Annotated in this window: 43 protein-coding genes (2 of these 43 running past the window's edge); 24 read left to right on the top strand and 19 right to left on the bottom strand. The window is 50.9% G+C overall.

The window, feature by feature from the left end:
* The 3 genes in view from nagZ to MKX50_RS06655 are tightly spaced (at most 23 nt apart) and all read right to left on the bottom strand, a layout consistent with a single transcriptional unit that may run on beyond the window.
* Positions 1–868, bottom strand: the 5' portion of a protein-coding gene (gene nagZ, locus MKX50_RS06665) for a beta-N-acetylhexosaminidase (protein WP_339158871.1). The gene continues 443 nt to the left of window position 1, outside the view; only the first 868 of its 1311 coding nucleotides appear in the window; the start codon lies at positions 866–868; the stop codon falls past the left edge of the window.
* Positions 869–891: 23 nt separating this feature from the next.
* A complete protein-coding gene (locus tag MKX50_RS06660) occupies positions 892–1059 on the bottom strand; it encodes a hypothetical protein (RefSeq protein WP_283927418.1) in 168 nt (55 codons plus the stop codon).
* On the bottom strand, positions 1043–1972 hold the full coding sequence (locus MKX50_RS06655; RefSeq protein WP_339158868.1) for a GNAT family N-acetyltransferase: 930 nt from the start codon (positions 1970–1972) through the stop codon (positions 1043–1045). Before MKX50_RS06655 ends, MKX50_RS06660 begins: the two co-directional genes overlap by 17 nt.
* 189 nt (positions 1973–2161) lie before the next feature.
* On the opposite strand from MKX50_RS06655, the gene MKX50_RS06650 reads away from it, so the two are divergent.
* The 4 genes from MKX50_RS06650 to MKX50_RS06635 all read left to right on the top strand — a co-directional run bounded on the left by MKX50_RS06650 (position 2162) and on the right by MKX50_RS06635 (position 6151).
* Complete coding sequence (locus MKX50_RS06650) at positions 2162–2839, top strand: response regulator transcription factor (RefSeq protein WP_213589317.1); 678 nt, start codon at positions 2162–2164, stop codon at positions 2837–2839.
* On the top strand, positions 2836–4215 hold the full coding sequence (locus MKX50_RS06645) for a HAMP domain-containing sensor histidine kinase (RefSeq protein ID WP_213589319.1): 1380 nt from the start codon (positions 2836–2838) through the stop codon (positions 4213–4215). The genes MKX50_RS06650 and MKX50_RS06645 overlap by 4 nt, the downstream gene beginning before the upstream one ends.
* A 149-nt stretch (positions 4216–4364) precedes the next feature.
* Entirely contained in the window at positions 4365–5477 is a 1113-nt protein-coding gene (locus MKX50_RS06640) for an ABC transporter permease (protein WP_213589321.1), read from the top strand.
* Positions 5477–6151: an ABC transporter ATP-binding protein gene (locus tag MKX50_RS06635; protein WP_213589323.1), complete on the top strand. Its 675-nt coding sequence runs from the start codon at positions 5477–5479 to the stop codon at positions 6149–6151. The genes MKX50_RS06640 and MKX50_RS06635 overlap by 1 nt, the downstream gene beginning before the upstream one ends.
* Positions 6152–6209: 58 nt before the next feature.
* Here MKX50_RS06635 and MKX50_RS06630 read toward each other — a convergent pair whose 3' ends face one another.
* A complete protein-coding gene (locus tag MKX50_RS06630; protein WP_213589325.1) occupies positions 6210–6677 on the bottom strand; it encodes a hypothetical protein in 468 nt (155 codons plus the stop codon).
* An 84-nt stretch (positions 6678–6761) separates the two neighbouring features.
* Positions 6762–7493, bottom strand: coding sequence for a suppressor of fused domain protein (locus tag MKX50_RS06625; RefSeq protein ID WP_213589327.1), 732 nt, complete (start codon positions 7491–7493; stop codon positions 6762–6764).
* Positions 7494–7907: 414 nt separating this feature from the next.
* Here MKX50_RS06625 and MKX50_RS06620 point away from each other — a divergent pair, with 414 nt between their 5' ends.
* Positions 7908–12125, top strand: a complete 4218-nt coding sequence (locus MKX50_RS06620) for a S8 family serine peptidase (RefSeq protein WP_339158864.1) — start codon at positions 7908–7910, stop codon at positions 12123–12125.
* Between the two features lie 206 nt (positions 12126–12331).
* Positions 12332–12988: a L,D-transpeptidase family protein gene (locus tag MKX50_RS06615; protein ID WP_339160034.1), complete on the top strand. Its 657-nt coding sequence runs from the start codon at positions 12332–12334 to the stop codon at positions 12986–12988.
* A gap of 663 nt (positions 12989–13651) precedes the next feature.
* Here MKX50_RS06615 and MKX50_RS06610 read toward each other — a convergent pair.
* The gene (locus tag MKX50_RS06610; protein ID WP_339158862.1) at positions 13652–16201 is read right to left on the bottom strand and encodes a glycoside hydrolase family 2 protein; all 2550 of its coding nucleotides are present in this window, start codon (positions 16199–16201) and stop codon (positions 13652–13654) included.
* Positions 16202–16462: 261 nt separating this feature from the next.
* Between MKX50_RS06610 and MKX50_RS06605 the strand changes: the two genes are divergently transcribed.
* From MKX50_RS06605 to MKX50_RS06575, 7 genes are all read left to right on the top strand, one after another.
* The gene (locus MKX50_RS06605; protein WP_339158860.1) at positions 16463–17788 is read left to right on the top strand and encodes an extracellular solute-binding protein; all 1326 of its coding nucleotides are present in this window, start codon (positions 16463–16465) and stop codon (positions 17786–17788) included.
* 114 nt (positions 17789–17902) lie between these two features.
* Positions 17903–18799, top strand: coding sequence for a sugar ABC transporter permease (locus MKX50_RS06600; RefSeq protein ID WP_339158858.1), 897 nt, complete (start codon positions 17903–17905; stop codon positions 18797–18799).
* Positions 18796–19629 carry a carbohydrate ABC transporter permease gene (locus MKX50_RS06595; RefSeq protein ID WP_339158857.1) on the top strand — a complete coding sequence of 278 codons (834 nt, stop codon included), beginning with the start codon at positions 18796–18798 and terminating at the stop codon, positions 19627–19629. Before MKX50_RS06600 ends, MKX50_RS06595 begins: the two co-directional genes overlap by 4 nt.
* Positions 19630–19659: 30 nt before the next feature.
* The gene (locus MKX50_RS06590; protein ID WP_213589340.1) at positions 19660–21480 is read left to right on the top strand and encodes a sensor histidine kinase; all 1821 of its coding nucleotides are present in this window, start codon (positions 19660–19662) and stop codon (positions 21478–21480) included.
* Positions 21480–22991 (top strand): response regulator, encoded by a 1512-nt coding sequence (locus MKX50_RS06585; RefSeq protein WP_339158854.1) that lies wholly within the window; start codon positions 21480–21482, stop codon positions 22989–22991. Before MKX50_RS06590 ends, MKX50_RS06585 begins: the two co-directional genes overlap by 1 nt.
* A gap of 959 nt (positions 22992–23950) precedes the next feature.
* Positions 23951–24928, top strand: a complete 978-nt coding sequence (locus tag MKX50_RS06580) for an AraC family transcriptional regulator (RefSeq protein WP_213592504.1) — start codon at positions 23951–23953, stop codon at positions 24926–24928.
* Positions 24929–25076: 148 nt separating this feature from the next.
* Positions 25077–26360 carry a glycoside hydrolase family 27 protein gene (locus MKX50_RS06575; RefSeq protein WP_213592506.1) on the top strand — a complete coding sequence of 428 codons (1284 nt, stop codon included), beginning with the start codon at positions 25077–25079 and terminating at the stop codon, positions 26358–26360.
* 259 nt (positions 26361–26619) lie between these two features.
* Here the strand turns inward: MKX50_RS06575 and MKX50_RS06570 are convergent, their stop codons facing one another.
* On the bottom strand, positions 26620–27441 hold the full coding sequence (locus tag MKX50_RS06570) for an AraC family transcriptional regulator (RefSeq protein WP_339160031.1): 822 nt from the start codon (positions 27439–27441) through the stop codon (positions 26620–26622).
* A gap of 112 nt (positions 27442–27553) precedes the next feature.
* Between MKX50_RS06570 and MKX50_RS06565 the strand changes: the two genes are divergently transcribed.
* Positions 27554–30664: a glycoside hydrolase family 2 TIM barrel-domain containing protein gene (locus MKX50_RS06565; protein ID WP_339158852.1), complete on the top strand. Its 3111-nt coding sequence runs from the start codon at positions 27554–27556 to the stop codon at positions 30662–30664.
* A 40-nt stretch (positions 30665–30704) separates the two neighbouring features.
* Here MKX50_RS06565 and MKX50_RS06560 read toward each other — a convergent pair whose 3' ends face one another.
* The 9 genes from MKX50_RS06560 to MKX50_RS06520 form a co-directional block, all read right to left on the bottom strand.
* The gene (locus MKX50_RS06560; protein ID WP_213592512.1) at positions 30705–31154 is read right to left on the bottom strand and encodes a family 43 glycosylhydrolase; all 450 of its coding nucleotides are present in this window, start codon (positions 31152–31154) and stop codon (positions 30705–30707) included.
* Positions 31151–32134 (bottom strand): pectinesterase family protein, encoded by a 984-nt coding sequence (locus MKX50_RS06555; protein ID WP_339160029.1) that lies wholly within the window; start codon positions 32132–32134, stop codon positions 31151–31153. Before MKX50_RS06555 ends, MKX50_RS06560 begins: the two co-directional genes overlap by 4 nt.
* Before the next feature lie 34 nt (positions 32135–32168).
* Positions 32169–33059, bottom strand: a complete 891-nt coding sequence (locus MKX50_RS06550; protein WP_213592528.1) for a CocE/NonD family hydrolase — start codon at positions 33057–33059, stop codon at positions 32169–32171.
* Positions 33060–33070: 11 nt separating this feature from the next.
* Positions 33071–34432 (bottom strand): glycoside hydrolase family 28 protein, encoded by a 1362-nt coding sequence (locus MKX50_RS06545; protein ID WP_339158850.1) that lies wholly within the window; start codon positions 34430–34432, stop codon positions 33071–33073.
* A gap of 102 nt (positions 34433–34534) precedes the next feature.
* Positions 34535–35632 carry a glycoside hydrolase family 88 protein gene (locus MKX50_RS06540; RefSeq protein ID WP_339158849.1) on the bottom strand — a complete coding sequence of 366 codons (1098 nt, stop codon included), beginning with the start codon at positions 35630–35632 and terminating at the stop codon, positions 34535–34537.
* A 60-nt stretch (positions 35633–35692) separates the two neighbouring features.
* Positions 35693–36568 carry a carbohydrate ABC transporter permease gene (locus MKX50_RS06535; protein WP_213592534.1) on the bottom strand — a complete coding sequence of 292 codons (876 nt, stop codon included), beginning with the start codon at positions 36566–36568 and terminating at the stop codon, positions 35693–35695.
* Positions 36569–36589: 21 nt separating this feature from the next.
* The gene (locus MKX50_RS06530) at positions 36590–37555 is read right to left on the bottom strand and encodes a sugar ABC transporter permease (RefSeq protein WP_213592536.1); all 966 of its coding nucleotides are present in this window, start codon (positions 37553–37555) and stop codon (positions 36590–36592) included.
* Positions 37556–37685: 130 nt separating this feature from the next.
* Entirely contained in the window at positions 37686–39221 is a 1536-nt protein-coding gene (locus MKX50_RS06525; protein WP_213592538.1) for an extracellular solute-binding protein, read from the bottom strand.
* Positions 39222–39415: 194 nt separating this feature from the next.
* Positions 39416–40945, bottom strand: coding sequence for an extracellular solute-binding protein (locus MKX50_RS06520; RefSeq protein WP_339158846.1), 1530 nt, complete (start codon positions 40943–40945; stop codon positions 39416–39418).
* A 220-nt stretch (positions 40946–41165) separates the two neighbouring features.
* Between MKX50_RS06520 and MKX50_RS06515 the strand changes: the two genes are divergently transcribed.
* The 8 genes from MKX50_RS06515 (at position 41166) to MKX50_RS06480 (ending at position 51473) form a co-directional block, all read left to right on the top strand.
* Positions 41166–43496 carry a helix-turn-helix domain-containing protein gene (locus MKX50_RS06515; protein ID WP_339158844.1) on the top strand — a complete coding sequence of 777 codons (2331 nt, stop codon included), beginning with the start codon at positions 41166–41168 and terminating at the stop codon, positions 43494–43496.
* Between the two features lie 110 nt (positions 43497–43606).
* Complete coding sequence (locus MKX50_RS06510) at positions 43607–44602, top strand: LacI family DNA-binding transcriptional regulator (RefSeq protein ID WP_213592544.1); 996 nt, start codon at positions 43607–43609, stop codon at positions 44600–44602.
* A gap of 142 nt (positions 44603–44744) precedes the next feature.
* Positions 44745–46157, top strand: a complete 1413-nt coding sequence (locus MKX50_RS06505) for a tagaturonate reductase (RefSeq protein WP_213592546.1) — start codon at positions 44745–44747, stop codon at positions 46155–46157.
* Between the two features lie 14 nt (positions 46158–46171).
* Positions 46172–47659, top strand: a complete 1488-nt coding sequence (locus MKX50_RS06500; protein ID WP_213592548.1) for an altronate dehydratase family protein — start codon at positions 46172–46174, stop codon at positions 47657–47659.
* A 46-nt stretch (positions 47660–47705) separates the two neighbouring features.
* Positions 47706–49106, top strand: coding sequence for a glucuronate isomerase (gene uxaC, locus MKX50_RS06495; protein ID WP_213592550.1), 1401 nt, complete (start codon positions 47706–47708; stop codon positions 49104–49106).
* A gap of 14 nt (positions 49107–49120) precedes the next feature.
* A complete protein-coding gene (locus MKX50_RS06490; protein ID WP_244996587.1) occupies positions 49121–49936 on the top strand; it encodes an alpha/beta hydrolase in 816 nt (271 codons plus the stop codon).
* Complete coding sequence (locus MKX50_RS06485; protein ID WP_339158841.1) at positions 49933–50634, top strand: rhamnogalacturonan acetylesterase; 702 nt, start codon at positions 49933–49935, stop codon at positions 50632–50634. Before MKX50_RS06490 ends, MKX50_RS06485 begins: the two co-directional genes overlap by 4 nt.
* Positions 50631–51473 carry a sugar phosphate isomerase/epimerase gene (locus tag MKX50_RS06480; RefSeq protein ID WP_213592552.1) on the top strand — a complete coding sequence of 281 codons (843 nt, stop codon included), beginning with the start codon at positions 50631–50633 and terminating at the stop codon, positions 51471–51473. Before MKX50_RS06485 ends, MKX50_RS06480 begins: the two co-directional genes overlap by 4 nt.
* A 145-nt stretch (positions 51474–51618) precedes the next feature.
* Here the strand turns inward: MKX50_RS06480 and MKX50_RS06475 are convergent, their stop codons facing one another.
* The gene (locus tag MKX50_RS06475) at positions 51619–52188 is read right to left on the bottom strand and encodes an XRE family transcriptional regulator (RefSeq protein ID WP_339158839.1); all 570 of its coding nucleotides are present in this window, start codon (positions 52186–52188) and stop codon (positions 51619–51621) included.
* A 113-nt stretch (positions 52189–52301) separates the two neighbouring features.
* Here MKX50_RS06475 and MKX50_RS06470 point away from each other — a divergent pair, with 113 nt between their 5' ends.
* Complete coding sequence (locus tag MKX50_RS06470; protein ID WP_339158837.1) at positions 52302–52886, top strand: LysE family transporter; 585 nt, start codon at positions 52302–52304, stop codon at positions 52884–52886.
* Positions 52887–53069: 183 nt separating this feature from the next.
* Positions 53070–53738, top strand: a complete 669-nt coding sequence (locus MKX50_RS06465) for a phosphatase PAP2 family protein (RefSeq protein WP_155609587.1) — start codon at positions 53070–53072, stop codon at positions 53736–53738.
* 77 nt (positions 53739–53815) lie between these two features.
* Here the strand turns inward: MKX50_RS06465 and MKX50_RS06460 are convergent, their stop codons facing one another.
* Together MKX50_RS06460 and MKX50_RS06455 are read right to left on the bottom strand one after the other, a co-directional pair.
* Entirely contained in the window at positions 53816–54697 is an 882-nt protein-coding gene (locus MKX50_RS06460) for a DUF6612 family protein (protein WP_213592564.1), read from the bottom strand.
* A 731-nt stretch (positions 54698–55428) separates the two neighbouring features.
* Positions 55429–57671, bottom strand: partial view of a choice-of-anchor I family protein gene (locus tag MKX50_RS06455; protein WP_339158835.1) — the end only. Its footprint extends 2755 nt past the window's final position; the window shows 2243 of its 4998 coding nt (coding positions 2756–4998); its start codon lies beyond the right edge, outside the window; its stop codon occupies positions 55429–55431.

The following is a 57671-nucleotide window of genomic DNA, read 5'->3' as shown; positions in this document are numbered from 1 at the left end:
CCGCCCCTTCTTCCATCGCTTTAGCAAAGGGCACAAGTTCCAGCTTCCGCAGCCGCTCCATATCGTGCTCGACCACAGGCAAGCCCAAATGGGAGTCCACCGAAGTGTCGCCATGCCCGGGAAAATGCTTGACCACAGGAATGACTCCCTCTTGCTTGATCCCTTGCAGCATGGCAATTCCCATTTCGCTGACGGTCTTTGCGTCATTGCCGAATGAGCGGCTCCCGATCACCGGATTATCCGGATTGCTGTTGATATCCATTACAGGGGCAAAGTCCATGTTCAGCCCGAATCCCGCAAGCTCTTTGCCAACTACCGTTCCGAGGCCGGAAGCCAGTTCGGCGCTGCCGGAAGCGCCGATGGTCTGCGCAGCGGGCAGCGCTTGGAATTGCTCAGGCATCCGGGAAACCCGGCCTCCTTCTTCGTCAACGCTGAGCAATAAGGGCACCCTGTTATGCGCATTCATTTTCTTAAGCTCATTGATGAAACCGACAGCCTGCTTGGTATCGCTAATGTTGTTCTTGTAGAAAATAAATCCGCCAACATGGTAGGATTCAATGAATTGGCGAGCCGTATCATCCGGTGCCGTGCCTTCCACGCCGACCATAACCAATTGGCCGATCTTCTCCGCCGTACTTAGCTGTTCCAGCATGTCCCGGACAGAATCCTCTTCCTGTCCGTGACTGTTATTATTGCCGCTCTCCTGTGGATTTGCTCCGTTCTCAGGCTGCTGGACATGCTCCCCGGATTGCTCCGGCGCCTCCGAGCCCTGATTGGCATTTGGGGCTTGCTTTGGCGCGCAGGCTGCCGAAATGGCAAGCATAAATATGATTATGGCCATTAAGGTTATACGCATCACATGCTTCATGGATCTTGCCTCCTGTCTGTTCTTTAAGTCCCGATGGAGTCCAGCCACAGGATGAGGGCGAACGCGATTTGCAATAAACTGAGCACGCCGAATAAGATCATGATGACGATAAAAATCGTCCGCAGAAGCTTTTTTCCAAGGCTCCAGCCTTTACGGCAGGCCTCCCGAAACAGGTTAACGCTGCTCTCCATGCTTCTCCTCCATCTGGGCTATATGGTGCTGGTCATGCGGGATGAAATCCTTCAAGTATTGCGTTACGAAAAACGGGTGCCCGTCCGCATCAATGTATTCTTTATTGTAGGATTCGTCCGTTAATGATCGGATGGCAGCTATGATCTTCTCTCTGTAGAAAATCGCCTGCTCGGCCAAACTCGCGATGCTTGTCTGTTCGCCGTACAACTGCGCCTTCCGGTTGAATTCATCATAGTCGGTATGCCGAAGGGTCAGCGGCTCCTGTCTATAGATCTTGTCGATGGCATGTTCATAGAAATACTTATCCCACAGCATGATATGGCTGACAACGGCTCGAAGCGGCCATTTACCCGGAGCGACCGGCTGGTTCCAATAAGCTTCCTCCCGTTCTTTCAGCTGGACTGCAAAAGCAATCCAATCCTGGAATGCGGCTAAAAGCTCGTCCCTTCCATCCTGGTACATCAGTTTCTCCAGGAAGACGAGATTTAACCGCTCATGTACCGGTTCGGTGCGATAAATACTGTATCCGAGCTTCTGATACAGGTACAGGTTTCTTTCGCTCCGATGTCCGGTAAACAACTCGAATCTTGCGCAGTGGGCTAATAGCCGCTCAAGCTCCCGAATGAGCGCTGTGCCGATCCCCCGATTCTGGTAATCGGGGTGGACGATGACTTTTCCAATATAACATGTTCCATTACCCTCGCGGGCTCTTGCCGAACCGATAATCATACCGTCCTCCAGAACGGCTTTCAATATCGTATGCGACTGCGATTCTTCTATGAAATCCGCCAGCGTTTGCGTTAACGGCGGTATTTGGTCATCCTGATAAATATGGGCTTCACTCTCGTAAGCCTGATATTGAAGCTGCAAAATTTGCTGTAAATCAGTTCTTTCGGCGGCAGTTATCCTCATGCGCATGGAGCCTCCTTTAATCTTGGTTAGATTATCCTTATTCTACCACGAAGATGCATAAGTAGGCTGCTTCAATCATACCTGCATCCTCATTTGTGAAAAGATAAGAAGTTGCGGTATATTGGCATCAGTTGGATTATCATTTTACAGCTCTATCTTTCTTAGTTCAGACAAGGAGATGCATAATACGTGATCCATATTCTCATTGCCGACGACGACCCGCATATTCGCGAGCTTGTACGTTTTTATCTGGAAGCGGAGGGCTATTCCGTCGTGGAAGCTGCTGACGGAGGGGAAGCGTCTGACCGCCTTGCCGCCCGGCAGATCCATCTGGCTATCGTTGACGTGATGATGCCGAACAAAGACGGGTACCAGCTATGCGAGGAGATTCGGGAATTCTACGACTTCCCCGTTATCCTGCTTACGGCCAAAGATCAGCTGGTCGACAAAGAGAGGGGCTTCGCTGTCGGAACGGACGACTATCTGACGAAGCCTTTTGAGCCGAAGGAGCTTCTATTCCGCATTAAGGCTTTGCTGCGCCGTTATCAGATGGTGAACGCCGAGACAATCCGGCTGAATGATACTGTCATCGACCGGCGAAGCTACGAGGTGCACAGCAACGGCAAGCTGTTTATGATCCCCATGAGAGAGTTCGATCTGCTGTCACAGCTCGCTAGCTATCCGAACCGGATTTTTACGCGGGAAGAGCTGATTCAGCTCGTATGGGGTCCTGATTTCGATGGGGATGACCGCACGGTAGACGTGCACATCAAACGCCTTCGCGACCGCTTTGGGCACAGTCATCGGGATTTCAGCATTACCACAGTGCGCGGCGTAGGCTACAAGCTGGAGGTCGCGCCCCGATGAAATCGCTGTATCTGCGCATCGTCATCACGACGATCTTCGTCATGATTTTAAGCTTTCTCATTGCGTTCATCGGCTCCAACCTGTATTATCAGCATCTTCTAAAGCCGTTCAACGATCAGAAAATCACGGCGATGGCCAAGAGCATCAGTACCTTCTACGAGCAGAACCCAGAGCTTGATCCGGCATCCTACTTCAGCCATGTAGGCGAGCTCGGCTACCAGATGTATCTGGTACAGTCCCAGGAGCACGGGAGCTACTTCGGCGACCCGTTCCGGGAGACGAAGCTGGATGACGCCGTCGTACAAAGCGTTCTCCGGGGTGAGGAGTACCATGGCGTGTCCAAATTTACAACGGGGCCGTTCGTCACCGGCTTCTTTGACAACGTGCTGATTAATACAGTCGGTGTGCCTCTGCATGCCGGAGGCGAGGTTTACGCCTTATTCGTCAGGCCTAACGTAGGCGTCCTGTTCGGAGAGCTGAGGATTTTTTTCGCCGTGCTGGTCGTTCTTTCGATTCTGCTGAGCATTCTGTTCGTCATTGTCAGCACCCGCTACATTGTAAATCCGATCGTGAAGCTGACCGAGGCGACCAAAACACTGGCCCAGGGCAAATACAACATCCAGCTTGAAGTGAAACGACGGGACGAAATCGGCAAGCTGGCCGGAACCTTCATGCAAATGGCAAAAAGTCTGGAGCAGCTCGACCAGATGCGCCAGGAGTTCGTGTCCAACGTATCGCATGAAATCCAGTCGCCGCTCGCTTCAATTCAAGGCTTCTCGCACACCCTTCAGTCGGCGGATTTGCCGGAAGAACAGAGAAGGCGCTATTTGGCCATCATCGAGAACGAGAGCCGCCGCATGTCCCAGCTCGGCAAGCAGCTGCTGATGCTCGCCTCGCTCGATAAGGAAGAGACGATTCTGGACAAGCAGATGTTCGATGTGTCCGCCCAGATCAGACAGGTGCTGTTCATGCTGGAATGGAGCTGGCGCGAGAAGGATTTGGCCGTGGAGCTCGACCTCCCTTCAGCGTTTATCGCGGGTGATGACAAGCTGCTGCATCAGGTGTGGATCAACCTCATCACGAACAGCATCAAGTACACGGAGCCTGGCGGCACTATCGCAATCCGCCTGCGCCAGACCGAAGCCGAGTGCTATGTGGACATCGAGGATACAGGCATCGGCATTGCTGAATCGGATCTTCCCTACGTGTTCAACCGTTTCTATCGGGTAGACCGGGCCAGGAACCGCAAGGAAGGCAGCAGCGGCCTGGGACTGGCTATCACGCAAAAAATCGTTGAGCTTCATCAAGGGCGCATCGTAGCGGCCAGCGAGCTTGGCAAAGGCACGACGTTCCATGTCACCCTGCCAAGATATTAGAAAAGCATCGATTAACGTAACTCAAGGTAGTCAGACCATCAGCCCCCATTTAGCTGGACATGATCCGTTCATATTCCGTTCATAGAGAACTCTTATAGTTGATTCAGAACCTGATAGACAGACTATAAGAGATAGGAGATGAAGCTGTCATGTTTCTTGCTTTAAGAGAATTGAAACACGCCAAAATGCGGTATTTGCTCATTGCATTAATTATGGTGCTGATCGCCTGGCTGGTGCTGTTTGTATCTGGACTAGCCCAAGGCCTGTCCTCCGATAATGCCTCCTCCATTCAGAACATGAATGCGGATTACTTAATTGTACAAAAAGATTCGGATCACCGCCTGACCCGTTCCACAGTGCCGGAGGCGCAGCTTGCGGAAATCCGCGATTTTGCAGGCGGGTCATCCGCTGCCCCGCTCGGCGTGCAAATGACCGCCGTGACTAAAGGGGGTGAAACAAAGAAGCTTGACGCCACGCTGTTTGCCATCGAAACGGAGGGCATGCTGGCCCCGGCCATCGCCGAAGGCCGAATGGTCGATGAGATTGCGCCGGACGAGGCAGTCGTCGATATTTCTTTTAAAGAGGCAGGTATAGCGCTCGGGGAAGTCCTGGAGGAGCAAATGTCAGGTCAGCAGCTTAAGGTCGTCGGATTCACGAAGGGGCAGTCCTTCAGCCATTCTCCGGTTATCCACGTGAATTTCAAGGTATGGGGCACGATAAAACCGGCTGTCTCAAGAGGCGGCACCGGCGATGGCCTCCAATATAACGCCGTCGCGCTACAAGCCGGCGCTGCCAAAGCCGATCAAATAAGCGAATCGGTGCCGGGGATCGAGGTCATTACGATGGATCAGGCGCTGCAGGGCATACCCGGATATAAGGAAGAACAGGGCTCCCTGCTCATGATGGTGGCTTTTCTGTTCGTAATTGCGGCATTTGTACTGGCGGTATTCTTCTATGTGATCACCATTCAGAAAATGAACCAGTTCGGCGTCCTAAAAGCGATCGGCGCAAGCTCAAGCTACTTGGCCCGCAATATTATTTCCCAAGTCATAACGCTCTCCGTCGCAAGCCTGGCTGTCAGCATAGGGCTTACCTATGGGGTAGCCGCCATCTTGCCGGCTGGCATGCCGTTCGACCTCAGCCCGCGGCTCGTTGTCCTCTGCTCGGTGCTGTTCCTTGCCGTAGCAGTCGTTGGCTCCTTACTGTCCCTGTACCGGGTTGTCAAGGTCGATGCCATTGAGGCAATTGGGAGGGCTGCGTAATGAACAATAAATTGCTAATGGAGAATATAACCAAGGTATATGGAGATGGGGAAACAACAGTAAAAGTGCTGAAGGAGGTCTCCCTTGCAGTAAAAGCAGAAGAGTTCGTAGCGGTCGTCGGTCCATCTGGAGCGGGAAAAAGCACGTTCCTGTCCATCGCGGGCGCGCTGCTGTCGCCGACTAGTGGACGGATTTCTTTGGGCGGTGAGGACATTACCGAACTGACTCCTCCCGAATTGAATCAGGTTCGCCTGGACAAGATCGGTTTTGTGTTTCAATCGTCCAATTTAATTCCTTATTTGACGGTGATAGATCAACTGCTGCTCGTTGCCAAGCTGGCCAGAACGCCGCGCAAGATGGCGGAAGCCAAGGCTAAGGAGCTGCTGCAGCGGCTGGGACTTGCTCATCGGCGGAATCATTATCCGGACAGCCTGTCTGGCGGAGAGCGCCAGCGCGTGGCCATCGCCCGGGCCTGGATGAACGACCCGGAGATCATTCTTGCCGACGAGCCGACGGCCAGCCTGGATTCCGACCGCGGTCGGGACGTCGTACAAATGCTGGCAGATGAAGTGAAACTGCATGGCAAAGCTGCCGTTATGGTCACGCATGACCAGCGGATGCTGGATCTTTGCGACCGCGTCGTCCAAATTGAGGACGGAAAATTATTCGAATAAATGACATACCTTCTAGAAAGCCAGACCGTTCTCAAGCATGAGCAGCGAACGGTCTGGCTTATTGTTCTTCGATAATGGAATGGCCTAGCCTCTTCACCCCTATGGGTCTCAATGTAAGCGGAGTGTACTGAATGGTATAAACCTCGCCCTTCTTGATCCCATTCGGCAGAATGTAATGCACTGTAATTTTGCCAATATGGACTTTATTAAGGAAACTATTTCCCCGTCCGCTCGACTTTTCAATTTCTGTAACTACTCCGCTTACCTGTTTGGGGCCGCTTACCATTAACAGCCCTAATCCCGCTAACTCACGCAAACAGAAGGAAAGCAGCAATATGGCAAATAAAACATGAAACCACGTCGGGTACTTTTTATTCTTCTCACTTTTATTGTTCTTCTTAACTGGTTCAGATTGAGGAGGTAATGGCCTGCTCCCGGCGCTCAGATTCTCAATCAGAATTCCAATAGCCAACAGAATAGCCAAGAATATCAAAATGATTAATGCCCAAAGGTGGAAACGTTCCAAATCAGGACACCTTCTTCTTAATATTAATAAAATCAGTCATCATGATGCCGATGATACTATGGAATCTACTATATATATAGCAGATTAAAAAATCCAAAACGTTTTTTTGCAAACATTTTTGCGGGTCGGATTCAGAATTTCGTTTATTCCCGCCTTTTCCAGTTTAGGATATAAGGCCTCGGCCCCCCGGTTTATCTTCAGTTCCATCTCCTCTTTGTACAGAGGGAGCAGGCTGAAGAAATGCACCTCCTTATCTTCAGAGAAAGTTAGCGTAAAAAAAGATTCTATATTATCTACGACCGAAGGCACCGTAAGCATCATTCCCGACAGCTTCGTATTGTGCGCATACGGCTCGGCCGGATCGCCGTTCGGGATCGTATGCTCGGCGAATAACCAGGTGTCATATTCATGCGGAAATCTGGCCAGCTGCTTCAGGCAGCGCACCGGCCAATAATGATTCTCGTCCTGGAATGCATCTTCGGTCATCTGCCAGGTTGGCGGCAAACAGATCATCAGTTCGGCGTATTTAAAATTTTCTGCGCCTTCCGGTACAGTCATGGGCAGATTGCTCATCCCGCAGGTCACCAGCGTATAATAATTCCGCTCTGGAGTCGGAGCTACTATAAAAATATCCACATGCACCAAATCCGAGATGATTTCATGGTATACTCCCTCTATTTTTCCAATATGTGCCTCAATATGCTCTTCAATTCTAGCCATAGCTTCTGCGTCGCCCGAAGCCAGCTGAAACTCCTTCGTACGCGGCCCGTGCCGGTAGATCGGATAACCGGAAGAAGACTGTTCATTTTTGCTCATCTTATACCTCCAAAAAATATTAAAAAGTTATGTATTTTGTATTCACTTCTAATTTGTAAACGTATTTCGCACGCGCTCTGATTTCAAGAAGTAAGGAATCCAGATCGCGCATCTTGCTATCCTATCAACTTATAGTCAAACCTCCCAATTGTATAGTTATTCCATTATATCCGATATTGTGACAAATATATACAAATTACTACACTAGAAACCTGTTAAAGAGACATGGTAATTATCTATTACTAATGGTAAAATCTTCTTTAGTATTTTTCCCCTATTAAACTAGCAAATATGATGTTTCGTTCATTTAATGTGTGAGGAGGATTGGTATAGGGGCCAACATAGACTTGGCAACTGACATCTAATTGAAGCTGGAATTCATTTCAAATCTATTAATCAAGTGGAGGGAGTTATTTGAAGAAAAGTTTATGGATTCGTAAATCGTTTGCTGTTATTCTGGCCTTTGCATTACTGATCGGGGCTTTTCCTGGCGGAAGCAGCGCTGCGGCAGCAAATTCGCTTCCCCTGCATATCAGCGATTTATCGGCTTCAGCCGAATCCGCAGAGACATTCATTTCGCCGCAGATCGATACAAGCTCTCACAACAAGGTTCGTGTTATTGTACAACTCGAAGGACAGCCTGCCGCCGTTGGCAAGTATGCCGCCCGTATGGGCATTCGCTCGCTTGCTGCTGAGGCGACAGAATCTGCAGTGCACTATGAACAGCAGGATTTCCTTAATGAAGTGAAGGACCAAGGCATCGATTTGCAAGTGAATTATCAATACAACACGGTATTAAACGGCTTCGAGATAACAATTCCTGCCAATGAAATTCCATCCCTTGCCGAGATTCCTGGCGTCAAATCGATCCAGGAGAACAGCACCTGGTATGCTCTTCCGATCGCCTCCGCCACCGCAGTTGATGCCATCAATTATGACGACACTCCGCTGAAGCAAATCGGAGCTGATGCCGCTTGGGCCAAAGGATTAACGGGCAAAGGCCTCAAAGTAGGCGTCGTCGACACCGGCGTAGATTATACTCACCCTGATTTGAAGGATGCATATAAAGGCGGGTACGACTCTTTCTACAACGATAACGATCCTTATGAAGAGATCCCGCTTACTTCTGCTGAAGATCCTTATGGAACCGGGTACGGCGGGACGGCTCACGGCACCCATGTCGCGGGCATTCTCGTAGGTAGAGCGGCCAATACGTCCGCAAACATTACCCAAAAAGGCGTCGCCTACGAAGCCGATCTCTATGCCTACAAAGTGCTTGGACGGGATCTGACAGATCCCGAAACGGCGTCCGGCACATCCGCCCAGGTTATTGACGGCATTGAACGGGCCGTAAAGGATGGTATGGATGTCATCAACCTGTCGCTAGGCTCAGACGCTGAGAAGAACGTCAACTCTCCGGATGCCATCGCTATTAATAATGCCGTCCTGTCCGGAATCATCGTCGTCTCTGCGAACGGAAATGCCGGGCCAGGACAATATTCTATGGGATCGCCCGCAACCTCGCAGCTGGGAATTGCCGTTGGCGCCGTTACGAGCGACAGCAAAATATACTCAGTCCATCTAGACGCTGCTTTGGTAGATCATACTGGAACAGCTGCCAACGGCACCCCTGTCTCGGTGACGGTTGCAACTTATAGTTTATCCGCCCCCCGTGCCATAGGCTGGGAGAGCGGCAAGGAGAATTTCGCTCAGATTCTCGGTGACGATCCGTATGAAGTAGTATACGTTGGTCTTGGCAGTCTCTCAGACTATGCCAACAAGGATGTTGCCGGCAAAGTCGTTTTGGCCTCGCGCGGCAAGCTAACCTTCACTGAGAAAGTGATTTATGCAGGCATATCCGGCGCCAAAGCAATCGTAATCTTCAATGGCGTCAACGACGGGGATGATGCTGACTTAGATCCACCTAACGCAGATAGAGACGATTATATCGACACCACGCTTGGCGACAATCCTCTATTTATACCTACCTTTGATATGAAGGGCGCAGAAGGACGCGAATTAGTCAAAGCCATGATGGAGAACCCGGATTTAGCGCTCCAGTTTACTTTTGGAACGGATTATCAACCACTAATTAGCAAAGGCGATACTTTGGCCAGCTTTTCCTCCTGGGGGCCAAACGCTGATGCCAACTTAAGCATTAAACCGGATGTCATGGCCCCAGGTGTAAATATATTGTCCACTTATCCAGCGTATGGCAAAAGCGATCCAAACGCTTCCTATGATCAGGCATATTTGCGCAACAACGGAACCAGTATGTCTACCCCGTATGTATCTGGCTTAGCGCTCCTGCTCAAGCAGCAGCATCCGGATTGGACACCGTTCGATATTAGGGCTGCTCTTGCTAACACGGCAGATGTAATCAGAGATGAGAATAACGATTTATACGATGTGTACCAGCAGGGCGCAGGGCGCGTTAATGCAAGCAAGGCGACGAGCACGCCAGCATTGCTGCAGGCTCTGGAGCCGATAACGATTCTGGACACCAATTATTCGCCGAAAAACGTCATTAATTATAACTCCTCGGCGAGCTTCGGCATCATTGCTCCAGGAGGCGTAGCCGCCAAAAACCTGCAGCTTAAAAATACGGCGGATTATGATGTAGCCTATGAAGCTTCCATAGCGTGGCACGATGCGGGTTCAGGGGTAGATGTCACGCTTGATAAGACCACGATCACCGCAGCTGCCAAGTCGGCTTCCGTCATTAGGCTCGACTTGACTGTCGCAGACGATGCGAAGGAAGGCTTCTATCAAGGTCAGATCAATCTGGTCAGCGCTGGCAAGCCTGATCTTCATTTGCCTTTCACCATATATGTAGGCAGCAAGCTGCCCGATAATGGGTTCGGAATCCAGGAAGTGAAGCTTACCCATTCGGTTGTTTATCCTAAACGAAGCAGCCAGCAAACCGCAGAGCTATCTTTCCGATTAACTGCGGCAGACACCAACTATTATGTCGTTGATGTTGTGAGCTTGGAGGATGAGACTTTAGGCTATTTCGCAAGTGATATGATGGATGATCTAAATCAGCGTTTTGCGCCTGGCGTGTATACTATACCGGACATCGGCAGCAAGTATTATCTTTATGACGAGCAAGGTAACGCAACGCTAACTCCTGCTCAGCTCAGTAGCGGAACTTATAAAATATACGTTGTCGCAGCTCAGCTTACACCAAGTGGTGAGTTAGCAAAAAAAGGCGATGAGCCGATTTTATATCAGGGCATTACGTCCTTCCGGGTAGATCTTAGTTCGAGCAACACTGGCGGTAACGCCGGCGGTGGTGGTGGCGGTGGTGGTGGTGGTGGAGCAAGCGGTGCTCCGGGAGCAACTCCTGGCGTGAATCCTGCTCCGGCTGCGAACGCGCCTGACATCCCCGCACCACAAGCTGCCGACATTAGCGCAGCAGCCAGCGCAGTCATCGAACAAGGCCTAAGGCAAGTGGTGATTGCTCCAGTCAACGGTGATGCAAATAGTTCCACGGCGGCTCTTATCCGTGATGATGATTTGAACTCCGTGCTGGGATCGGTCGGCAACGAGACAGCAGCCATTATCATTCCCGTTCCCGGCAATGATAAACACAGCAGCGAGGTAAGGCTTAACGCTGAGCAAATTCAGCTTTTATCCCAGAAGCTGAATGCAAAGAGCACCGTAGTAGTAAGTTTTGAAGGCTCTGCCGTGGCAATTCCAGTATCTCTGCTGAAAGGAGCGCCTGCTGGCGCCGCATTAGAAATCATCATTGCGCAAGCAGATTCGGACAAATCTAAATTTGCGGCCAAAGCCGCAGGAGCTGCGGTCATCGGTTCCCCTGCAGCCTTCGAGGCAAACTGGATTTCGGGTTCCGCTAAGAAACCTGTGGAGGTGCCAAGCAGCACATTTATTAAGCGCTCCTTCACAATTCCCGGCAAAATCGGAGCCAATCAGGCCGGCGTACTCTACGAATCCAACGGAAAGATTCGTCCCGTAGCCTCCGTAGTTAAAGAGCAGGCAGATGGTTCTACGCTAGTTACGGTCAGCCGTCCCGGCTTCTCCGTATATGCTGCGGTCGGACGTCATGTAGAATTCAAAGACATCGCCAGCTCCTGGGCAGCTTCCGATATTACTGCTCTGGCGAACAAGTTCATCATTGAGGGTACCTCGGCAGACACGTTCTCGCCGAAGAACAATCTGACGCGCGCCGAGTTCACCTCCCTGCTCGTCCGGTCGCTGGGCCTGCAAGCAAGCGGCTCCGTCACATTCTCGGACGTGCCCGCTGCAGCTTGGTATGCAGACGATGTGGCGGCCGCATTCGAGGCTGGGCTGATTCGAGGCACAGGCGATGGCAAATTCTCGCCAAATGTCCATGTAACCCGCCAGGAGCTGAGCGCTATTTTGGCCCGGGCCTTACAGCTCACGGGCACGGAGCTAAAGACGGCCAATCCGTCGCTTAAAGCTTATAAAGATGAAGCCAGTATTGCAGGTTATGCTGTAGAGAGCGTTAAATCGCTGTCAGCGGCTGGCATCATTAGCGGCGACATGGGCGACAGCGGCCAGAGCTTCCGTCCAACTGCGCCGACAACGCGCGAGACGGCTGCCTCCGCGCTACGCCAATTCCTGCGCCAGGCTGGGTTGGTTGAATAAGATATTAAATACGTATGCAACAAGCTGAAGGAGAGCGAGAAGCTCTCCTTTTTTGTGCTATTTTTTTAGCCGTATGAAAGCCGGACTTTAGCACAAACTATATGTAAATTAAATTCTATGGTGAAATGATGACTATAAAACTTACTGCCAGAATCAGCATGCCGCTCAGATCGGCTTTATTCGTTTGTATGCTTATGATTGCGGAAATGGTCTTTTGCGGCTGGGGAACCTTCCCCCATTACGTTCAGGCTCATGAAGACCCTTCGCTGCCGATCGTAGCCGACGAAGGGCTGTATACGATTGAGATTTACCCACAGTACCATAAGCTGATTGTCCGGGCACAGGGGGAAAAATTCAAAACGTATCCCGTTGCGGTAGGTAACCCGTCCACGCCCACCCCCGTCGGGGAATACAAAATAATATACAAAGGAACCGATTGGGGGCCTTCTTTTGGCCCTCGCTGGCTGGGATTGAACGTCCCCTGGGGAACCTATGGCATCCATGGCACAAACAAGCCTTACTCCATTGGGCAGCACTTAAGCCATGGCTGCGTACGGATGCGAAATAGAGACGTGATGGAGCTATATGACATGATTCCGATCGGCACCAAAGTAACGATACACGGGCATGTCCTAGGCAATGCCAAACAGGATCCCAGGGCTTTGGCCGAAGGGGACGTGGGAGGAGAAGTTCAATTGATTCAATCCCGCCTGAAAAGCGCAGGATACTTCAACGGAGTCTGTAACGGCAAATTCCGGTACGATACAACCGCTGCCCTGAAAAAATATCAACGGGATCATGGCCTTATCCCTAATGGGGTCGTTTCAACCAAAGTTTATGAATCCCTTGGATTGATTGAGTAATCCGCTTGTAAGCCGTGCATCTACACAATGTAATTTCCAAAGGCTTCAGGTCCTGATTAGCGGTCATATTAGCGAGCTTTTCCCATGTGTTATAAAAAGCCCCCCGGTGGCTAAAGCCGCTGGGGGGGTGAAATCTCCGCCTCGTATGCACATTGATTTGCTGCTTAAGTTGACCGGCTGCTATCATGCAGTGCAGCCCCTATGCAGGGAGAGATACGCCTGGGCGATGTCCAGCGTTTGGCGACTTGATTGAAAATCCTCAATATCCCGAACAGGACACAGCATCTTCCCATCGAATTCCTTACGGACTTAGATTCCCCTATTCACCGAAAATGCACATAGATCTATGTCTATCGGACCACAGATCACTTATTTGATGAAAAGTAGCGAAGATTCACGATGATATCAACAAATAGAGGATCATGTGTCCGCAAGCACAACATTTTATGGCATTTTGTCACCAATAGCGGAACCTGTGTCCTATCCCATCAATATCAACATCAGTATCACGCTCAAGCACAGAGGGCACAACACACGTATACTCGCTACGCATTCATTTGCATAGAACCCCTAACAATCTAATCACACATTCGCACAAACTATCCTCGTAGGATATATGGCGCCAGCCGCCAGCCAACCGCCAACATGCAGCGCTGTACAGCTCTACCTGATGAATTCCCTCATCGATCTAACCGTTAACGCTCCCGGCTTGCCCGGAACAAACGCAGCAGCATGGCCGGAGCTCCGGCGGCGGAATGTGACGGTATGCGGCACGCCCGGAATGAGATCGAAGAAGTTATCGGTAAATATCCCCTCTTCCTCTGCTGAGAGCCAAACCTGTCTTGCAAGAGCGTCTGTCTTCAACCTGAAGGAAGTGCCCTCGCTTCCCGGAATTTCCTCTACCGTAACAGCAGCTTCCGGCCATTCGATTTCGCGGAATGATTCAAAATAATATGGCTTGCTATCTAGCATCGTGCCGTCCCCCTCCAGCTCAGCCAGCAATACTACGCGCTTTGGATCATGGGCGCCAAGCCACTCGCTAGTTTGGATCCGAAGCACGATATCGGCAGCATCCGCACCGATAGCCACATCCCGGCTCAGTTCGCGCAGCAGTTGGCCGTCAAAATCGAACAGACTCAGTTTAAGTACACCCGCAACAGGCTCCTGACGATCGGAAATGAGATAAACCGCCACTTCGCCTTCCCGGGTACCGTCGAGCGAAAGCATGACGTCCTGGAAGCTGCGGCGTACCGTATACTGCAATGACTTCCAGCGTCCATAGTAATCCATGCCCGCCCAGGAAGCGACCGGCCAGCAGTCGTTCATCTGCCAGTACAGCGTGCCCATGCAGTAAGGCTTATTCCGGCGATGCGCCTCGATCGCTGTCTGAATCGCCTGGGCCTGCAATAACTGGCTCATGTACAGGAATGATTTGAAGTCCTTCGGTTCGGGCAAATATTGGTTCATGTACTCCTTAATCAACTGATTGCCTCTACCGTTTTTCTGGTGAGCAAGCATCACCTTGGATTCCAGCTCCAGCTGATCTTCCTCTGCATACTCCAGCACCGTTTTCAGCTCGGGAAAAGATTGAAAACCGTATTCGCTCATAAAGCGGCCAATTTTCTGATTATAGTTGTCAAACGGCTCTACCGCATGCCATACGCCCCAATAATGAACATCGCCTTCACCCGTGATCTGAGTGGCATGCTGGCTCTCATCCCCTGTCAGGCTGCGCAGCGGAGAGGACGGCCAATAATCGGTGCCGGGCGCCCATTTATGGACGGCCTCGGGCAGGATGCGGTGGAACACAGCCTCGTAATCCGCCCAGATTTTATCACGAAGCTCAGCGCTGTCCAGCTTCTCCTTCCAGCCCCAGCCTTTATCCCAGGCATAATGCGCCCAAGCGGAGTCAATCTCGTTATTGCCGCACCATAAAGCGATGGACGGGTGATTCCGCAGGCGTCTCACGTTGTATTCAGCCTCAGCCGCCACGTTGTTCAGGAACGCCTCGTCTCCAGGGTACATACTGCAGGCGAACATGAAATCCTGCCAGACCAGCAGTCCATTCTCATCGCATAGCTCATAAAATGCCTCTTCTTCATATATACCACCGCCCCATACACGCAGCATATTCATATTGCTCTCTACCGCCGAGGCGATTTCATGACGGTAACGCTCCCGCGTCACTTCCGTCGCGAAACTGTCATTCGGAATATGGTTAGCGCCTTTCATAAATACCCGGACACCATTCAGCCTGAAATAAAATGACGCCCCGGCCTCATCCTTCTCCCGCACCAGCTCGATACTGCGCAAGCCCGTGCGCACAGTTCGATCCGATACGGTCTCTCCGCCCTGCAGCAAAGACGCTTGGAAAGCATACATCGACGGCTCTCCAAGCCCGCGGCACCACCATAGCTTGGGATCAGTAATCATCATCTCTAGCGTCAAAGTCTGCAGCCCCGGCCTTAACGCAACTTCCTGCTCCCAGGTCATGCCCTCCGTGCCAATACGCAACCGCCCATTCCAGCCCGCTACAGCCTCAATTTCCACTACTGCCGTCAGCCTGGCGATCTCACTGCTTATCTCGTCCTGGCGAATATATAAATCGCTGATTTTCGGAACCGACCAGCCCTCCAGACGAACCTCCCGCCAAATGCCGCTAGTTACAAAACGCGGCCCCCAATCCCAGCCATAATGATAAGGCGCTTTACGGGCAAAAATACTGACCTTGCGCTCCCCGAGCCCGCCTAATTCCGATTGGTCATTTGTCGCGGGCAGATCATATCCCAGCTCCTCGAGCTTTGGCAAATCCTCATTGATCGGCGAGCGGAACCGGACGAGAACGTCATTGCTTCCTGCGCGCAGTAGCTCCTTTACATCTATATGCCAAGCTCGGAACATATTATCGGCAGACAGCGCATGCTGTCCGTTTACATAGACATCCGCATATGTATCAAGCCCTTCAAATATAAGCTGGATTCTATTCATTTCCGCCGCCCAGCTCTCAGGCAGCTCAAAGCTGGATTTATATTCCCAATCCTTCTTGTCGATCCACTGCAAATCATGCTCATGGGTCCCGTAAAACGGATCCGGAATCAAGCCATGCCGCAGCAAATCCGTATGAACCGTCCCTGGAACCGCTGCGGAAAGCCAGTTCGTCTCATCACATGCTTTAAAACTCCACTGATCTAATACCTGCTGTTGAATACTCATAAGCCCTCCATCAAATAACATAGTAGAATTTTCATGAATTATAATTTATTATATTACATTATCAATAGTTTTTGTTATTGTTTTGTTATATATATCTTAAAACAAATATTCCATTCATACTTTTCCCCATTCAACCAACAACCCGACAATAGGTTAATTAAAGACAACAAATAACAATCCAGTACATTTAAAGTGAAATAACATACCTATACAATTTAACTGTAAGCGCTATCAATAAATGAGAAGAGGGGCGATATGAGGATGAAAAAGAACAGTTTATGGATTGCATTCATGATGATTTTTGCGCTAACTGCAATACTAACAGGCTGTAGCGGCAGCAAAGATACCAGCAGCGGCACGAACGCCGGAATAAACGAAGGAGCATCGAATGCCTCGGACAGTAACACAGCCGGCAAAGACACAGCCAATAAACTGAGCGGAAAGGTCACCTTCCTCACCAACCGGACAGACATGATCGGCAAAGAATACGACGACTACGTCAAACGCTTCAACGAGAAATATCCGGACATCACCATTGAATTTGAAGCAAGCCAGACGGACTATAACCAGCAAATCAAAGTCCGCATGGCCAGCGGTGAGCTGCCGGATTTAATGTTCATTCCGGATATTCCCAACTCGGATCTCCCCAAATATTTTGCTCCGCTCGACGATCTGGAGCTAAGTGCGGAGGTCACATTTAAAGATTTCAAGTCTTATGACGGCAAGCTGTACGGGATTACGACGGGGAATTCAACCTCAGGAATCGTGTATAACAAAAAAGCTTTCGCCGATGCCGGAATTACCGAACTCCCCAAGACGTGGGATGAATTCCTTGCTGCATGCGAAAAGCTGAAGCAAAACGGCGTTATTCCGCTCTCCTCCAACTTCAAGGATAAATGGCCGCTGGGGAACTGGGTCTACGATTTGCCGCGGGTTATCGAGAACAATAAGGACTTCCCCAATGAGAGACTCAACATGGAAGCCCCTTTCTCGATGGACAACGGATACGGCAAGGCCATGTCCCTTCTGCGAACGCTCGCGGAGAAAGGTTATCTGGAGAAGGACATTAACTCCACCAACTGGGAGCAATCCAAAAAAGACGTGGCGAACGGCAAAATGGGCATGTACTTCCTGGGGAACTGGGTCATTAACCAAGTCATCGGCGTGGGAGCCGAATCGGATAATATCGGTTTCTTCCCGCTACCCTTCGACAACTCCGGCGAGATCCGGGCCGGCCTGAACCCGGACTTCTTCTACGCCGTCAGCAAGGACAGCAAAAACCTGGAGGCAGCCAAGGCCTTTCTGACCTGGATGCTGGAGGACTCCGGATATGAGGATTTCGCCGGGTTCATCTCGCCGCTGGAAGGCCGCGAGTCCAAGCTGACCCAGCTCGCAGAATTCCAGGCAACAGGAGTAGATCTGCAGGAGGGCATGCCGGATGATCCGAAGGTCATCGAAATTTCCAACAAAGCGCAAATCGATCTGCCAGCCATTGCCCAGGAGTTCGTGCTGGCGAAAGATCCGCAAGCCGTCCTTGATAAATGGAATAAAGCGTGGGCCAAAGCTAAAAAGGATCTCGGTTATTAATGAATTGCCATCCATGAATCGGCAATCACCTTGAACAGCATGCAAAATGGGTTATCGGTCTGGCGATAATCCATTTTGCTGTCAATTCAGCGGATAGAAAGAAGGGATACGGGAATGTTCGGAACCTTGTCATATAAAACGCAGAAAAACATCATTATCTTCTCTTTTCTACTCATTCCGGTCGGGCTGCTGCTGCTCTTTACCTACTATCCGGCTCTGAAGCTCGTCTGGTTCAGCTTCACCGACTGGGACGGCTATAGCCCGGAGAAGCCTTGGGTAGGGCTGGCCAATTATAGGGAAGTATTCTCTAATCCCGATATATTCGGGGTGTTCACCCACAACTTTGCCTATTTTGTGATGGGCATCGTCCAAAACATCGTGGCGATTTATTTCGCCGTTCTCTTGAACGGCCGCCTGCGGGGGAGAAACGTGTTTCGGCTGCTGCTCTTCCTCCCCTACATCATGAACGGCGTCGCGGTCGCCTTCATGTTCGGTTACGTGTTCGATACGACGCAAGGCTCGCTAAATCTGCTGCTGCAGGCAGTCGGGCTGACGCAGCTAGGAGAAACCAGCTGGCTCGGGACGCCAGGCCTGGTTAACTATTCGCTGGCTTCGACGGGACTGTGGCGGTTCATGGGCTATAACATGGTCATTTATATTGCTTCTCTGCAGGCGATTCCGCGCGATATCTATGAAGCCGCCAAAATCGACGGCGCCAATGCCTGGCAGACCTTCTGGCGCATCACCCTGCCCAACATGAAACCGGTCATCCAGTTGAATTTGTTCCTCACCGTCACCGGTGCCCTCGAGGTCTTCGACCTGCCCTTCGTCCTTACTAAAGGCGGACCAGCCGGAGCGTCGCAAACCTATGTGCAGCGCGTTGTGGAGACGGCGTTCGCCTATAATCATTACGGCTTGGCTTCGGCCATGAGCATCATCCTGCTGTTTTTTGTCATCGTCGTCGTAGGTCTTCAGCAATTTGTCCTTAGCAGAGGGGGGAACGCGAAATGAACAGCAAAAAATATAGCGGACTCGACATCATCAAATACTTGTCCCTGCTGATCGGCGTATTCGTCGTCCTGTTTCCTCCCTATGTCATCATCGTGAACTCCTTCAAGTCCAGTGATGAATTCAATACGGCAAGCACAATGGCGCTGCCTGACAGCTTTCTCAACTTCGACAATTTCAAAATCGTATTCGAGCGAGGCGGGCTGCTGAACGGGTTCGCCAATACGCTGATCATGATCTGCGTTGCCCTTGTCTTCAATATCATTTTTGGAACCATGGTCGCTTACGTGCTGGGCAGATTTACTTTCAAGCTGAAAAAAGCGGTGTTTAGCGCCTACTTATTCGCTACGGTCATTCCGAGCATTACGACCCAGGTCGCCACGTTCGGAATCATTAAGCAGCTTGGACTGTATAATACGCTGGGAGCGCCCATTATTCTGTATATAGGAGCCGACGTCATTCAGATTATTCTGTACCTGCAGTTCATCCGCAACATTCCGGTCGATCTCGATGAGAATGCCATGGCGGAAGGTGCCTCGCTATTCCGGATTTATCGCTCGATTATTTTTCCGCTGCTGACCCCGGCGACAGCCACACTCGTCATTCTCAAGTCGATCAGCATTTACAACGACATGTACACGCCTTATCTTTACATGCCGAAGCAAAGCCTTGGCGTGGTGACAACGGTGCTCATGCGCTTTCAGGGTGTGAACATCGCTGACTGGAACCTGATCAGTGCGGCAATATTATTGATTTTGCTGCCGACTGTCGTCTTGTATTTCGTGCTTCAGAAGTACATTTTTGAAGGCGTGACCAGCGGCGCCGTAAAATAACCGGCAATTTCTGCAGGAGGATGGCAGCCTATGATTTCATCCGTTTTCTATCTATGCCGCAAAACCTGGGTATTGTTCGCTAACCTGTCCATGCAAAAAAAGCTGGTCATCATCTTCGTATTCCTCATCTCCTTGCCGATTACGTACGTTAGCTACGCTTCGTACCGGGCGAACTCCAGCTCGATCCTGAGCAACATGACAAGCTCAGCCGGCCAAATGACCGACAATGCCATGGATAAAGTGGATCGCTACATCGCCGACCTGAAGAGGTACACCATCCTGCCGCTCTACAACAAGGACGTCGAGAAGCATCTGGATCAGCGCGAGACGGATTGGGATAAAAGTGCGAGCATCAATATGTTTCTGATGTATCTGGCAAATATGAAGGAGGAAATTGCCGGCGTTTACTTGACTGACCGCTTCGGGAAAACTTTTTATAATGCGAAGCCCGGGATCAACGAAATATATCCGGAAGAGAGACGGGCAGCATGGGAGATCCGGACGCGCGAGGCCGGCGTCTCCCCCGTGCTGCTCGGAACCCACCCGATTCGGGTTAACGGCTCTGAACAGCGGCAGGTATTTACCATCATGCGCTCCATCCAGTCCGTCAGTACACTGAAGAACATCGGAATCATCGTGATCGATGTGGATATCCGCCTATTCGAGGAAATCATCGAGCCGCTGAACACCGTTACGCACGGAAATACCTGGATCGTGGATGAGAACGGCAGAGTCGTGTACAACTCCGATCCCGCTATGCTGGGCAAAGACTTAAGCGGCAGCGCTCTATTAAAGCAAGCTTCCGGGCCGCGCGGTTATTTCGAGCTGGACATCGAGGGCAAGCCGTACATCTCGGTCTACAGCTCATCTGCCAGTACCGGATGGAAAACCATTTCCTATATCCCGCTAACCGAGCTGCTCGCCCCAATGAAGCAAAGCCGCAACGCCCTTATCATTACCGCGTTGCTCATTGTTTTCTTTGCCCTGGCGGTAGCCATCTTCATCTCCTACGCTCTGACCAAGCCGCTGACCCGTACGGTGCGGTTAATGAAACAGGTGCAGCGCGGCAACCTCGACGTACACGTTGAGGTCAAATACAACGACGAAATCGGCCGGCTCGGCAGTCATTTTAACCGGATGATCGACCGGGTCAAAGGGCTGCTGCAGGAGGTGTACGAAACTGAGAAGAGCAAACAAAAAGCGGATATGCTGGCGCTTCAAAACCAGATCAATCCGCATTTTATATATAATACGCTGGAATCGATCCGCATGCTGGCTGAGCTGAACGACGACGACCGCGTCGCCGAGCTCACCTATCTGCTTGGCCTGCTGCTGAGGTATAGCATTACGCGCAGTGATGAGACCGTAACCGTCGAACAGGAGCTCCGGCATGTCCGCAACTATTTGCAGCTGCTGCAAATCCGGTTTCCGGACAAATTGGATTTCCGGATTGAGGTTCCGCAGCACTTCTATCATCTGCCGATCATAAAGCTGGTTTTTCAGCCCATTGTTGAAAATGCCGTGTTCCACGGACTGGAGAAGCAGGAGAAGCCGGGAACCATCACAATCAATGCCTGGAATGAAGGATTGGATGCCATCTTCGAAATTCGCGATGACGGCGTCGGCATGGATGAAGAAACCCTGGCTCAATTGAACCACAGCTTGACTGATGGAAAAATCGATAAATTCGGCATAGGCTTGCGCAATGTCAATGAAAGGGTACGCTTGCACTACGGCAACGCATCGAGCTTGAGCGTAGACAGCCGGCCTGGGAAAGGCACCGCGGTAACTTTAAAAATTACAGGTCTCCTGGAAGAAGAACATCGTATTCGTTACGGGGAGGTAATTTGATGCTTCGGATGGTTATTGTCGATGACGAATCCTCAATTCGCGAGGGAGTAGCTAAAATCATCACCAAGGAAAACGAAGCCTTTGTCGTGACCGGCGTTTTCTCCAATGGACAAGATGCGCTGGATTTTATCACGGCCTCGGATATCGATGTCGTTATTACCGACATTCGCATGCCGCTGGTCGACGGATTGGAGCTGATTAAGCGGCTTAAATCTGTTCAGCCGGAAATCCGGTGCATTATCATGAGCGGATTCACTGATTTTGAATATGCCCGTCAGGCGCTGCGTTGTTCCGCGGTGGATTACCTGCTCAAGCCGATCAACAAGAAGCAGCTGTTCAAGCTGCTCTATACGCTGCACGAAGAAAAGGAAGCCTGCTTGGGAAAAGAGCAGCGCCTGCGCTCCGGGGTACTGCTTTCTTATTTCAAAAGCTTCTCTTCCCTCTGCAGCAAGCTGCCTGAACTGCATTTGCCGCTGCCCTACTTTGCTGTGCATGTGCTGCGCAGCCGCCATATCGAGGTGCTCCGCGAGCAGTTGAACGACGCCGTTGCGGGCTTGTACGGTACCGTAGATATCGTCGAGACTGACGATGGCATGCTGGCGCTTGTCAGTTATTATACCGATGATCCCGATGCGAAGGTGATAAGACAGCTCGCTCACCGGCTGAAGCCAGCCCTTGCTCCCATCGGCATCATCCAGGCTGGCTCCAGCCGGGGATATAGCGAGGCGAACCAGTTGAGTGAAGCCTACCGCGAGGCCGTTCGGGCATGTGATTACGGGCTATATGATTATTCAGCCTGGAGCTACTACCATCATGACGATCTGCCCCAGCCAGACCCCGATTTCACCGACTGGTTCATCAGCATAAGAGAAAAGCTTAGCGAACATATGCAGATCTTGGATATCCCGTTAGTCAAAGCAGATTTAGAAAAATTGTTCGGCCAGGCAAAAGAAGCCAAAGCTTCCCGGCAATCGATTCTCTCCTTATGCCGATTGATTCACGATACGGCCTTAGCGGAACTGCCGGAATGGAAATCGGCAAACCCTCCTGCCGCCGAAGAGCAGTTGGAGGAGCGCATGCTGTCCTGCTTGGCTTTTGCCGAGCTTAAGAGCCTGTTCTTCTCTCATTTTCTCAAGGGGCTCGAAATGATCAGGGCAACCCGCCTGCAAATGGCAGACAAATCCGTTGAAACGGTGAAACGCTGGATTCAAGAGCATTACGATCAGCAAACCGAACTTGGCAGCCTGGCCTCGATGGTCTACCTGACCCCCAGCTATCTCAGCAAGCTGTTCAAGAACGAGACCGGCATGACCATTACCGATTACTTGATCGAGGTGCGCATCAAGAAGGCGAAGCATTTGCTCAAAACAAGCCCCGACATGAAGATCCATGAGATCGGCTGCGGAGTGGGGTACCCTGATCCGGCTTATTTTAACAAATTGTTCAAACGCATCGTTGGCGTGACCCCTAATGAATACAAGAAAATCAATGCCGTCACCCTTAATGGCTAATCAGTACAGCGGCTCAGCAGAACGCCAATGCGGCTCAGCAGAAACGCCAATGTGGCTTTGCAGAAATGCCAATGTGGCTCGGCAGAACGCCAATGCGGCTTTGCAGAAATGCCAATGTGGCTCGGCAAAAACCCATTATAGCCACCAGGCAGCATTAAAGAGCGCACGCTTTAACAGGCTCCAGATATGCTGTCCCTTAGGTATTGCAAAGTTTGGCGCAAATGAGGAAGAACTCTAGAAGAGGACAATAAATTCGTTAGTTTGTAAGGACATCGGTGTTCGAAAAGTAACTTGGTTTGGGCTGATCTCTTACGGATCATGGTTCCGCTATTTCGCAAATATGCTGCTTTTTCTAGATCTAACGGACACAGCGGACCTTATTCGTGTAGAATCACTGGGGTCCATGGTCATTTTCACTAAATAGCGCCTTCTGTGTCCGTTAGCGCTCCGATTTTGCGAGAAAGCGGCAATTAGCGGAGCTAGGGTCCCTTAGGTATTGCAAAGGTTGGCGCAAATGAGGAAGAACTCTAGAAGAGGACAATAGATTCGTTAGTTTGCTAGGACATCGGTGTTCGAAAAGTAACTTGGTTTGGGCTGATCTCTTACGGATCCTGGTTCCGCTATTTCGCAAATATGCTGCTTTTTCTAGATCTAACGGACACAGTGGACCTTATTCGTGTAGAATCACTGGGGTCCATGGTCATTTTCACTAAATAGCGCCTTCTGTGTCCGTTAGCGCTCCGATTTTGCGAAAAAGAGACAATTAGCGGAACCAGGGTCCGTTCCGCACATATCCCTCGCAAGGGCCTCCTCCTCCTCCTCCTCCTCTACCACTACTACTACTACTCCATCTCCATCTCCATCGCCAAAATATGCTATCCTATGGATATTTACGAGTGTAATTCATCGAAGTCATACGGTTGAGCAATTGAAAGTACCAGTAGGAGGCACGACAGGTTATGAACTCAGAAGCAGAAACAGCCTGGGGAACCTATGGTTTCAGATTTAACGACGCTCCCCATCTTCCGTTATGCGGCCTGTTTGCGGTAGGACATGAGCTTGTAGATAACCCGCAGTATTATTGGGATGGTCTGACACGGACAGATGGCCCTTTGCTTATATTCCAATACACCGTTCAAGGGGAGGGTGTTTTTGAGACCGTGGATAAAGGTGATGCTAGACGCAGGGATCGCGGGGGGCTAGATAAGGATAGAGATGTTGAAGAAGCTGCTGCAGAGCAAAGCTACGGAACTATTACGAGAATGGATGCTGGACGGGCGTTTCTCGCCGAGATTCCGAGCAGCCACCACTATTATTACCCTAAGACAAGCGGGGAACCGTGGGAGTTCTATTTTTTACTGATACGTCCGCGCACAGCGCTGCCGCTCTGGAAAGAGATTGTTTCCCTCCTCGGCACCACGCCATATCTGAATCCCGATGGTATGCCGATCCAACGGCTCAAGATGCTATTCGACGAAGCGCATGGCGGCAATATCACGGATCCGTATGTCGCCTCCTCATATGTGTACCAGTTTTTGATCGAACTGAGAAGAGCCGCTTCCGATCGCTACCGTGAACAAGAGCATTGGCCGCTGGCCGTCCGCGAAGCCGTTCGGTTCCTTGATACGCATTACAGCTGCATGATCGGCCTCGATCAGCTCGCCGGGCAGCTGGGCTTATCGAAATTCCATTTCCTGCGGACGTTTACGAAGCATCTCGGCGTTACTCCGAACGACTATGTTAACCGGAAAAGAATTGAACGGTCGATCGAGCTGTTGCAATCTACCGATTGGAGCATCGAGACGATTGCCGGCAAGGTCGGTTATTCGTCAGGAAGCTATTATATCAAAGTATTCCAGAAATTCACGGGACAGACCCCCGGGTCCTTCCGTTCGGGCAGTCATGCTCTGCAGTATGACCGGCTTTTCTTCGATTAGAGATTTCTCCAGGAGATAGAACAGCAATTTTGTACTATGCGTGTTCCTAAATTGTTGTAGATAGCTATTGTTATAGAATATTATGATTAATTTATGATAGCAATTCTATTTCATCACAAATTTGGAACCTGGACTGGAGGAACTCATTATGGATCATCATTTATTTGCCCCTACCCCGCCGATGGGGTGGAACAGCTGGGATTGTTATGGAGCCGCTGTCACCGAAGCGGAGGTGCGCGGGAATGCCGATTATATGGCCCAGCACCTGAAGGAGTATGGCTGGGATACGATTGTTGTTGACATTCAATGGTATGAACCTGATGCCAATTCGTCCATATATCGTCCGTTCGTGCCGCTGGTCATGGATGAATATGCTAGGCTCATGCCGGCGGAGAACCGCTTCCCTTCGGCCGCGAACGGCCGGGGCTTCCAGCCGCTGGCCGACTATGTTCACCAGCTCGGCCTGAAATTCGGCATCCATATCATGCGCGGGGTACCGCGTCAGGCCGTTCATGCGGGCACTCCGATTAAGAACACAACCGTTACCGCGCGCGATATCGCCCATCCTAACTCCATTTGTCCCTGGAATACGGATATGTATGGCGTGGATGCAGCCAAGGAAGGTGCTCAGGCCTACTACGATTCGTTGTTCGAGTTATACGCCGAATGGGGCGTTGATTTCGTGAAGGTTGACGACATCGCCGCTTCGCGGCTTTACGATACGCATCTGCCTGAAATCGAGCTGATCCGCCGCGCGATTGACCGTTGCGGACGGCCGATGGTGCTGAGCCTGTCACCTGGACCAGCGCCGGTCGAGTATGCGGATTTCCTTTCGCAAAACGCGAATATGTGGAGAATGACGGATGACTTCTGGGATCGCTGGGATCTGCTGCTCGACATGTTCGACCGCTGCGAGCGATGGCAGGGCAAATCAACGGAAGGCTGCTGGCCCGACTGCGACATGCTGCCGCTGGGACATATCGGCATTCGTTCCGTAGATGGCGGCGGGTCCGACCGCTGGACCCGGTTTACCCGCGAGGAGCAGCTGACGATGATGTCTCTGTGGTGCTTGTTCCGGTCTCCGCTTTTCTTTGGCGGAGAGCTGAGAGACAACGACGAATGGACGTTGTCGCTGCTTACCAATCGCGATGTGCTGGAGATGCATCAATCCAGCTCGGGCGCCAGATTGCTCAAGAGGGAGGGAAACCACATCGTCTGGGGAGCCGACGGAGCAAATGGCTGTCTATATGTCGCCTGCTTCAATACCGGCGAGAATCCGCTTGAGTTCAGCCTTCCGCTCCAAGCATTAGGCGCCGCTGCCTCTGTTCAGGCTAAGGAGCTGTGGACGGGCGAGACCGCCGTCGTCAAAGACAGCCTCTGCGCGAACGTAGCACCTCATGGCGCAGCGCTGTTCCGCCTTGACCCGCTGTAAGACACAGTTCCATCGAAGTACTTTCTGAGGTAATAAACCGCGGAGCTGCCTCTAGTCATTGAAGCTATGACTATAGACAGCTCCGTTTTTGGCATTTGATTGCACTCGCCCATTCGAGCCCTCATTCGCTGCACTTATTTTTACCAATGCCAGGGTTGAACTCCGAGTCTACACGGAGCCCACGGTCCTTGCAAATGAACGATCCATGCCAGCTCACGGTCCGTATAGACTAGTAATCATACCCTTTATCCAGACAACCTCACAGTCCGTGCAAACTCATGAATTCCTTGGGGCTCATCCCGGATACCTGCCGAAACACGGAGCAAAAATAGCTCGTATTATCAAAGCCAACCTGCCGCGCTATTTCATATACCTTCTTGTCCCGTTCGCTGAACATCAGCTGCTTGCTCCGATTCACCCGCTGCTGATTCACGTATTCTATCGGACGAAGCTGCATCGTGTTCTGAAACAATCGGCACAGATACTGCGGGGAAACGGAGATCACCTCAGCCAAATCCTTCAACTGCAGGGCCTCGTGAAGATTTCTGTCGATATGCTGCAGGACGGGCTTGATCCGTTCCATGTCATGATCCCGGTTCAACGGCAGCTGCAGCGTTCTTTTCAAATCCACCAGCAAAGCATACAGCAGTTTGGAATGCTCCAGAGGAGCGTACGGTTCATTCTCATCCTGAAGCAGCAGCTCCTTCAGCTCATGCAGCCAGTTCTCCTCCTTTAGCCTCTTCGGACCGGATTCGCTGATTCCCGCATGGAGCAGCATTTGTCCAGCATCTCTTCCATTGAAGGAAACCCAAGCCACCTGCCATTGCCGGCTGATCGGAGCATATTGATGCGTCACGCCAGGATACAGGAAGAAGACATCCCCTGGGCCGACAATATAACTCTGCCCTTTAATGATCAACTCCCCTTTGCCGTCCAGAACCTGATGAAGCTGATAATCAGGAAAACCGTCCGGTCTGACGGTCTCGGACTGATGTTCCCAGTAGCCAATTGTTGTCGCATACAGCGGCAAGAGCAGCGCCTCCTGCGGATTGCAGAAAATCATCTTGCTTTCCACGTACATGCCTCGTTTCATATTGTGATATAAATGAAGAAAATCCTTATATATCAATCCTATTCTATGGAATCTATAATATGAATATATCAACAATTGATCAAAAAAGGGAGTGGTAATCGTGCGCCAGAAACTCGTCTATCAACCGCCTGCCAATGGATACCCCGAGTGGAACAACAACCCGGAAATATTCCAGATCAACCGCATGGAAGCCCATGCCTCCATGATGCCTTACTCTACAGTTGAGGAGGCGCTAGCCGGAAATAAAACAGCTTCGGCCTACTATATGCCGCTGAACGGCACCTGGAAATTTGCCTTTGCGGAGACCCCAGAGCAGCGGTGCAAGGATTTTTACAAGCTGGACTATGACTCCAGCAGCTGGGCGGAGCTTCCTGTGCCTTCACACTGGCAATTCCATGGCTACGATTATCCGCAATACACGAATGTTCGCTATCCGTGGGCAGAATCGGAGCCAGAGCTCCAGCCGCCTTTTGCGCCGACACGGTATAATCCGGTGGGCTCGTACATCCGAACGTTTACGGTTCCGGAGGCCTGGCAAGGCCAGCCCGTTTTCCTTAGTTTCCAAGGGGTCGAGTCCGCCTTCTACGTCTGGGTGAACGGAGAGCTCGTCGGCTATAGCGAGGACACGTTTACTCCCGCCGAGTTCGATATCACCGCCTATCTTACCGCTGGAGAGAACAAGCTGGCCGTAGAGGTATATCGCTGGTGTGATGCCAGTTGGCTGGAGGACCAGGATTTTTGGCGGCTAAGCGGCATTTTTCGCGATGTCTATCTGTATTCTGCTCCGGCGGTGCATGTTTCCGACTTCTTCGTAAGGGCCGAGCTGGATGAACATTATGCGGATGCCCAGCTGCAGCTGGACGCCAAGCTTACGGACTATTTCGAGGCAAAAAGCAAATGCTCGCTGGAAATGCAATTATACGATGCCGAGCAGAAGCCCGTATGGGATGTCCCTTGCATAGCCACCGCCTCTTTTCAAGAAAGAAGCGAGCAGCAGCTGGCATTGTCTGCCCCTGTTCGGAATCCGTTCAAGTGGAGCGCCGAGACGCCGTATCTTTATACGCTGGTTCTCTCCGTGAAGGACGATGCCGGACGATTGCTGGAGACCGTCAGCTGCAAAGTCGGCTTCCGTACGTTTGAGCTGAAGGACGGATTAATGAAAATCAACGGCAAGCGGATCGTTTTCAAGGGCGTCAACCGCCATGAATTTTCCTGCGACAAAGGAAGAGCGATCACGAAACATGAGATGATCCGGGACATTGAACTGATGAAAGCCTACAACATCAATGCCGTCAGAACGTCCCATTATCCGAACCAGTCGTTATGGTACGAACTATGCGACGAATACGGACTGTACGTGATTGACGAAACCAATTTGGAAACGCACGGTTCATGGGAATATGGGCAAAAAGAGCTTAACGACCGCAACGTTCCCGCCAGCAGGCCGGAATGGCGGGCCAACGTGCTGGATCGCTGCAACTCCATGTTCCAGCGGGACAAGAATCATCCGTCGGTCGTCATCTGGTCGCTGGGCAACGAATCGTTCGGCGGCGACAATTTTATCGCTATGCATGATTTCCTGAAGCAAGCTGACCCGACAAGGCTGGTGCATTATGAAGGGATTTTCCATTACCGGGCTTCCGACGCGGCATCCGATATCGAGTCCACAATGTACATCAAGCCGAAAGAGGTAGAGCAGTACGCAAGAAACAATCCGCAAAAGCCATATATTCTCTGCGAATACAGCCATGCTATGGGGAATTCCTGCGGCGGGCTCCATCTATATACCGAGCTGTTCGACCGCTATGACATTTTACAGGGCGCTTTTATTTGGGACTGGGTCGATCAGGCGATCCGTGCAAGAACGCCGGACGGCACCGAATATATGGCCTACGGCGGAGATTTCGGGGAATCGCCGCATGACGGAAATTTCTGCGGCAACGGGCTGATCTTCGCCGACCGTACCGTGACGCCAAAGCTGGACGAGGTGAAGAAATGCTATCAGAACGTCAAGTTCGAAAGCGTGAACCTGCAGCAAGGGCGGATCCGGGTACAGAATCAGTACTTGTTTACAGATCTTCGCGAATATGCGCTGAATTGGGAAGTACAGTTGGATGGCGTGCCAGCGTCGAACGGGACCGTTGAACTCCGTCTCCCGCCGGGGGAAAGTACGGAGATCGTCGTACCTTATCTTCCGATAGATTCCCGCGGGCAGGAAGCCATTCTGACCGTCTCCCTGGCAACGCTGCACGGGACGAAATGGGCGGAAGCCGGACATGAGGTCGCATGGGAGCAGTTTACGCTCGCGCCTTACTTCAGAAGGGAGTTTTCTGTGCTTGATGACACCGCAGCATTGACAGTCAGTGAGCATGATGGCGAGCTGTTGGTTTCCGCCAAACACGTTGTCCTGAGATTTAGCCAGAGCACGGGAGAACTCGTCTCGTATGCCTTAAACGGCAAGGAGCAGCTGGCAGAGCCGGTTCGGCCGAACTTCTGGCGCGCGGTCACGGACAATGATTTAGGGAACAAGCTGCACGAACGCTGCCAAGTATGGAGAAATGCGCCGGACAACCGGCAGCTGCATGGATTCTCGTGGAAACAGGATGGGGAGGGCTGTGTCATCACGAGCCGTTACATTCTGGACACTGCACCTTTTACTGCCCTCACCATCGAATACCGCATCCTCCCGGACGGGACGATGGAGGTTTGCGAAGAGCTAGTGCCTGGCAGCAGCCTGCCGGAAATCCCTGAAATCGGCATGATGTTCATATTGCACGGCCAATTGGATACGATCACCTGGTACGGACGCGGCCCGCACGATAACTACTGGGACCGCAAAACCGGGGCACGGGTTGGCCTGTTCAGCGGAACTGTCCATGACCAGTTCGTGCCATACCTTCGGCCACAGGAGTGCGGCAACAAAACCGATGTCCGCTACGCCTGCCTGACACAAGGTGCGAAGGGCCCGGGTCTGCGCATCGAAGCTTCTCCGCTGATGGAGGTGTGCGCTCTGCCGTGGACGCCGCAGGAGCTTGAGGCACACGATCATCCGCATAAGCTGCCGCCAAGCCAGCATACGGTGCTGCGAGTCAATTACAAGCAGATGGGTGTTGGGGGCGACGACAGCTGGGGAGCTCCGACGCATGATGAGTTTACCCTCCCGTCGAACCGGACTTATACTTTCAAATTTACGGTAAAAGCCATTTCATAATAAATCAAAAAAGCGTGGACCCATAAGTCCACGCTTTCTTCTATTGCGCCGATGCCGAAACAACCTTGTCTTGATCGAAACGGGACAGCGCAGAATCGAATCCGCGATTCAAGCAGATCGGTTCCGACCATGGCCCTTCGATCCGGTCCGCGACCATTAAATAGCTGTGACATTCCATCATAGGCCGTTTCACGGTTCTCGTATCGGTATAGGTCAAATAAAATTGATGGTCATGATAACTCAGCTGCGGTGTCCAGACACCTATATCCGCACTGCTGCTCCAAGCCATATGATCCGTCAATATATCGGTGTAATGCTCCCACTGGATCAAATCTTCCGACTGATATATCCGGATGCCTGACAAGCCTTCGATATAAGGTACCGCTGCATAATAAATATCAGCCACGCTAATCATGCTCGTGTTCGCATCGAAGTCGGCCAGCAACAGGGACGGAGAGTGATGAATTTGATGAAGTCCACTTGTCGTCATCGTTTCTGCTCCCCTTCTCGCTTCCAAAAATTCGTGCCGGCAAACACCTGCTCCTTCCTCAGCGTCTCCGGCTCCGCCTCAAAGCATCCTGCCCACGATACCCGCTGCAAGCGCAGCACCCCAGCCTGATCACCGCAGTATTCCTCGTAGCAGACGGTCTTCTCGTTCGCTGGATCGTTCCAGTTATCCCAGCCGCGCGGATGAATATGCTCGCCCAGCACACAATGTACAAATGCGGTTTTGGCAAATTCCCGCCACGGTCTTCCCAGGTATACATCTTTGACGCCCGGAGCAGCGGTCAGAAAACAGCGATCGAACACGTATCCATACTCTTGCCCTTGCGGCGTAGAGGCAGCCGTGACATAGCCCGGCTGATCCTCGTAATGGCGCAGGCTTCTCATCTCGCAGCCCACAAAATAAGCCGCCGCTCCGCCAAAAATAAAATCCACAGTCCCCTCGATATAGCAATGCTGATACAGCTGACGGTAGTTCGCATGATGCTCCCTGAGCGGAATGCCGCCGAATTCCGCCCTTTCCCTGGGGGCCGGCGGCAGCGGGCCCGTAAACAGCGTATCCTGATAGCCCTTGAAGGAGCAGTTCCTGAACACGGCCATGTCGCAATGCGCATAGACGGCTACCGCCTGGCCAATTTCCGGTCCTTGGCCGGCCGTATTCGACACCACAATATTTTCAAGGACTAAATCGCTGCCGCCTAGAAACAAGGTCGGTGTCCCGAAGGTTTCGATTCGCTCACCGTGCTCGTCCAGCTGTTGTGCATATTTTTTGCCTGTGATTTCGACATGGCCAAGGCCAATGATTCGTAAATGCGAACGATAGATAAGCACATTCTCTTCATATATACCCGACATGATATACAGCGTTTGAACCGTGTGCGCATTTCGCTGTCCCGGCAGCTCCAGGAAATCGATCGCCGCCTGGATGCTCTGGAAATGGCAGTTGGATTGTTTCCCTACAGTAATAGGTTTGGATAATTGCCCTGAAATTGGAGCCATGCTACAAATGCTCCGCCAAAAATTTCTGCCAGGCTACCCGCATCTCCAGCGTCTCCATATGCCCTGCGCTGGAAATGAACGGCTGCCAATAGTCGGCTTTGCCTGCGGCCTGATAGGCCTCATACAGTCCGTCGGCTAAATACTCAACGCCCTCGATCGGAGTCATCCGGTCGTTGCGCCCGACCATGCTCATGCGGGCCCGCGGCACGATAAGCTTCTGAATATCCAGGGTCTTGAAATGCTTGAGCAGGCCCGGCACGTACGAATAGAACCCATGATGATCCAGGCCCCGCTTGGCAATCAGCGTCTCCGCATCTACTTGCCCGCAGATGTCGATCGCAACCTTGATTCGCTCATCGAGGGCCGCGAGCCACCATGACATCATGGCCCCCATCGACATCCCCATCGTTGCGATGCGGGAAGCATCGATATCCTCGCGGTGGCACATGTAATCGACCATGCGCATATTGTCGTAAATCATCATGCCCCACATTACCCTGCCCCGCCACAGCATTTCCTTGACGAGCTCGCTCTCTTTCTTGCCGCCGCGCTCGTTGAAGCCCCACATGTCGATGCAGCAGGCTGCGTATCCCATTCCCGTAAGAACCTTCGCAAACGAAGGCTCCTGCAGATAATGGCTGCTCTTGATAAATTCCTTGCGGCCCCGCTCATAATCCCCGCCATGAGAATGGTTGACGACAACGAGCGGGAACGGCCCTTCTCCATGTAAAGGTTTAGCCACATAAGCGGGAACTTGTTCGATTCCATTCAGGTCGAGCACCAAAGATTCCAGCAAGTAGCCGTCGTACTCCTCCTGGGTCAATACCGTCGCCGTGATCGGCTTATTGACGGGCAGGTCTCCCAGCAATCCTCTTAATCGCTCACGTGTCATAACGCTTCACCTCATTCAATAATATTGTCGTTGGAAGGTGCGACTGTAACTTGCTCAACCAGCTTCTCCGGCTTGCTGGTGTTTCTGGATTCACACTGCGTGATCTCCACATTTTCCCCGTTCTCGATATAGAAGGCTGTGCCTTCGTGGTTCTCGATCGTAACCCGGTTAAAGCGAATATCCCTTACGTTTCCTAAATAAAAGCCGCGGCGCTGCATTTTATCGATGCCTGCCATCATCGCGGGATAACCTGGAATCGCATCCTTCGCCATGGAAATATCCATATCGTTGAATGTGATTTCTGAGATGTATTGCTCAGCGAGTCCATACAGGAAACCGGCTGCGGCATGAACGTTCCGGGCCGTAATATTCGCGAAATGAATGCGGCGGAAGCACGGAGTTTCCTCTGTGACCGGGTAAGGATGTTTATCCCATACATATTTCTCCTTGCCGCGAGGTCCGCAGAAATAATACAGGTTCAGCTTGATTGGACAGATCACATCTTCCATGACAATGTTACTAATGCGAATGTCTTCAACGATTCCACCGCGTCCTCGCCTGGATTTGAGCCGGATGCCCCGATCCGTCTGCTTAAACGTGCAGTTGCTGATCGTGACGTTGCGAATATTTCCGCTCATCTCGCTTCCTAGCACGACGGCGCCATGACCATGAACCATCGTGCAGTTCGTAATCGTGATGTTCTCGCATGGCACGCGCTCCTCCGTATCTTCGGTTCCGGCCTTAATCGCAATACAATCGTCGCCAACGTCGATATTGCAGTTGCTAATGCGCACGTTCGTGCATGACTCCGGGTTAATGCCGTCCGTATTTGGCGAATCCGCCGGATTATAGATCGAGACATTGTCCACGGTGACATCATAGCAGCAAATCGGATTAACGGTCCAGCTTGGGGAATTCCGGATGTTCACATCCTTGATCGTCACCCGGCGGCAGTTATAGAAGCCAATGGTCGTTGGCCGCGGATACTCCAGCTCCTCCGGTCTGTTCCGGTGCTTATCCCACCACGGCTGCCCGTTCCCTTCGATCGTCCCGCTTCCGGTAATCGATACATTCTGCGCATCGAAGCCGTTAATGCAAGGCGCATGCACCTGCCGCTTTACGCCCTCCCATCGCGATTCCACGGCCGGAAAATCATCCGGACTCGTGCTAAATGACAGCACTGCCCCGGGATTCAAGCGCAATTCTATATTGCTTGTCAAAAAAATAGCTCCGGTCAAAAACGTGCCCGCTGGCACATATACCGTTCCACCTCCGGCTTCGCTGGCCGCGGCAATCGCTTTGGCAATCGCCTCTGTTGCGAGTATCCCGCTATCCCGCTGCGCCCCGTAATCTACAATGTTATATACATGCATCTGCTCTCGCTCCCATTCTTATGCTATTGTCTTAGATACATAAGGACCTGATACCCTGCGTTTCCAGAGAATCAAGTCCTGCTGCAATGAAGACCGTTGCCATTAACCGTTGTTTAAGGACTGCATCTCAACACAGGCCATAACCAGGGCGCCTACCCCGTGCAAATCGTTATTTACTTTTGGACGGGTAACGTAATTTTCGTAATCCCCGGCGGAGGTGCCAATGCAAATATCCGGCAAAATCAACCTTCCCTGTTCATCCTGCTGCAGCACGCTGATCAAACCCTTGTAACCTTTTTGGGCTGCAGCCAGAGCTTTCTCTCCGGATATTCCCAGCTTAACGGCCTTCGCAATCGCATACACGAATAAGCACGAACCCGAAGTTTCAAGCCAGTTATCGGACATATGGCCTTTATCGACGACTTGATACCATAACCCGCTTTCTTCGTCTTGATAGCGAATCAGCGCTTCTACGAAATCACCCAACACAGGAATCAGCTCTGCACGCCCCCGATGGTCTGCCGGCAGCAGATCCATGAACTGGGCCAGGGCAAGACCATACCACCCTAGCGACCGGCTCCAAAACTCAGGCGAGCATCCTGTCTCCGGATCGGCCCACGGCATGCGGCGGCTTTCGTCCCAAGCATGATACAGAAGACCGGTTGCCTCGTCCTTCATATGCTTGCGCATTAATCTCTCTTGATGAAGCACCGTATCACGCAGGCCCGTCTCTCCATAGGCGTTCGCATACTTCAAGGAGAATACGCCGGCCATGTAAAGTCCGTCCAGCCACATTTGGTAAGGATATTTATCCTTGTGCCAGAAGCCGCCCTCCGAGGTCTGGTTGATGGTCAGCAGCAGATTTCTCAGCTTCTCCGCAGCAATCCGGTATTTATCCTGTCCCGTTCTTTCATGCAGATTGAACAGCAGCAGGCCAGCCTGCATCGCATCCAGCTCATCCCGCTGAAAGTACAAATTGCCGTGCTCATCCACCAGATCATCTACATATTCCTGAATGTATTCGACGTAACAATCCTCCCGAACCGTTTCCCAGAGCAGCTCCATGCCGCATAGGAATACACCTTGATGGTAATGCCAGCGGTGAGCCGGGGGAAGCTCCCCCGCCTTATAGGTGTCCATTAAGGAATCACATGCTTTTTTGGCCCAATCCAGCGGCGCAGCCGATACATTTACAGTCATTTCTAAGCTCCCTCCATATTCGCAATATCCTCATGCTCCAAGATGAACTGTCATATTGAATTATCCTTTCATCGAACCCAGCAATGCCCCTTTGGCAAAATGCTTCTGCAGGAACGGATACACCATCAGAATCGGCAGAGTGGCTACGACGATAACCGCCATTTTAATCGTCTGGTCTGGCGGCGGAACGACGCCGTCCAGCGTGGCGCTATGATCCAGTCCGCTGGCCAGGACGACAATTTGTCTGAGCAGGACCTGAATCGGCCATTTCGCGCTGTCATCCAGGTACAGAATCGCCGTCAAGTAGGTGTTCCAATAAGTAACCGCGTAGAACAATGAAATCGTCGCCATCGCCGGCATGGACAAAGGCAGTACAATTTTGAACAGGATGCCGAAATCGTTGCAGCCGTCAATTTTGGCTGATTCCTCAAGCCCTTCCGGTATATTCTGAAAAAAGTTTTTAAGAATAATCATATTAAACGCACTGATTGCCGACGGAATAATCAATGCAGCATACGTATCGATCATGCCCAGTTCTTTAACGACCAGAAACGTAGGAATCAATCCGCCATGGAATAACATTGTAAATACGACCATGAAGTTCACGACCTTGCGTCCGTCCAAATCCCGGCGCGACAGCCCGTAAGCCATCAGGGACGTCATAAACATACTGACCAATGTCCCAACCAGCGTGACTCCAATGGACACGCCCATTGCCTTAAAAATCGTGCTCGTAGAAAATATAAATTTATACGCCTCGAAGCTCCATACCTTGGGAATCAGCACGAATTTACTGGCCGCCAATTCCGCGCTCGTGGTAAATGATCCTGCTACAACGTGAATAAAAGGAAGCACCGTAATTAAAGCGATGATCGCTAATAACGTAAAGTTAAGGGCAGCAAACAGCCTGCCGGTGAAAGATCTATCTTCTACCATTTCAATTCCTCCCGTAGCATATCAATAGACGCCTTCTTCTCCCATTTTCTTAGAGATTTTGTTTACAGTCATGACCAGAATGAGGCCGATGACGGATTTAAAGAAGCCGATCGCCGTACTGTAGCTGAACTGACCTTGTCTTAAACCTGCAGTATAAACATAAGTATCGATAATCTCCGCAACTTCTCTGTTCATGGAATTGAGCAGCAAGTAGACGTGTTCGAATCCCAAATCGAGAACGGAACCAATTTTCAAAATAAAGAGAGTAATAATAACGCCCCGAATGGCCGGGATCGTAATATGCCAAATTTGTCTCAGTCGTCCGGCACCGTCCATGCGAGCCGCTTCATACAGCCCTGGGTCGATTGCCGCGATCGAAGCCAGGTAAATGATCGTTCCCCAGCCTGCTTCTCTCCAGATCACCTGGATGATGTACATCGGCCTAAACCAGCTCGGATTTAGCAGAAAGTTGATTTTTTCAAATCCAAAAAAGACAAGCAAATCATTGATAATCCCTCCGTCCATCGTCACCATGACAAATGAAATGGAAACGACGATAACCCACGACATAAAATGGGGGATATAGAGGAGCGACTGGAAAATCCGTTTGAAGAAGTTCCCTCTGAGCTCATTCAACATTAACGCCAGGATGATTGGTATCGGAAAGTATATAAAGATATTCAATCCGAATAGAACTATGGTGTTCTTCAAGATGTTTAGAAAATCCGGTTCGGTGAACAGCCTGTTAAAATGCTTCATGCCTACCCAGTTGCTTCCCATGATGCCGTTGTAGGGCTTATAATCCTGGAATGAAATGATAAGTCCGTACATGGGCAGGTATTTGAAAATGATAAAGTACAGCAAGCCCGGCGCAATCATGACATAGAGCCATCGATTTCTCCATATTCGTTTTTTAACTTCATTTTTGTTCCTCGAAGCCTCAAGTACCGGTTGAGCTGTACTTGCCTGTGCGGTGACTTCCTGCATGTTCTTCTTCCTTTCTGTTTCATATTGGTGCAAGGCTGCGCAGCTCTTAGGAATAGAAGAGGCTGTTGAGTGCATCAACAACCTTTTCTAATTCCATTTATAGCTAGCCTAGCTGGCCTTGGCCAAATCCTTATTTCTTGTATGCAGCGTTGTACTCTTCGATGATTTTATCCCCGCCCCGCTTCTTCCAGTTCTCAACTTCTTTCTCAAAACCGGCTTTATCGATTTGGCCGTACATGTATTTGTAGGTTGCATCCGTAATGATTTGCTGCAGCTCGACGCCTTTCTCCGTATACGTAGCGGAATCAAGCGGTGCCGTAGGGTCAGGAACACCTACCTTCACGTTTTCCAAGAGAAGCTCTTCTGCATGGATTCTGCCTGGCAGAGTGTTGTATGGCTCATACATGCCATTCGTCTCAGATTCACCGATGACGCTATCCTTGTAGCCTTTAACTTCCCTTTCGATCAATTCCTTATCCTCGGTTGGCTTGGCTTTGCCGTCTTCAACCGTATAGTGGACGCCCTCGATGCCCCAGAACATTAGGTTGGAAACTTCCGGAGTCATCATTTTGTCAAAGAAGGCAAGGATTTTTTTCAACTCTGCCTCGTCTTTGATTGCGCTTTTCGGGAACAGAACTACGTTGTTATATCCAGGAATCATCCATTGGGCAAACTTTCCATCCGGTCCGGCCACCATACTGTGCGTATCTACAACAGCATCTGGAACGTTCTTGATGAGGTCCTTGTGCAAGGAGTCGATATCCTGCATGGAACCGCCGATATAAAGGCCTGCCTTGCCGCTTGTGAACATTTTAACGGCATCCGTTTTACTTGTTGCCGCGAAGTCTTGGTTCATATAACCGGCATCGCGAAGCTTTTTGAAGAAGTCCATCGTGTCGATATATTGCGGGAATGTAAATTCAGGCTGCAGTTGGCCGTCCTTCTCTCCCCAGCCGTTCGGTGTTCCGAACCAGGAGGATACGGTTTTGAACGCGCCGTAGATCAATTCGTTCCGGTCAACGACCCCGATCGTATCCTTTACGTTGTTGCCGTCCGGATCTTGCTCTGTAAACGCTTTCGCCATTTCGAACAATTCATCGACATTAGCCGGAGCAGCCAGATTCAATTTGTCCGCCCAGTCTTTACGATAGATAATGCCTTGACGGGCCAGCGGTCTGCCAATGTACAGAGAGTACAGCTTGCCTTCGACCTTCGTATTATTGAGAATTTCCGGCTTCAGCTTGCTCAGATTAGGGAACTCACTAAGGTAAGGCCCGATCTCCCAGAATTGTCCGTCTTTAATCGCATCCTTCATTTGAATGAAGGTTGTTTGGTTTTTCAAATAAGTCACTTGCGGCAGGGAACCTGTTGCAAAAGAAGAGTTCAGTTTCTCTTCATAAGTATCTGCCGGGAAAAATTGATACGTTAATTTCGTGTTCGTCAATTTTTCTAATTCATTTTTAATGGTGTCTGGCGGTGTCTCTGAAGTATTAAGTGGAAGCATGATCTTGATTTCCGTCGGTGCATCCGATTCGGCGCCTTTCGCCGTATCGCCCCCTGTTGCCGGTGCTGTCGGAGCTGCTTTGCCGTTGCCGCCGCAGGCTGTCAGCATTACGCTTAGTGTCAGCAGTACCGCTAACATGATGGAGAAGGATTTTTTCTTCATAACCATTTTGACCTCCATTTGACTTATTGTGTTTACATGTTCAACAGTACAGCTTAACCGCAGTTACGAATACAATCATTTGTTCATAAACGCCGGTATACCAAGGAATCTGAACAAATGATTATCGACGTCATAAGACAGAAATTACACATAAAAAACCACTGCGTTAAAGACGCAGTGGTCACTTGCCGGTCCTATTCATGTTCTCTTATTTGTTCGCGCTCCAAGGCTTCGCGGTACTCCTGGATAATCAGGTCGCCGCCGCTTTGCCGCCATTTCAAAGTTTCTTGCTTGAACCCTTCCGCCGTTATTTTGCCCAAAATATAATTGTAGGTCGCGTCGGTAATGATCTGCGAAAGCTCGGCATTCTTCTCATCATACGTGTCAGAGCTTAAGTGAACGGTTGGATCGGCTACCAGGAAAGATTCATTATCTTCACTGAGGCGTTCCGCGAGTTCGGTCAGTTCTTCCTTCTGTGCTACCTCCAGAATGTTCTGGTTGCTGACATTGGCTATCATCAGCGAGTAGAGCGGGTTGACCTCGTCCACGCGCAGCCTGGAGGTCTCCTCGGGAAGAATGACTTTCCCGTCCACGATTTCGTAATGGCGTCCCTCCACTCCATACATCATCAGGTTGGCAACATCTTTATCCATGGTCCGGTCGAAAAAGGCGAGCACCTGCTTCAGTTCTTCTTCCGTGGCGATCGCTTTTTTGGAGAAGAGATACAGTCCGTTATAATTGGGAATGGACCAGACCTTATACCCTTTCGGCCCCTTAATCCGGTTGATCAGTGCCAGCTCGACCTTGGGGTTTACGGCATGTGCTTCGATGGAGAGGCGCTGGGCGTCCGTCATGCTGCCAATGTAAACGCCTGCATAACCGCGGATGAAGCTGTCTCGCTGCAGCTCTTTGCTGGTAAGGGCGAAATCCTGGTTAATCAATCTCTCGTCATACAGCTTCTTCATGAAATTCATCGTGTCCATGTATTCTTCTGTCTCAAACTCAGGGATAAACTCGCCGTCCGCCAGCTCCCAATTGTTCGGGGTACCAAAATAAGAGCTCAGCGTCTTAAATACGCCGTATACCAGGTCATTCCGGTCAACTAGGCCGATCGTGTCCTGCTTCCCGTTCTGATCAGGGTCATTGTACGTAAATTGCTTCAGGATTTCGTACAGCTCATCTAAGGAATGAGGCTCCTTCAGTTGAAGATTCTCCAGCCAATCCTTGCGGATAATGATGCCTTGCCTTGAGGACGGGCGTTCCGTGTACAGACCGTATATTTTTCCCTCTACAGCCGTCTGCTGCAGTATGGAAGGATTCAATTTGCTTAAGTTGGGAAACTGGTCAAGGTACGGCTCGATCTCCCAAAACTCCCCCGATTTGATGGCATTTTTGACCAGGCTGTAGTCGGTAAACTTTACGAAGGTTACCTTGGCCAGCGAGTTGGTTGTGAGGGCCGTATTCATTTTATCGGTATACACCCCTTCAGGGACCCAGCGTATATCAAGCTCTGCCCCCGTCAGCCCCTCCAGCTCGGCTATGACCTCTTGAGAGGGCTGCTGCGGGAAATGCAAAGGCGCCAAAATCGATATATAGGGACGCTGATCCCGGGCATCCGTTTGAGCCGGCCGAAAATTGCTGCACCCTATTAACAAGGAGAAAAAAAGCATGACGGGTACATAAAAAAAGCGTAGCGTTGTCCTTCTCGTTGAAACTCTAGGCATTCCAGTTCCCCCTAAAAAAATGTAAAATTTGTCTTCCTGCTCATCTTGAAAAAATATACAATAAATCCTAATACTTTAATTTTTCCAATTTTATAGCCATAATTAGAGGAAATGATTATTGCGTTATGAGATGATTATTGTTATTATTCATCAAAATGCAGGTTATACTGACTACTTCTACACGAGCAGAGGTGCAAGTTCTGTGAGACCACTTAGTTTCTTGAGTAAGCTGATGCTTTTCGCCTTTGTGATCAGTACGCTTCCCGTGTTGTTCATCGGTTCATTTTCATATTTGACATCTTCCAACGAGATTCAGAAAAATGTGAACAAGAGTAAAATGGAACTGATCCTGCAAATCAATTCAAATGTAGAGCATAAATTAGCAACAGTCAATCAAACTTTAAATCAAGTCGTCAACTCCAGCGTATTAAAAAGGGCGCTTGACAACCCGCTAAATGAGAGCGATTTCATTTTGTATAACGATCTAAGGAACGAGATCCGCAACATGCAGTCCTTTGATACAAAGCTCCAGGATGTCGTGCTGATTAATCAGCGCAAAAACTGGATGATCAAAAATTCCGGCTTGTACCGCCTGGATCAATACAAAAATTATGAACAGCTCGCTAATCTGATCAACACTTCAGATAATACGTCTTGGGTGATGACCCCCTCCGCCTGGTTTTTTAGCGAGGAAAGCTTGAATGTCACAAACTGCGATTACAATATTAGCCTGATCAAAAGGCTTCCGACTTCCAAGCTGCATAAATACGGCTTAGCGATGGCTAACATCCCTGCCTGCAGCCTGAAAGACTTTATCAACTCAGAAATCCAGCCTTTCGACAGCATCATGATTGTGGATGAACATAACCGCATTCTTCTCCATCCAGATAATTCAATGATTGGCAAACCTGTAAGTGAAAGCGGATTCAACGAAATCTCCACGATCGCTGACTCCCCTGCGCTCTCAGGACAATTCAAAACGCTCATCGATAAAAAGGATTATGCCGTTACCTACTTGAAATCACAAATGAACGGCTGGGTTTACCTGTCGGTAACCTCCATCGAGAGCATGACCAAAGAATCGGGCAAAATCGGCACGTACACGCTGTACGTCTGTTTATTTATGCTTCTGTTATCTATCTCGATTGCCTGGCTCGGCTCACGCCGCATGTATTCGCCAATCGAGAGACTGCTTAACCAGATGGGACAGCGCAAATCAGACATCAAATCCAAACATGCCAACGAGTTTCAAGTGATCGGGGAACATGTTCAGCATCTCTTCCAGTCCAAATCGCAGCTGGAGAAGGAAGTCCGCCAGCATATTCAGCAGGTGCGTACTTTTTTCCTGATCAAGGCGTTCAACGGGCATCTGAAAAAGAGGGAGCTTGCCGAGGAGCTCGAACAGTTCGGTTACCTTACCCAGGTCGAAGCGTGGAAAACGATGGCCGTATTTACCTTGTCGATCGATTTCTGCGATGACTCTGCCTATGAGAAGCAGGACCTGAACCTCTTGCTGTTCGCTGCGCACAATATGATTGAGGAGCTGGTGCCTTCCGACCAGCGGCTTGCCCCAGTCATGATTGACCAGACAGTGGTCACCTTGATCGGCAGCACCGACCCGGACGAAGGTTCGTTCCACCAGACGCTGTATTCGCTCACGGAGAAGCTGCAGCAGGAAATCAACAGCTATTTGAAGCTGCAGGTCAGCATTGGCCTGAGTCTGCCCTTCCACTCTGTGCACAAAATCTCGACCGCTTACCGGGAGAGCCTGGAAGCGTTGAAGCATCGGATCAAGCTGGGCAAAGGCGTGATCATTCAATATGAGAACATCAACTCGGGTAAGCATTATTTGAACTTAAACTACCCGACGCACAAGGAAAACGACTTGATGGACGCCATCAAGCTGGCGGAAACGGATAAAGCGAAGGAACTGGTACGGCAGTTGTTCAAATCGATCTTTACACTGGAGCTTACGCCGCAGGAATATCAAATTCCGCTAACCCGGCTATTGAATAATCTGCTAATTATGATGCAGGAGTCGGGAATCAGCCTGAATCAGATTTACCATGCGAACGGCTCCTTGTTTGAAGAGATGCTGGAACTGCACACTGTCGCGGAAATCGAGGACTGGTTCTGGAGCGTAGTTATCCATCCGATGATCAAAATATTCAACAGCAGGCAAAATGCCCAATACCATAATATTTCCGAGAAAATCATCGATTTGGTGCAGCATTATTACGATACGGACCTTACTCTTGAAGAGTGCGCATCCAGGCTCCATTATAACGCCAACTATATCAGCAGCATTTTCCGCAAGGAGACGCAGTACAATTTCAGCGAATATCTGACGATGTACCGGTTCAAAATGGCCAAGAAATGGCTTCAAGAAACGGATATGCCGATTAAAGATATCGCCGCCAAGCTCAGGTATAACAATTCTCAGAACTTCATCCGGTCATTCCGGAAGCAGGAAGGCATGACGCCTGGGCAATATCGCGATGGCCATGCCGCGGCCAAGAAGCCGAATTCAGGATTGGATGAGCCGATGTAACCCATGCAAATTATTCACGTGTGCATAACATAAAACACTTGATTTATATGGCGTGGGAATATACAATGAAATCGTTAACAATAACAAGGATTCAACAATAGTGAGGTTTTATGATAACGATTAAAGATATTGCCCGGGTAGCCGGCGTATCCCATACGACCGTCTCCCGGGCGCTCAACGGCAACCCGCTGATCAAGAAAGAGACCCGGGAGCGTATCGAGAGGATCGCCGCGGAACTGAATTACGTGCCGAACTACAACGCCAAGAGCCTGGTAATGAAGAAGTCTTATACGATCGGCCTCTTCTTCTCCAGTATCGACCAAGGAACCTCGGCCAGCTTTCTCGTAGAAGTGATCAAGGGAATCAACCATGTTCTGGACGAGAACTACAACCTGTCCGTGAACGGAATCGACAGTATTCACAATCTGGACAATATCATTCCCCAGCGCTTTGATGGCATTCTCGTGATGAGCCAGAGCGATGCGGACAACGCCTTCATCTATCACGTCAAGAAGATGGGCATCCCCCTGGTCGTCCTGAATCGGCAGCTGGAGGATCCAAGCATCATGAACGTCATCGCGAACGATCGCGAAGGCGTCAAGGAAGCGATCGATCATGCGATTTCCCAAGGCCATCGCAAGCTGGCAATGATCGAAGGCAAGACGGGCTTCAAATCCTCCACGGAACGCAAGCAGGGTTTCCTGGACAGCATGATGGAGCATGGCCTTCCGCTCGTTTCGGATTATTTCGCAAGCGGCGATTACAGCATTGAGAGCGGCTACATGGCGATGTCCCGCTTGTTGGTCCTGCCTGATCCGCCTACGCTCGTATTTTGCAGCAATGATGATATGGCGATCGGTGCGATGAACGCTTGCTTTGCTGAAGGAATCCCCATTCCGTCCCAGCTGTCGATCATCGGATTCGACGACATCGTCTTCGCCCGCTACACGAACCCTGCCCTAACGACCGTTCGGCGGCCGATTGCCGATATTAGCGAATTAGGAACCAAGAAACTGATCGAGTTGATGCAGCAGCCGGACAGCAATCCGGAGCAATTATTCGTCAAGACGGCGTTAATGGTCCGGCAAACGGTAGCTACAATTTAAGCCTCTGATTTAAGCCTTTTAAGTCTAAGGCAGCTAATCTTCACATATTTATTCTTAAAAAAAAGAGATTACTCTTTTTTTTAAATAAAATTGTTAACGTGTGCATTATGACGTTAATCACAAAAGGAGACAGCGATCCATTATGACTCTAAGACCACTTTCCAGAACCACCTTTCCTGACCTGCCCACATATCCGGAAAAAATGATTCAATTCGGCGAAGGCAACTTCATGCGCGCCTTCGTGGACTGGCAGCTGCAGCAAATGAACAAGAAGGGCTTGTTCCAAGGCAGCGCCGTACTCGTTCAGCCGATTGAGCAGGGCCTAGGCGATATGCTGGCGAAGCAGGACTATCTGTACACTGTGCTGCTAAACGGCATCATGCAGCAGCAAACGGTCAATGACCACGAGATTATTACCAGCGTCAGCCGCGTCATCAATCCTTATTCCGATTACGAGAGCTACCTGGCCTTGGCGGAAAACGACGAGCTGGAGTTCATTACCTCCAACACGACGGAAGCGGGAATTGCCTACCGTCCGGAAGACCGGCTTGCCGACGCTCCGCCGAAGAGTTTTCCCGGGAAATTAACGGCTCTGCTGCATAAACGTTTTGAGCTGGGCAAAAAAGGCTTCACCATTATCCCTTGTGAACTGATTGACCGCAACGGTGAGAAGCTGAAGGAAATCGTGCTGCAATACGCTAACGATTGGCAGCTGGGAGATGCGTTCATACAGTGGCTTGAGCGGGAGAATACGTTCTGCTGCAGCTTAGTTGACCGCATCGTGCCAGGCTACCCGCGCGACAAAGCGCAAGCTCTTGCGGAGGAACTGGGCTATCAAGATCATTTGATGGTTACGGCCGAGCCGTTCCTGTTCTGGGTCATTGAAGGTCCAGCTTCACTGTCCGAGCGCCTGCCTCTGGCCAAAGCGGGGCTGAACGTGGTGGTCACCGATGACATGACCCCTTACCGGGAGCGTAAGGTTCACCTGCTGAACGGACCGCATACCGCAATGGTTCCGCTGGCCTTGTTAGCCGGGCTGGAAACGGTAGAAGACGTTATGAACGACGCTGCTTACTCCGTTTTCGTGAAGAAATTGATCGAGGACGAGCTGATTCCGATGCTTGATCTGCCGAAGGAAGAATTGCAATCTTACGCAGAAGCCGTGCAGGAGCGCTTCAAAAACCCGTTCATCCGTCACGAATTGACTTCGATTTCGTTAAATAGCATTTCAAAATTCAAAACAAGATTATTGCCTGTCCTGCTTCGTTATCAGCGGGAAAAAGGCGAGCTTCCAAAGTTCACTACCCTCGCCTTTGCCGCTTTGCTGTTCAGCTACCGCGGCGACAAGATCGAGCGCCAGGACGGCGCTGAGGTCATTGCCGTCTTTGACCAGGCTTGGAGCCGTCCAGAATCGGCTGCAGTCACGATTCTTCAAGACGAGAGCTTATGGGGCGAAGATTTGACCAAGGTTCCAAATTTAGTGCAAGCGATTGAAGGGTATTTGCAGCAGCTAGAATCGTCTGGAAGCCGCGCTGCTCTACAACAATTGATTTAGGAGAGATGATGAGGATGCAAAGACTAACGAAAATGAACCCCCGCGATACCGTTGCTGTGGCCTTAAGGCCGATCAGCGCAGGGGAAGAGCTGAATTTCGATAATCAGGTGTTAACAGCACTCGAGGATATTCCACAAGGCCATAAAATCGCTTTAACCAGCTTCGAGCCTAACGATGTAGTGACTAAATACGGCTACCCGATCGGTCACGCCACGTCCGCGATCCAGCGCGGCGGATGGGTGCATACGCATAATTTGGCGACAAATCTGGAGGGCGAAGAGGAATACGAATATGTTCCGGATCTCCATCCGGTGACGCATCCAAAACGCGATCTGACCTTCCAGGGCTACCGCCGCAAGAACGGCAAAGTCGGCATCCGCAACGACCTGTTCATCGTTCCTACGGTTGGCTGCGTCAACGGGGTTGCCGAGCTGATGATTAAGGAATTCAAGGCAATCCATCCTGATCTCGGTACCTTTGATAATATTACCGTGCTGAAGCATCCCTACGGCTGCTCCCAGCTCGGAGACGATCACCGTATGACGCGCAGCATTCTGGCGGATGCGGTCTATCATCCGAACGCCGGCGGCGTACTCGTCTTTGGCCTGGGCTGTGAGAACAACATCGTGTCTGAATTCCGCAGCATACTGGGCGACTATGACGAAGAACGCGTCAAGTTCCTCGTTGCCCAGGAGGTCGGAAATGAAGTGGAGGCCGGCTTGCAGCTGCTGGAGGAGCTTTATATTGCAGCGCAAAATGACCGCCGCGAGCCTGTACCGCTCTCTGAGCTCAACGTTGGCCTGAAATGCGGAGGCTCCGATGGCTTCTCCGGCATTACGGCGAATCCGCTGCTCGGCGCGTTCTCGGACTTCCTGATCTCCCAGGGCGGAACCTCCGTATTAACGGAAGTGCCCGAAATGTTCGGCGCAGAGAAAATGCTGATGGCCCGTGCAGAGAACAAGGAAGTTTTTGAGGACATCGTGCATTTGATCAATGACTTCAAGCAGTACTTCCTGTCCCATGGGGAATCGGTCTACGAGAATCCTTCCCCGGGCAACAAAGCCGGCGGGATCAGCACGCTGGAGGACAAATCGCTTGGCTGTACGCAAAAAGCCGGAACCGCTCCGGTCGTCGATGTGCTGCAGTATGGCGAGAAGCTGCGCAAGAAGGGGCTTAGCCTCCTGCAGGCGCCAGGCAACGACCTTGTCGCCTCCTCTGCGCTTGCCGCTTCCGATTGTCAGCTCGTTCTGTTTACGACGGGCCGGGGAACACCGTTCGGCAGCTTCGTACCGACGGTAAAAATCGCCACCAACAACGACATTTACAATAACAAAAAACATTGGATGGATTTCAACGCCGGCCCGCTGCTCGACACGCCGATGGAACAAGTTCTGGAGGAATTCATCGATTATGTGATCGCCGTAGCCAGCGGCCAGCCAACCCGCAACGAACAGAACGAAGTTCGCGAGCTGGCGATCTTCAAGACCGGTGTCACGCTGTAATTGGACTTATAGGATATCTCGAATAACCATAAAGGAGCCAAGCGGTATGTTTCTAAATGACAACTTCCTGTTAACGACAGATATGGCCGAGTCGCTGTTCCATGACTACGCCGACAATATGCCGATCATCGACTATCATTGCCATCTTGATCCGAAGGAAATCTATGAGAATAAGAATTTCAAGAATATTACCGAGGCGTGGCTCTACGGGGATCACTACAAATGGCGCCTGATGCGCGCCAACGGCGTCCCCGAGTCCCACATTACCGGAGACGCATCGGACTACGATAAGTTTCTCGCTTGGGCAAGAACCGTTCCGAAAACGATCGGCAACCCGCTGTTTAGCTGGACCCATCTGGAGCTGCGCCGGTTTTTCGGCATCGATGAGCTGTTAAACGAACAATCCGCACCGCGAATTTGGGAGAAAGCGAACGAGAAGCTTGCTTCCCCGGACTTCCGGCGCCGCAGCCTCATTAAGGCTTCCAAAGTGAAAATCATTTGTACGACGGATGACCCCGTTGATTCCCTGGAGTACCATCAAGCCCTGAGCAAAGAGGAGCAAGACTTCCAGGTGTTCCCGACCTTCCGTCCGGACAAGGCGCTCAACATTGACGCCCCGGGCTTCAAGGACTGGATTGGACGTCTGGAGCAGGCAGCCGGAACAGCGGTCGCTTCGTATACAGACTTGGTGAATGCGCTCAAGAATCGCGTGCTGTTTTTCCATGAGCACGGCTGCCGCCTGTCGGATCATGCCCTAGACGTGCTTCGTTATCAAGCCGGAGAAGCGGGCGACGTGGAGCGGATTTTTGCCAAAAGGCTGGCCGGGGATGATCTGTCCAAAGAAGAAATAACCATTTATCGCACTGAGCTTCTGTCCGCATTGATCGGCATGTACCATGAAATGAATTGGACGATGCAGCTTCACATCCACGCTTACCGAAACAACAACACGCCGATGTTCAACAAGCTGGGTCCTGATACCGGCTACGACGGCATCAACGACCTGTCGCTCACCGTATCGCTCTCGCAATTGCTGGATCGCGCAGAGAGTACGCAAGGACTGCCGAAGACGATTCTGTACTCCTTGAATCCGAACGACTATCCGGCGATCCTGGCTTTGATGGGCTGCTATCAGAAGGATACGCCAGGCAAGCTGCAGCTGGGATCGGGCTGGTGGTACAATGATACCCGCAGCGGAATGCGCCATCAGCTCACGATGTTTGCCGATAATAGCGTATTGGCCAATTTCGTCGGGATGCTGACCGATTCGCGCAGCTTTCTGTCCTACACCCGCCACGAATATTTCCGCCGCGTGTTGTGCGAGTTGATCGGCGAATGGGTGGAGCGCGGAGAAGCGCCAAATGATGCTGCCCTGCTCGGAAAGCTGGTTGAGGACATTTCCTATAACAATGCAGCCAACTATTTTGGCTTCAGTTCTGCCAAGTAAAGGAGACGGCGCTCATGTTATTGGTTTGTGCAAGCAACGAGCATTTAACGAAAGAGGAAGGGAAGTTTCCGGCGGAAACCTCCCTCCTCTTTCTCTATCCTGTCACAGAGGCTAACGAGGAAGAAGACACCGATGAACGCAGCAAGGCTGAGGATGGCGGTAAAGCCCGTCCTTTCGTTCTTGTGCTGCCTGGCGGCGGTTATACCCATCTCGCTCAACATGAAGGGGAGCCCATCGCCCGCTGGCTAAACAGCCTGGGAATTCATGCTGGCGTGCTGCATTATCAGGTAGGTGATTTCGAGTTCACTGACCTGATCAAGGATGTGGAGGATGCCCTCAAATGGGTGCGAGAAGCGCCCAAAAATTGGTATGTGATCCCTGACCAGGTCGGGATGATCGGTTCCTCTGCGGGAGGCCACTTGGCTTCCATTGCTGCGACTACAGGAACGGTGAAGCCGAATCTGCTGCTGCTCTGCTATCCTGTCATCTCGCTCCATGAACCGTATACCCATGAAGGCAGCCGCCGTAAATTTCTGGGAGCAAGTCCTGCGAAGGATTTATTGGATGCCTGGTCATCTGATCAGCGTGTTACGGCCGACACTCCTCCTACTTTCATCTGGATGACGGCCGATGACAGCGTGGTGCCTGTCGAGAACAGCCTGCTGTTTGCGGGGGCCCTGTCCCGTCATAAAGTTCCTTTTGAGCTGCACATATTCGAGGAAGGGCGCCACGGCCTCGGCCTCGCAGACGATCATGAGCATGTGCGGCAATGGCTCCCCCTTGCCGAGAATTGGCTAGGCCAACATCATTATGTAAAGAAGGGATCATGATGAGCCATACCTTGTTTATTGCCGGCGATTCCACCGCCGCTCTGAAAGGCGCTGCCGAGAAGCCGATGACCGGCTGGGGCGAATATTTGCAAGGGTTCTTCCAATCCACTATCCGCGTGGATAATCGGGCCATTAACGGACGAAGCACGAAATCATTCCTGGCTGAAGGACGGCTGGCGGACATCGAACGGGATTTTGGTGCCGGCGACTACCTGTTCATCCAGTTCGGGCACAATGACGGCAAAATAGAAGACCCCAGCCGTTACGCCGACCCACAGCAGGAATACCGCTTAAATTTGCAGCGTTTCATTGACTGCGCCCGCAAGCAGGGCGGTATGCCTGTGCTGCTAACCTCCGTCAGCCGCCGCCGCTTCTTGGAAGATGGCACCCTTGATCCCTGCGCGGTAGGCGAGTATCCTTCCGCGATGAGGGAAGTCGCATCGGAGACAGGCGCGCCGCTGCTTGATATTTATACGGCTTCGCAGCAGTTGTACCAATCATTGGGGACTGACGAATCGAAGCGTCTATTCATGCACCTGCCGGAGGGGGACCATCCGAATTACCCGTCCGGCATCATCGACGATACTCATTTCTCGGACGAAGGAGCAAGGCAAATCGCCAGGCTCGTAGCACTAGCCATCCAGCAATCGGATGAACTATCTGCTCTCAAGCAGCATTTAAAAGGGGAGATCACATGACGGTTCCACTTCATCTCGGCGTTCGCGCCCATGATTTCGGACAAATTCCATTGACCGATCTGATTCAGAAGCTGCAGCAATACGAGTTCTCGCATATTCAATTTGCGATCAAGAAATCTTTTCCGGAGAGCGCACCCAGCCTTTCCGCTTTGAGTCCGGGCACGGCGGCTTACTACGGCAACGCCTTCCGGCGGGCGGGCATTCAAATTGCGGTGCTGGGCTGCTATGTCAATATCGTAGCGCCCGACCCGCAGACAGAGGCCCAGGCGCTGGCTGACTTCAAGACCAATATCCGCTTGGCGAGAGATTTCGGCGCCAGCCTTGTAGGTACGGAGACGGGCAGCGTTGGCCATGGCTACACGACCGACAACTTTACCGAAGAAGCCTTCCAAAGGGTCATACCTGCAGTACGCGAGATGGTTGCCGAAGCCGAGCGCTTTGGCGTCACGGTTGGCATCGAAGCGGGATTAAATCATCCCCTTCACACTGCTTCATTGGCCCGTCGCCTGCTGGATGCGATTCCTTCGAACAATTTGCAGATCATTCTCGACTGCGCCAACCTGATGTCGCCGGACAACTATACGCGGCAGGACGAAGTGGTTGCCGAAGCGCTGGAGCTGCTGGGTGATCGGATCGCCGTCCTCCATCTGAAGGATTTCATCGTGAAGGACGGACGAATCGAAATGGTCCCCGTAGGCCAGGGTTTTCTCAAGTTCGAGCCGATTCTCCGCTATATGAAATACGAACGGCCACATATTCAGGGCCTTATGGAGAGTACAACCGAACCGCATTTGGCGGGGAGCGTCGAGTTTCTGAGAAGATTGTACGAAGAAGTGTAAGTAGAAACCTTGAAGTGTCAGCATCTCTTTTGAACCACCCGGCACCATGGCACAAATAGTCGAGTTAAGCACGCCAAAACCCCCGGTTCAGCCCGCATTAGCGGTAATTGAACCGGGGGTTTTTGTAGAATTTTGTGCGTCTAGCTTAAAGCTCATGTGACGGCGGTGCATAATAGATCGTCATGCTTAGCCGGACTAGCGACTTTCCAGCATTAACATAAGTATGCGGCCTGTCTGCCCTAAACCTGATGGAATCACCTTGCTGCAATTTATATTCATTTTCATTGACGCGGAGGCTAAGCTCGCCATCATAAACCATGATGTATTCCTCCGTTGCCTCTCTGTGGGCCTCCGACTGCAGCATTCCCCCAGGCTCAATTTCTACCTGGTATAGCTCAAAGCGCCGATCCTCCTGATAAGGAAAGCAGGGGTATACTCTATACTTCCCGTTATCCTCCGTCAATGCTTGTAACTCATTTCGTATAACGACTTCCGTCTCCGGCTGGGACTGCTGGATAAGTGTAGTAAAAGAAACCTTCAGTCCATTCGCGATTTTCCAAATGGTCGTAAGAGTCGGGCTTGATTCACCGCGCTCGATCTGTCCGATCATCGTCTTGCTTACGCCGCTTAGCTGAGATACCTTCTCCAAGCTTAATTTTTCCTTTTCGCGAATGGCTTTTAAATTTCTCGCAAGAATAAGATGAATTTCCTCCATGAGCCTCCTCCTTATATACAATATAACGTCCGATATGTATAATATAAAGTACAACGGTCGCTATAACGTCCGTTGAGTATATTTTAACATATATTCAAGCGAAGGAGATCTTTATGCCCGTCATTTCGTTTCTACTCTTTGTATTCATATCCAGCTTCACCCCAGGCCCCAACAACATTATGGCTATGGCCATGGCTCATCGGGGACTGCGCAGAACCGTGAAATTCAGTATGGGCGTGGGCAGCGGATTTTTCATCATCACCTTGCTATGCTGCAGTTTCTTTAACCTCCTGCTTGCCAGCGTACTGCCCGTGATTGAGCTTCCATTAACCCTGCTTGGCGTAGGCTATATGCTGTATTTGGCCTATAAAATACTGACCAGTAAAGATACGGGAGATTCCAGGGATTACCGGGAAGGCAATCTCTTCCTCACCGGCGCTTTGCTGCAATTCGTCAATCCGAAAGGCATCCTATTCAGCATTACCTTAGTGGGAACCTTTATTGCACCCTATTACACTTCGTACTTAAGCTATTTTCTTCTTTCCGTATTGTTAGGCGTAACGGGTTTCCTGAGTACCTTCACGTGGAGTCTGTTCGGCTCTATTTTGCAAAAAGTCATCATGCGCTACAGACGGCCGTTCAATCTGATCATGACGCTTTTATTGGTTTACAGCGCTTTTTCGATCCTTGTTAGGTAGCGGGTCTGGAAGAGAGAAATCCACTTCAACCCCCTATAGTTGCTTTAGCCTGTCTTACAGGGTTATATATATTAAAACTTTGTCAGCAAAATATGACATTTTCTAGGTGGCAATCTTCCTGCACATCTGCTATACCTATGGAGTAACATATATACAGAAAATGGGGATAAGGGGTCGAATGGATTGAAGAGAAAGCTTGCGGACTACAAGCCGCTATTATGGATTTTGGCCATTCCGGTACTTAATATTTTTTATGGAGTATTGAACCACGGCAATACGACGGTGAGAAGCCTGATGATTTCTTGGGATGACCATATCCCTTTTATATCTGCTTTTATTATTCCATATATTTTGTGGTACCCTTTTATTTTGGCCATGCTCTTCGCTTATTTCATTAAAAATAAAACAACGTACTATCGCACGCTGCTCACACTTTGCCTGGGACTCATCGCCAGTTACATCACTTTCTATTTCTACCAGACGACCGTAGGGCGTCCGGAAATTACCGAAACGGGGCTGACCTACTGGCTGGTCGATTTCATTTACCGGACCGATGGGCCGTATAACTGTTTTCCAAGCATCCATGTTCTGACCAGTTATTTGATGCTCAAAGGGCTGGCTGAATGCAAATGGTCCGCTGTATCCAAATGGACAATTATTGTTGCGTCCTGGACGATTACGGCTTCCACGGTGTTCGTGAAGCAGCATGTTCTCCTGGATATTGTTGGTGCCATCGTGCTGGTCGAAGTGCTGTATTTCGTGGTGCGGAGGTGGATTTTCGCGGCAGCTCCAACCCTCTCACCTGCCAATCCACTTGTACGCGAATCAGCCCGGGAAATTTCGAATAGTTAGGTTACTTCTTAATATACCTTTGCAAATCTTATTTACCTTCAGACAGAAAAGCACCCCTTTCCGGGGTGCTTTCTCATTTATTGGGCCGCCAGTACTTCCTGCGGTATGTTGATTTCCTGGATTTCATTATAATTGGAGTACTTGCTCCGGCTTTCGCTTTTTATGGAAAATGTGTTGCCTGACATCGTTACGTCCATATCCGTAGATAAGCTGACTTCAACCGGGTAATAAGTGTCTTTGCGGACAGTATACACAATGTTGGCCTTCCTAATTTTTATATCGGTGTAGTTATCCGTTAGCGGCTCGCCACGATAATTCGTTTGATTTCTATAGCTTTCGGTGAATTTTAACAGCTGGCTGTCATTTAGCTTCGCTCGGATAACATAGTGTCCTCCCTCTTCGCTAACTTCCAGTGCATCCTCCACGGAGCGGTACGGCTCTAGCTGCCGCCAGGGATAGCCTGCCTCCACCATGCCTGGCATCGCTTTGCTCCTCATCTCTTCATTCATCTTCATCCAGTCATTCCCTAATTTCATATAAATGGCATCTTTCGTGACATACTGCTCCATAACCATGGACATGTCCTCGGTATGCATTTTCGTCTGGGTGCTTGAATGGGTCTGAAACGGTTCTTTAATGATATCGCTTTTCGTTAACGAATCAATAATTTGTTCGGTGGAAGCCGTATTCGAAACCCTGTTTACAATAGTCTGGTATACATCCACTTCGGTCGAGAAGCTCATGAGTTCCTTTCCAGCCTCGTTCATCCGTTGTATAAGCTCCTCCGCCTTCGGCAAATTTTGATTCGAAGTGGTGGTATTCGAATTCGAGCCTTTGTCGTTCTTGCCATCACTAACTGTCGACGTATTAACCGCCTCTGGGTTTGAATCCACTGTACAGCCCGAAGTGACCACCGCCGCCATGAGACCTGCTATTAAGATTGCCATCCATTTGTTCAAGACAAGTATCCTCCTATAGCCCATGCATTTTTCCAGTTCTTTACGATCATTTCTATTTAAGGTAACCATTCGCTCTATTCTTGTCAATAACAATAAAGCTCCTTCGCCTTCTAGTAAGCAAACGATTGCTGCTGATTGGAAGTGATGAACTACGACACCCGCGGCGCCGAGTCGTGAGAACGTGGCGCGAGGTTGAAACGCGAGACCAAGACACAAGACTGAAGCTAACATAGACCATAACTAAGACGTGACGGATCGAAATTGTGACATAGAACGAGTACTAGTGGTTGGTTTTAACGATTCTCACGATCACTATTTTTCCGAAAATAGCCTCTGTCAGAATCTAACGAAACCAGGGAACGCTATTTCAATCTTTATTGCTCAAAACTGTAGATAAACCTTAAATAGCGTGGCTGACAGCCGTTAAATGTAAAATAAGCGCAAATTGGTACAAATAACGTGAATGGGAGTCGTTAGACTCAGGCTCAGGCTACCAGACTACCAGGCTACCAGGCTGACCGACTGACCGGTTTCCGGGGCTAACAGGCTTACGGGCGAATGGCCTCCTTCAACGTGCGTAGTCGGATCGCCCGCGCAGACGAATCCTTGACCTTATGTTGCCGCACTTGCTAAACAAGCTTCAGCGACCAAGAATACAAACCAAAAAGGACGCCTGTCGGCGTCCTCTGGTATGTCCAATCCTATGCTACCTCCCCACCTGGTTCCGTTCCTTATGCCTCGTCCACAAATCCAAGCTCTCGGAGCAATTTCAGCAGGATCACTGCAGCTTGGGCGCGGGTTACCTTCCCGCGAGCCTCGAAATTGCCCTGCGGATCGCCCTTCACCATACCACGATCCGCCAGATAGGCAGCGCCGGGGATCGCCCAGGCAGGAATCGCGTGCTGATCCTTAAATACCGCCAAAGATCCCGGTATATTGCTTCCATCGCTGCCGTCCACAAGGCGGAGGGCATGGGCGACCATTACAGCCATTTCGGCGCGGTTTAGCTCTTGATCCGGATTGAAATGGCCGGATTCATCGCCGGTTACGATCCCATACTGTGCAGCAGAGCCAATCTCCGCGGCATGCGGCGTATTGGAGCCGACATCAGCAAATCGGCTATCCCCGATTGCTGTAACTGAGGCCAATCCCAGGCTCCGCATCAGCAAAGCTGCAAATTCGCCTTTGCTCACTGCTTGCCCTGGAGCAAATGTGGAATCATCCGTTCCTGCAGCGATCATTCGTGAAGCCAAGGCCTCGATCGCCTGCTGGGCCCAATGCCCATGGATATCCGCAAACGTTTTGCGGTATTCCAGCACAGCATAGATGCTGTTGTTGCCGGGGCGTTTGATTTCAAGGGCAGTCCCTTCAGTTGTGTGTATTTTCACCGCAGGCACGAAGAGCAATTCACCAGTCGCTTCATCATATTGCACCGCCGTTAATAGCTTATCGGCAAAATGATCAGGAATGCCGATCGTTCGACTGACATAGGTTAGCCCGAAATAACTGATCTCCCGTTCCTCGTCTTTCCCGGATAAGGTCACTTTAAAATCAAAGACCGTACCGGGTATGATTCCGGCTCCCAGATCCGCGGCTTTACTGTTAATCTGCTGCAGCTTCTCTCCTGTGACGGGTGCCAAAATGACATTAACCGAAGCCTTCTGCCAATCCAGCGCGCCATTATTGCTCTCTAACTGCTGTAAACCCAGCACATGCAGCGGAAGACGATAACTTGCTGATGCGGTACGGATGACCATGACGAGGTTCTTGTCTTTAGAGGATGCTGATGCCAGCGCCTTTGCTTGAAGAGACACCTTTACTGCTTGCAAAGCGGAACCTGATCCAGCAAAGTCCTTATCCTCCGCCTGAATCATGATCTCACGGTTCCCTTGCTCGGCGGCTGCCAATGCAGCTTCAACGTCAGACAGCTGCGCGGTAATCCGGATCATTTCCGTGCCGTCCGCTGCGATTTCTTTTGTCCGCTGCAGCTGTTCGCCGGACAGCACATGCGCTCCCTGACTGCCGTTTCCGCTGGGGCCCTGTTCCTTATCCGGCTCATTTTTGCCATTTCCTTGGCTCCCGCCGACAGCGTTACTGCCACCACCAGCATTGCCGCCGCCAGCATTGCCGGACCCGCCGCCATTTCCAGGTTTGCTCTCCGGCTTCGCTTGTTCAACAATACGCCCTTCTACCCGGGGATGGACCGTCCCTCCCTGCTGCTCCACATGCTCAATAAAGATCTCATAGTCGGGATACCCGAGATCCTCATGGTACGCGCCAAGCGCAACCGCCTCGGCAAAGGAAGCATAGCCGTCTCCCCCGTTGGCCACGAAGCTGTTGGTTGCCAAGCGGTAAATCGCAGACTCATTCAGCGGAATGTACCGCTCACCATATTGAATCTGGATATCATACACTTTGCTGCCAGCCGGAGCTTTCAGATCCCACTTGAACTTCATGCCGGCGACCTGCGGAAATTTACCCGGCAGATCGGCAAGCTTGGCGCCGCTAACGCCATTCTCCAGTCCATCCTTAAGCTGTTTGCCGGTCACATCCAAAATATACAGCGTGTTCCCAAACGGCATCACCGTGCGCAGCTCGCCCATCGTAATTTCGCCTTCGTCTATGGAAGCGCGGATTCCCCCGCCATTGGTCAGGGCAATATCCGCATTTTTGAGAGCCTTTGCTTTCGCCAGCATTCCATCGGCAATGAGGTTCCCCAGATTCGTCTCTCTGGAGCGCACATGGTCGCGCTCCCCGTCGAGAACAACGCCGGCATTTCCGATCACCTGCTTTTTGAGCACGTCCAGTTCAGCGTTATATGGCTCCAGCATCGCTTTCAGCTCGCGATCTTCCTCTACCTGGCTGTCTACGGGAATAAGCCTTCCGGACGTTTGGCCCGCTCCCGTCAGCACGACGCCGTTGCGGTCAAAATAAAGATCGACGCGGCCCAAATATTTCCCCCATTCATTGGCCT

The organism is Paenibacillus sp. FSL W8-0186 (assembly GCF_037969765.1).
GTDB classification, from domain to species: domain Bacteria; phylum Bacillota; class Bacilli; order Paenibacillales; family Paenibacillaceae; genus Fontibacillus; species Fontibacillus woosongensis.
Note: the sequence above shows the minus strand (reverse complement) of the source record. Positions and strands in the feature narration are given on the sequence as shown.

Coding starts and splice junctions, on each gene's coding strand:
- MKX50_RS06640 (WP_213589321.1), top strand. CDS start 4,365: ATGTTTCTTGCTTTAAGAGAATTGAAACACGCCAAAATGCGGTATTTG.
- MKX50_RS06470 (WP_339158837.1), top strand. CDS start 52,302: ATGCCCGTCATTTCGTTTCTACTCTTTGTATTCATATCCAGCTTCACC.
- MKX50_RS06545 (WP_339158850.1), bottom strand. CDS start 34,432: ATGCATGTATATAACATTGTAGATTACGGGGCGCAGCGGGATAGCGGG.
- MKX50_RS06560 (WP_213592512.1), bottom strand. CDS start 31,154: ATGACGACAAGTGGACTTCATCAAATTCATCACTCTCCGTCCCTGTTG.
- MKX50_RS06645 (WP_213589319.1), top strand. CDS start 2,836: ATGAAATCGCTGTATCTGCGCATCGTCATCACGACGATCTTCGTCATG.
- MKX50_RS06660 (WP_283927418.1), bottom strand. CDS start 1,059: ATGGAGAGCAGCGTTAACCTGTTTCGGGAGGCCTGCCGTAAAGGCTGG.
- MKX50_RS06505 (WP_213592546.1), top strand. CDS start 44,745: ATGACTCTAAGACCACTTTCCAGAACCACCTTTCCTGACCTGCCCACA.
- MKX50_RS06605 (WP_339158860.1), top strand. CDS start 16,463: ATGAAAAAGAACAGTTTATGGATTGCATTCATGATGATTTTTGCGCTA.
- MKX50_RS06625 (WP_213589327.1), bottom strand. CDS start 7,493: ATGAGCAAAAATGAACAGTCTTCTTCCGGTTATCCGATCTACCGGCAC.
- MKX50_RS06500 (WP_213592548.1), top strand. CDS start 46,172: ATGCAAAGACTAACGAAAATGAACCCCCGCGATACCGTTGCTGTGGCC.
- MKX50_RS06520 (WP_339158846.1), bottom strand. CDS start 40,945: ATGCCTAGAGTTTCAACGAGAAGGACAACGCTACGCTTTTTTTATGTA.
- MKX50_RS06585 (WP_339158854.1), top strand. CDS start 21,480: ATGCTTCGGATGGTTATTGTCGATGACGAATCCTCAATTCGCGAGGGA.
- MKX50_RS06475 (WP_339158839.1), bottom strand. CDS start 52,188: ATGGAGGAAATTCATCTTATTCTTGCGAGAAATTTAAAAGCCATTCGC.
- MKX50_RS06510 (WP_213592544.1), top strand. CDS start 43,607: ATGATAACGATTAAAGATATTGCCCGGGTAGCCGGCGTATCCCATACG.
- MKX50_RS06480 (WP_213592552.1), top strand. CDS start 50,631: ATGACGGTTCCACTTCATCTCGGCGTTCGCGCCCATGATTTCGGACAA.
- MKX50_RS06600 (WP_339158858.1), top strand. CDS start 17,903: ATGTTCGGAACCTTGTCATATAAAACGCAGAAAAACATCATTATCTTC.
- MKX50_RS06580 (WP_213592504.1), top strand. CDS start 23,951: ATGAACTCAGAAGCAGAAACAGCCTGGGGAACCTATGGTTTCAGATTT.
- MKX50_RS06550 (WP_213592528.1), bottom strand. CDS start 33,059: ATGACACGTGAGCGATTAAGAGGATTGCTGGGAGACCTGCCCGTCAAT.
- MKX50_RS06525 (WP_213592538.1), bottom strand. CDS start 39,221: ATGAAGAAAAAATCCTTCTCCATCATGTTAGCGGTACTGCTGACACTA.
- MKX50_RS06595 (WP_339158857.1), top strand. CDS start 18,796: ATGAACAGCAAAAAATATAGCGGACTCGACATCATCAAATACTTGTCC.
- MKX50_RS06575 (WP_213592506.1), top strand. CDS start 25,077: ATGGATCATCATTTATTTGCCCCTACCCCGCCGATGGGGTGGAACAGC.
- MKX50_RS06635 (WP_213589323.1), top strand. CDS start 5,477: ATGAACAATAAATTGCTAATGGAGAATATAACCAAGGTATATGGAGAT.
- MKX50_RS06490 (WP_244996587.1), top strand. CDS start 49,121: ATGTTATTGGTTTGTGCAAGCAACGAGCATTTAACGAAAGAGGAAGGG.
- MKX50_RS06570 (WP_339160031.1), bottom strand. CDS start 27,441: ATGTACGTGGAAAGCAAGATGATTTTCTGCAATCCGCAGGAGGCGCTG.
- MKX50_RS06655 (WP_339158868.1), bottom strand. CDS start 1,972: ATGAGGATAACTGCCGCCGAAAGAACTGATTTACAGCAAATTTTGCAG.
- MKX50_RS06540 (WP_339158849.1), bottom strand. CDS start 35,632: ATGACTGTAAATGTATCGGCTGCGCCGCTGGATTGGGCCAAAAAAGCA.
- MKX50_RS06530 (WP_213592536.1), bottom strand. CDS start 37,555: ATGCAGGAAGTCACCGCACAGGCAAGTACAGCTCAACCGGTACTTGAG.
- MKX50_RS06610 (WP_339158862.1), bottom strand. CDS start 16,201: ATGAGTATTCAACAGCAGGTATTAGATCAGTGGAGTTTTAAAGCATGT.
- MKX50_RS06615 (WP_339160034.1), top strand. CDS start 12,332: ATGGTCTTTTGCGGCTGGGGAACCTTCCCCCATTACGTTCAGGCTCAT.
- uxaC (WP_213592550.1), top strand. CDS start 47,706: ATGTTTCTAAATGACAACTTCCTGTTAACGACAGATATGGCCGAGTCG.
- MKX50_RS06535 (WP_213592534.1), bottom strand. CDS start 36,568: ATGGTAGAAGATAGATCTTTCACCGGCAGGCTGTTTGCTGCCCTTAAC.
- MKX50_RS06590 (WP_213589340.1), top strand. CDS start 19,660: ATGATTTCATCCGTTTTCTATCTATGCCGCAAAACCTGGGTATTGTTC.
- MKX50_RS06485 (WP_339158841.1), top strand. CDS start 49,933: ATGATGAGCCATACCTTGTTTATTGCCGGCGATTCCACCGCCGCTCTG.